The 55,205-nt window shown below is 70.7% G+C and carries 56 protein-coding genes, 1 tRNA gene and 1 riboswitch (1 of these 58 running past the window's edge); of the genes, 33 read left to right on the forward strand and 24 right to left on the reverse strand.

Features of this window, described 5'->3' with window-relative positions; all coding sequences use genetic code 11:
- Positions 1-83: 83 nt before the first annotated feature.
- Complete coding sequence (locus tag ACFVDI_RS12665; protein ID WP_378905201.1) at positions 84-926, reverse strand: SDR family oxidoreductase; 843 nt, start codon at positions 924-926, stop codon at positions 84-86.
- Between the two features lie 80 nt (positions 927-1,006).
- Between ACFVDI_RS12665 and ACFVDI_RS12670 the strand changes: the two genes are divergently transcribed.
- Genes ACFVDI_RS12670 through ACFVDI_RS12690 form a run of 5 tightly spaced genes read left to right on the forward strand, consistent with a single transcriptional unit; the run spans position 1,007 to position 4,227 of the window.
- Positions 1,007-1,468: an Rrf2 family transcriptional regulator gene (locus tag ACFVDI_RS12670; protein ID WP_378905204.1), complete on the forward strand. Its 462-nt coding sequence runs from the start codon at positions 1,007-1,009 to the stop codon at positions 1,466-1,468.
- A gap of 22 nt (positions 1,469-1,490) precedes the next feature.
- Positions 1,491-2,735 (forward strand): deoxyguanosinetriphosphate triphosphohydrolase, encoded by a 1,245-nt coding sequence (locus ACFVDI_RS12675; protein WP_378905207.1) that lies wholly within the window; start codon positions 1,491-1,493, stop codon positions 2,733-2,735.
- A 42-nt stretch (positions 2,736-2,777) separates the two neighbouring features.
- A complete protein-coding gene (locus ACFVDI_RS12680) occupies positions 2,778-3,122 on the forward strand; it encodes an ArsR/SmtB family transcription factor (protein WP_378905210.1) in 345 nt (114 codons plus the stop codon).
- Positions 3,119-3,598, forward strand: a complete 480-nt coding sequence (locus ACFVDI_RS12685; protein ID WP_378905213.1) for an SRPBCC family protein — start codon at positions 3,119-3,121, stop codon at positions 3,596-3,598. Before ACFVDI_RS12680 ends, ACFVDI_RS12685 begins: the two co-directional genes overlap by 4 nt.
- Positions 3,598-4,227, forward strand: a complete 630-nt coding sequence (locus ACFVDI_RS12690) for a maleylpyruvate isomerase family mycothiol-dependent enzyme (RefSeq protein ID WP_378905216.1) — start codon at positions 3,598-3,600, stop codon at positions 4,225-4,227. The genes ACFVDI_RS12685 and ACFVDI_RS12690 overlap by 1 nt, the downstream gene beginning before the upstream one ends.
- Here ACFVDI_RS12690 and ACFVDI_RS12695 read toward each other — a convergent pair.
- A complete protein-coding gene (locus ACFVDI_RS12695; RefSeq protein ID WP_378905219.1) occupies positions 4,224-5,609 on the reverse strand; it encodes a GntP family permease in 1,386 nt (461 codons plus the stop codon). The two genes, ACFVDI_RS12690 and ACFVDI_RS12695, sit on opposite strands and share 4 nt — an antisense overlap.
- Before the next feature lie 65 nt (positions 5,610-5,674).
- Here ACFVDI_RS12695 and ACFVDI_RS12700 point away from each other — a divergent pair, with 65 nt between their 5' ends.
- The 4 genes from ACFVDI_RS12700 (at position 5,675) to ACFVDI_RS12715 (ending at position 9,534) form a co-directional block, all read left to right on the forward strand.
- Entirely contained in the window at positions 5,675-6,607 is a 933-nt protein-coding gene (locus tag ACFVDI_RS12700) for a 2-hydroxyacid dehydrogenase (RefSeq protein WP_378905222.1), read from the forward strand.
- Between the two features lie 84 nt (positions 6,608-6,691).
- Positions 6,692-7,498: a carbon-nitrogen hydrolase family protein gene (locus ACFVDI_RS12705; protein WP_378905225.1), complete on the forward strand. Its 807-nt coding sequence runs from the start codon at positions 6,692-6,694 to the stop codon at positions 7,496-7,498.
- 10 nt (positions 7,499-7,508) lie between these two features.
- Positions 7,509-9,395: a DNA primase gene (gene dnaG / locus ACFVDI_RS12710; protein WP_378905228.1), complete on the forward strand. Its 1,887-nt coding sequence runs from the start codon at positions 7,509-7,511 to the stop codon at positions 9,393-9,395.
- Between the two features lie 66 nt (positions 9,396-9,461).
- A tRNA-Asn gene (locus ACFVDI_RS12715) sits at positions 9,462-9,534 on the forward strand.
- A gap of 54 nt (positions 9,535-9,588) precedes the next feature.
- Here ACFVDI_RS12715 and ACFVDI_RS12720 read toward each other — a convergent pair.
- Entirely contained in the window at positions 9,589-10,407 is an 819-nt protein-coding gene (locus ACFVDI_RS12720; protein WP_378905231.1) for a DeoR/GlpR family DNA-binding transcription regulator, read from the reverse strand.
- A gap of 83 nt (positions 10,408-10,490) precedes the next feature.
- Between ACFVDI_RS12720 and galT the strand changes: the two genes are divergently transcribed.
- Complete coding sequence (gene galT, locus ACFVDI_RS12725; protein WP_378905234.1) at positions 10,491-11,597, forward strand: galactose-1-phosphate uridylyltransferase; 1,107 nt, start codon at positions 10,491-10,493, stop codon at positions 11,595-11,597.
- 53 nt (positions 11,598-11,650) lie between these two features.
- The gene (locus ACFVDI_RS12730) at positions 11,651-11,887 is read left to right on the forward strand and encodes a hypothetical protein (protein ID WP_378905237.1); all 237 of its coding nucleotides are present in this window, start codon (positions 11,651-11,653) and stop codon (positions 11,885-11,887) included.
- 17 nt (positions 11,888-11,904) lie between these two features.
- Here the strand turns inward: ACFVDI_RS12730 and ACFVDI_RS12735 are convergent, their stop codons facing one another.
- Entirely contained in the window at positions 11,905-13,185 is a 1,281-nt protein-coding gene (locus ACFVDI_RS12735) for a cation:proton antiporter (RefSeq protein WP_378905240.1), read from the reverse strand.
- A gap of 124 nt (positions 13,186-13,309) precedes the next feature.
- Here ACFVDI_RS12735 and ACFVDI_RS12740 point away from each other — a divergent pair, with 124 nt between their 5' ends.
- Both ACFVDI_RS12740 and ACFVDI_RS12745 read left to right on the forward strand, forming a co-directional pair.
- The gene (locus ACFVDI_RS12740; protein WP_328529574.1) at positions 13,310-13,708 is read left to right on the forward strand and encodes a DUF5709 domain-containing protein; all 399 of its coding nucleotides are present in this window, start codon (positions 13,310-13,312) and stop codon (positions 13,706-13,708) included.
- 68 nt (positions 13,709-13,776) lie between these two features.
- Positions 13,777-14,331, forward strand: a complete 555-nt coding sequence (locus ACFVDI_RS12745; protein ID WP_378905244.1) for a hemerythrin domain-containing protein — start codon at positions 13,777-13,779, stop codon at positions 14,329-14,331.
- A gap of 39 nt (positions 14,332-14,370) precedes the next feature.
- On the opposite strand, the gene ACFVDI_RS12750 is transcribed toward ACFVDI_RS12745, so the two are convergent.
- A complete protein-coding gene (locus ACFVDI_RS12750; RefSeq protein WP_378905247.1) occupies positions 14,371-15,165 on the reverse strand; it encodes a thioesterase family protein in 795 nt (264 codons plus the stop codon).
- 100 nt (positions 15,166-15,265) lie between these two features.
- Between ACFVDI_RS12750 and ACFVDI_RS12755 the strand changes: the two genes are divergently transcribed.
- Positions 15,266-15,700, forward strand: coding sequence for a winged helix-turn-helix transcriptional regulator (locus ACFVDI_RS12755; RefSeq protein ID WP_378905250.1), 435 nt, complete (start codon positions 15,266-15,268; stop codon positions 15,698-15,700).
- Positions 15,701-15,747: 47 nt separating this feature from the next.
- On the opposite strand, the gene ACFVDI_RS12760 is transcribed toward ACFVDI_RS12755, so the two are convergent.
- Positions 15,748-16,209: a DUF3817 domain-containing protein gene (locus ACFVDI_RS12760; RefSeq protein ID WP_378905253.1), complete on the reverse strand. Its 462-nt coding sequence runs from the start codon at positions 16,207-16,209 to the stop codon at positions 15,748-15,750.
- Between the two features lie 65 nt (positions 16,210-16,274).
- On the opposite strand from ACFVDI_RS12760, the gene ACFVDI_RS12765 reads away from it, so the two are divergent.
- From ACFVDI_RS12765 to ACFVDI_RS12775, 3 genes are all read left to right on the forward strand, one after another.
- Positions 16,275-16,829 carry a Dps family protein gene (locus tag ACFVDI_RS12765; protein ID WP_378905256.1) on the forward strand — a complete coding sequence of 185 codons (555 nt, stop codon included), beginning with the start codon at positions 16,275-16,277 and terminating at the stop codon, positions 16,827-16,829.
- 10 nt (positions 16,830-16,839) lie between these two features.
- Positions 16,840-17,235, forward strand: a complete 396-nt coding sequence (locus ACFVDI_RS12770; protein WP_378905259.1) for a hypothetical protein — start codon at positions 16,840-16,842, stop codon at positions 17,233-17,235.
- Between the two features lie 94 nt (positions 17,236-17,329).
- Positions 17,330-18,004: a DUF6766 family protein gene (locus tag ACFVDI_RS12775; RefSeq protein WP_378905262.1), complete on the forward strand. Its 675-nt coding sequence runs from the start codon at positions 17,330-17,332 to the stop codon at positions 18,002-18,004.
- 8 nt (positions 18,005-18,012) lie between these two features.
- On the opposite strand, the gene ACFVDI_RS12780 is transcribed toward ACFVDI_RS12775, so the two are convergent.
- Genes ACFVDI_RS12780 through ACFVDI_RS12800 form a run of 5 tightly spaced genes read right to left on the reverse strand, consistent with a single transcriptional unit; the run spans position 18,013 to position 22,028 of the window.
- A complete protein-coding gene (locus ACFVDI_RS12780; RefSeq protein WP_378905264.1) occupies positions 18,013-19,032 on the reverse strand; it encodes a DNA topoisomerase IB in 1,020 nt (339 codons plus the stop codon).
- 11 nt (positions 19,033-19,043) lie between these two features.
- Positions 19,044-19,265, reverse strand: coding sequence for a CDGSH iron-sulfur domain-containing protein (locus ACFVDI_RS12785; RefSeq protein ID WP_378905267.1), 222 nt, complete (start codon positions 19,263-19,265; stop codon positions 19,044-19,046).
- Positions 19,262-20,191, reverse strand: a complete 930-nt coding sequence (locus tag ACFVDI_RS12790; protein ID WP_378905270.1) for an iron-containing redox enzyme family protein — start codon at positions 20,189-20,191, stop codon at positions 19,262-19,264. Before ACFVDI_RS12790 ends, ACFVDI_RS12785 begins: the two co-directional genes overlap by 4 nt.
- A 1-nt stretch (position 20,192) precedes the next feature.
- Positions 20,193-20,858, reverse strand: coding sequence for a methyltransferase (locus ACFVDI_RS12795; protein WP_378905273.1), 666 nt, complete (start codon positions 20,856-20,858; stop codon positions 20,193-20,195).
- A gap of 30 nt (positions 20,859-20,888) precedes the next feature.
- Positions 20,889-22,028 (reverse strand): glutamate--cysteine ligase, encoded by a 1,140-nt coding sequence (locus tag ACFVDI_RS12800; protein WP_378905276.1) that lies wholly within the window; start codon positions 22,026-22,028, stop codon positions 20,889-20,891.
- A 35-nt stretch (positions 22,029-22,063) separates the two neighbouring features.
- Here ACFVDI_RS12800 and ACFVDI_RS12805 point away from each other — a divergent pair, with 35 nt between their 5' ends.
- On the forward strand, positions 22,064-22,888 hold the full coding sequence (locus ACFVDI_RS12805; RefSeq protein ID WP_378905279.1) for a class II glutamine amidotransferase: 825 nt from the start codon (positions 22,064-22,066) through the stop codon (positions 22,886-22,888).
- 123 nt (positions 22,889-23,011) lie between these two features.
- Here the strand turns inward: ACFVDI_RS12805 and ACFVDI_RS12810 are convergent, their stop codons facing one another.
- The 3 genes from ACFVDI_RS12810 to ACFVDI_RS12820 are packed head-to-tail and all read right to left on the reverse strand — an operon-like array spanning position 23,012 to position 25,470.
- Entirely contained in the window at positions 23,012-23,686 is a 675-nt protein-coding gene (locus tag ACFVDI_RS12810) for a class E sortase (RefSeq protein WP_378905282.1), read from the reverse strand.
- 45 nt (positions 23,687-23,731) lie between these two features.
- Positions 23,732-25,249 (reverse strand): amino acid permease, encoded by a 1,518-nt coding sequence (locus ACFVDI_RS12815; protein ID WP_378905285.1) that lies wholly within the window; start codon positions 25,247-25,249, stop codon positions 23,732-23,734.
- Positions 25,246-25,470 carry a hypothetical protein gene (locus ACFVDI_RS12820; RefSeq protein WP_378905288.1) on the reverse strand — a complete coding sequence of 75 codons (225 nt, stop codon included), beginning with the start codon at positions 25,468-25,470 and terminating at the stop codon, positions 25,246-25,248. The genes ACFVDI_RS12815 and ACFVDI_RS12820 overlap by 4 nt, the downstream gene beginning before the upstream one ends.
- A 157-nt stretch (positions 25,471-25,627) precedes the next feature.
- Here ACFVDI_RS12820 and ACFVDI_RS12825 point away from each other — a divergent pair, with 157 nt between their 5' ends.
- Positions 25,628-26,491 (forward strand): family 16 glycosylhydrolase, encoded by an 864-nt coding sequence (locus ACFVDI_RS12825; RefSeq protein WP_378905291.1) that lies wholly within the window; start codon positions 25,628-25,630, stop codon positions 26,489-26,491.
- Here ACFVDI_RS12825 and ACFVDI_RS12830 read toward each other — a convergent pair.
- The 4 genes from ACFVDI_RS12830 to ACFVDI_RS12845 all read right to left on the reverse strand — a co-directional run bounded on the left by ACFVDI_RS12830 (position 26,488) and on the right by ACFVDI_RS12845 (position 30,282).
- Positions 26,488-27,255 carry an ABC transporter ATP-binding protein gene (locus tag ACFVDI_RS12830; RefSeq protein ID WP_378905294.1) on the reverse strand — a complete coding sequence of 256 codons (768 nt, stop codon included), beginning with the start codon at positions 27,253-27,255 and terminating at the stop codon, positions 26,488-26,490. The genes ACFVDI_RS12825 and ACFVDI_RS12830 overlap by 4 nt on opposite strands.
- Positions 27,252-28,271: a FecCD family ABC transporter permease gene (locus ACFVDI_RS12835; RefSeq protein WP_378905297.1), complete on the reverse strand. Its 1,020-nt coding sequence runs from the start codon at positions 28,269-28,271 to the stop codon at positions 27,252-27,254. Before ACFVDI_RS12835 ends, ACFVDI_RS12830 begins: the two co-directional genes overlap by 4 nt.
- Entirely contained in the window at positions 28,271-29,314 is a 1,044-nt protein-coding gene (locus ACFVDI_RS12840; protein ID WP_378905300.1) for an ABC transporter substrate-binding protein, read from the reverse strand. The genes ACFVDI_RS12835 and ACFVDI_RS12840 overlap by 1 nt, the downstream gene beginning before the upstream one ends.
- Positions 29,315-29,367: 53 nt before the next feature.
- A riboswitch (cobalamin riboswitch) is annotated at positions 29,368-29,555 on the reverse strand.
- 28 nt (positions 29,556-29,583) lie between these two features.
- Positions 29,584-30,282, reverse strand: a complete 699-nt coding sequence (locus ACFVDI_RS12845; RefSeq protein WP_378905303.1) for an NAD(P)H-dependent oxidoreductase — start codon at positions 30,280-30,282, stop codon at positions 29,584-29,586.
- Between the two features lie 178 nt (positions 30,283-30,460).
- Here ACFVDI_RS12845 and ACFVDI_RS12850 point away from each other — a divergent pair, with 178 nt between their 5' ends.
- From ACFVDI_RS12850 to rhaS, 4 genes are read left to right on the forward strand one after another with little or no spacing between them, the layout of a single operon-like run.
- Positions 30,461-31,987: a sugar ABC transporter ATP-binding protein gene (locus ACFVDI_RS12850; RefSeq protein WP_378905306.1), complete on the forward strand. Its 1,527-nt coding sequence runs from the start codon at positions 30,461-30,463 to the stop codon at positions 31,985-31,987.
- Positions 31,984-33,027 carry an ABC transporter permease gene (locus tag ACFVDI_RS12855; protein ID WP_378905309.1) on the forward strand — a complete coding sequence of 348 codons (1,044 nt, stop codon included), beginning with the start codon at positions 31,984-31,986 and terminating at the stop codon, positions 33,025-33,027. Before ACFVDI_RS12850 ends, ACFVDI_RS12855 begins: the two co-directional genes overlap by 4 nt.
- Positions 33,024-34,109, forward strand: a complete 1,086-nt coding sequence (locus tag ACFVDI_RS12860) for an ABC transporter permease (protein ID WP_378905312.1) — start codon at positions 33,024-33,026, stop codon at positions 34,107-34,109. Before ACFVDI_RS12855 ends, ACFVDI_RS12860 begins: the two co-directional genes overlap by 4 nt.
- 5 nt (positions 34,110-34,114) lie before the next feature.
- Positions 34,115-35,146, forward strand: a complete 1,032-nt coding sequence (gene rhaS, locus ACFVDI_RS12865; protein ID WP_378905315.1) for a rhamnose ABC transporter substrate-binding protein — start codon at positions 34,115-34,117, stop codon at positions 35,144-35,146.
- Positions 35,147-35,294: 148 nt separating this feature from the next.
- Here the strand turns inward: rhaS and ACFVDI_RS12870 are convergent, their stop codons facing one another.
- From ACFVDI_RS12870 to ACFVDI_RS12895, 6 genes are all read right to left on the reverse strand, one after another.
- Positions 35,295-36,425 (reverse strand): glycerate kinase, encoded by a 1,131-nt coding sequence (locus ACFVDI_RS12870; RefSeq protein ID WP_378905318.1) that lies wholly within the window; start codon positions 36,423-36,425, stop codon positions 35,295-35,297.
- Positions 36,425-37,276 (reverse strand): sugar phosphate isomerase/epimerase family protein, encoded by an 852-nt coding sequence (locus ACFVDI_RS12875; RefSeq protein ID WP_378905322.1) that lies wholly within the window; start codon positions 37,274-37,276, stop codon positions 36,425-36,427. The genes ACFVDI_RS12870 and ACFVDI_RS12875 overlap by 1 nt, the downstream gene beginning before the upstream one ends.
- A complete protein-coding gene (locus ACFVDI_RS12880) occupies positions 37,273-38,448 on the reverse strand; it encodes a dihydrodipicolinate synthase family protein (RefSeq protein ID WP_378905325.1) in 1,176 nt (391 codons plus the stop codon). Before ACFVDI_RS12880 ends, ACFVDI_RS12875 begins: the two co-directional genes overlap by 4 nt.
- Complete coding sequence (locus ACFVDI_RS12885; protein ID WP_378905328.1) at positions 38,445-39,596, reverse strand: Gfo/Idh/MocA family protein; 1,152 nt, start codon at positions 39,594-39,596, stop codon at positions 38,445-38,447. Before ACFVDI_RS12885 ends, ACFVDI_RS12880 begins: the two co-directional genes overlap by 4 nt.
- 315 nt (positions 39,597-39,911) lie before the next feature.
- Complete coding sequence (locus tag ACFVDI_RS12890) at positions 39,912-40,934, reverse strand: LacI family DNA-binding transcriptional regulator (RefSeq protein ID WP_378905331.1); 1,023 nt, start codon at positions 40,932-40,934, stop codon at positions 39,912-39,914.
- Between the two features lie 275 nt (positions 40,935-41,209).
- Positions 41,210-42,253 (reverse strand): LacI family DNA-binding transcriptional regulator, encoded by a 1,044-nt coding sequence (locus ACFVDI_RS12895; protein ID WP_378905334.1) that lies wholly within the window; start codon positions 42,251-42,253, stop codon positions 41,210-41,212.
- A 137-nt stretch (positions 42,254-42,390) separates the two neighbouring features.
- Between ACFVDI_RS12895 and ACFVDI_RS12900 the strand changes: the two genes are divergently transcribed.
- The 10 genes from ACFVDI_RS12900 to ACFVDI_RS12945 all read left to right on the forward strand — a co-directional run.
- Positions 42,391-42,729, forward strand: coding sequence for an L-rhamnose mutarotase (locus tag ACFVDI_RS12900; protein WP_378905337.1), 339 nt, complete (start codon positions 42,391-42,393; stop codon positions 42,727-42,729).
- 194 nt (positions 42,730-42,923) lie between these two features.
- On the forward strand, positions 42,924-44,093 hold the full coding sequence (gene rhaI / locus ACFVDI_RS12905; protein WP_378905340.1) for an L-rhamnose isomerase: 1,170 nt from the start codon (positions 42,924-42,926) through the stop codon (positions 44,091-44,093).
- 134 nt (positions 44,094-44,227) lie between these two features.
- Positions 44,228-46,258: a bifunctional aldolase/short-chain dehydrogenase gene (locus ACFVDI_RS12910; RefSeq protein WP_378905343.1), complete on the forward strand. Its 2,031-nt coding sequence runs from the start codon at positions 44,228-44,230 to the stop codon at positions 46,256-46,258.
- A 127-nt stretch (positions 46,259-46,385) separates the two neighbouring features.
- Positions 46,386-47,855: a rhamnulokinase family protein gene (locus tag ACFVDI_RS12915; RefSeq protein ID WP_378905346.1), complete on the forward strand. Its 1,470-nt coding sequence runs from the start codon at positions 46,386-46,388 to the stop codon at positions 47,853-47,855.
- Positions 47,856-47,880: 25 nt separating this feature from the next.
- Positions 47,881-50,973 carry a glycosyl hydrolase gene (locus tag ACFVDI_RS12920; RefSeq protein ID WP_378905349.1) on the forward strand — a complete coding sequence of 1,031 codons (3,093 nt, stop codon included), beginning with the start codon at positions 47,881-47,883 and terminating at the stop codon, positions 50,971-50,973.
- A 50-nt stretch (positions 50,974-51,023) separates the two neighbouring features.
- Positions 51,024-51,245: a helix-turn-helix domain-containing protein gene (locus ACFVDI_RS12925; protein WP_378905352.1), complete on the forward strand. Its 222-nt coding sequence runs from the start codon at positions 51,024-51,026 to the stop codon at positions 51,243-51,245.
- Between the two features lie 34 nt (positions 51,246-51,279).
- Positions 51,280-52,020 (forward strand): (Fe-S)-binding protein, encoded by a 741-nt coding sequence (locus ACFVDI_RS12930; protein ID WP_378905355.1) that lies wholly within the window; start codon positions 51,280-51,282, stop codon positions 52,018-52,020.
- Entirely contained in the window at positions 52,017-53,453 is a 1,437-nt protein-coding gene (locus ACFVDI_RS12935) for a lactate utilization protein B (RefSeq protein ID WP_378905358.1), read from the forward strand. The genes ACFVDI_RS12930 and ACFVDI_RS12935 overlap by 4 nt, the downstream gene beginning before the upstream one ends.
- Positions 53,450-54,052 carry a lactate utilization protein C gene (locus ACFVDI_RS12940; RefSeq protein WP_378905361.1) on the forward strand — a complete coding sequence of 201 codons (603 nt, stop codon included), beginning with the start codon at positions 53,450-53,452 and terminating at the stop codon, positions 54,050-54,052. Before ACFVDI_RS12935 ends, ACFVDI_RS12940 begins: the two co-directional genes overlap by 4 nt.
- A gap of 92 nt (positions 54,053-54,144) precedes the next feature.
- A protein-coding gene (locus ACFVDI_RS12945) for a family 78 glycoside hydrolase catalytic domain (RefSeq protein ID WP_378905364.1) crosses the window boundary here: on the forward strand, positions 54,145-55,205 show its start. It continues 2,104 nt past the right edge of the window; only the first 1,061 of its 3,165 coding nucleotides appear in the window; it begins with the start codon at positions 54,145-54,147; its stop codon lies off the right edge, out of view.

Consider the following 55,205-nt stretch of genomic DNA (forward strand, 5'->3'; position numbering starts at 1 on the left):
GGTCCCAAGGTGCTGGGACAGTTGCGCCGACTCGGCGTCGTGCGGTGGGACAGATGCGCCGACTCGGTGGAGGGTCTGGCGGCTCAGATCAGGGCGCTCAGTGGGGTCGGCGTACGACCACCGATCTTCTCGACGACGTCGGTGACGGTGGCGAGCTTGCCGAGGCGGGTGGCGGTGCCGAACGAGGTGAACAGCGGGGCGATGAAGTCCGGGACCCCGGCGGAGACGAGACCGGCGGTGTAGGCCTCGTCGTCGACCTGGACGACCTCGACCGGGTTGCCGGACTGCTTGGTGGCGAGCTCGGCCAGGTCGGCCGCGGTGTAGGCCTGCGGGCCGGTCACGTCGTACGCCTTGCCCTCGTGCCCCTCGCTCGTCAGCACGCCGACGGCGACCGCGGCGCAGTCCGCGCGGGCGACGTAGGCCGCGCCGCCGTCGCCGGCGTTGGTGACGAGCTGTCCGCTCGCGGCGGCCTGGGCGACGGAGTCGACCTGCATGTCGGCGTAGAGGTTGTTGCGCAGCATGGTCCAGGCCAGGCCGCTCTCGCGCAGCGCCTCCTCGGTGGCGGCGTGGTCGGCGACGACGCCGGCGGGATTGTCCGGGGTCGGCTCGGGCACCGAGGTGTAGGCGATGTGGCGTACGCCCGCCTTGGCGGCGGCGTCGATGGCGTTGCGGTGGCCCTCGACGCGGGCGCCGACGACGTCGGTCGAGATCAGCAGGACGCGCTCGACGCCGGCGAAGGCGTCGACCAGCTCCTCGGGCTTGTCGAAGTCGGCGGCACGTACGTCGGCACCGCGTGCCGCGTAGTCGGCGAGCTTGGCGGGGTCACGGGTGAGGAGCACGACCTCGGCGGGGTCGACGGTGTCGAGGAGCTGGTCGGCGACGAGACGGCCGAGCTGGCCGGAGGCGCCGGTGATGGCGATGGTCATGGAGGAGTCCTATCTGTAGTCACGGTGATGACGGTTCTTCAAATGTAGTCATAACGATGGCAATAAGGCAAGATGGGGGTATGGCCAGCCCGACGAACACCCGTTTCGCGGTGGCGGTCCATGTCCTGACCTACCTCGCCTCGTGCGCGGCCGCCGGGCGCACGACTCCGGTCAGCTCCGACGAGCTGGCCGGGAGCACTGCCGTCAACCCGGTCCATGTGCGCAAGGTGCTCGGGCCGCTCCGTGCGGCCGGCCTGGTCCGCTCCCGCCCCGGCGCCCACGGGGGATGGGAGCTCGCCGCCGATCCCGGTGTCGCCAACCTCGCCCAGGTGTGGCAGGTGCTGCAGGGCGATGATCCCGTCCTCGGCATCCATGGCCCGAACCCCGCGTGTCCGGTCGGCGCGAGCATCCAAGGGGTGCTGACCGACCTCGATCGCCGGGTGGCCAAGGCCGTCCTGGTCGAGCTCGAGGGCATCACGCTCAACGACATCCTCGACGACTCCGGCTTCGACCCGGCGGACTTCGCCGCGCTCCTGCCGTGAGTCAGCGATAGCCTCTCGGACTGTGGAGCTATACGGGGCCGCTGACCGCGAGCGGATCGTCGCCGAGCCGCCCAAGCGGGTGGCTGCGCCGGAGCGTACGCAGTTCGAGCGCGACCGCGCCCGCGTGGTGCACGCCGCCTCGACCCGGCGGCTGGCGGCGAAGACGCAGGTCGTGGGGCCGCAGGCCGACGACTTCGTACGCAACCGGCTGACCCACTCGCTCGAGGTCGCCCAGGTCGCGCGGGACCTGTCGCGTGCCCTCAACGGGCCGGGCTCGCCGCAGCCCGACATCGCCGAGACGGCGGCCCTGGCGCACGACCTCGGCCACCCGCCGTTCGGCCACAACGGCGAGAACGTGCTCGCTGAGAAGGCCAAGGACATCGGTGGGTTCGAGGGCAATGCGCAGACGCTGCGGATCCTGACCCGCCTGGAAGCGAAGACCTTTGCCGCGGACGGGCGCTCGGTGGGGCTCAACCTCACCCGGGCGACGCTGGATGCGTGCACCAAGTACCCGTGGGGATTCGGTGAGCGGAAGGGCGCGAAGTTCGGCGTCTACGAGGACGACCTGCCGGTCTTCACCTGGCTGCGCGCAGCAGATGCCGGGCAGCGGCAGTGCGTCGAGGCGCAGATCATGGACCTCTCCGACGATGTCGCCTACTCCGTCCACGACGTCGAGGACGGCATCGTCGCCGGGAAGATCGACCTTGCTCGGCTCGACCTCGACGGCGTCGCCGAGACGGTCGCCGACTGGTACGTCCCCGGCTTCGACCGTGCCCTCGCGGTCTCGACGATCGCCGACCTCCGCGCGGCCGGGTGCTGGATCGCGGAGGGTGCCGCGTACGACGGCTCGCGACGGTCTCAGGCGATGCTGAAGAACCTGACCTCCGACGTCATCGGCCGGTTCTGCGGGGCCGTGAAGGAGGCGACGTACGCCGCCGGTGGCGGCCCCTACGCCCGTTACGGCGCCGACCTGGTGGTGCCGCAGCGGACCCGCCTGGAGATCGCGCTGCTGAAGGGGATCGCGGCGCACTACGTGATGCGCACCGACGAACGAGCCGCGAAGATGGACCGTCAGCGGGGTGTTCTCGATGAGCTGGTCGAGCACCTCGTCGCCACTGCGCCCACTGGCCTCGACCGGCAGTTCGCCGACGACTGGCGCGAAGCGGCGGACGACGCCGCCCGGCTCCGCGTCGTGATCGACCAGGTCGCCTCGCTCACCGACATCACCGCGCTCGCCTGGCACGAAAGGCTCTGCCGGCGAGCGTGAGCGCCATTGCGGTCACGTCATTTAAGCGGTACCTTAAATGACGTGAACGATGTCTGGTACGCCGTCTCCGACTCCACCCGCCGCCAGGTCCTGGCGCGGGTGGCCGCCGGACCGTGCTCGGTGGGGGAGATCGCCGACGCGCTGCCGGTGAGCATGGCCGCGGTGTCCCAGCACCTCAAGATCCTGCGCGAGGCCGGCCTGGTGTCGATGACGCCGGCCGGCCGGCGCCGGATCTATCACGCCCGGCTCGAGGGCCTGGCCGAGCTGCGCGCCGAGCTGGACACGTACTGGACCCAGGCGTTGCAGTCGTTCAAGCAGGTGGCTGAGGCCGGCTACCGGGCAGAGCGAGGAGTAAGCGAGCACAGCGAGCAGAAGGAGCAGCAATGAGCATCACCCGAGAACCCACGTCCGTGGACCTGGAGATCACTGTCGACGTACCCGTCGAGCACGCCTTCAAGGTCTTCACCGAGGACTTCGACCGGATCAAGCCGCGTGATCACAACATGCTGCCTGTCGAGATCGCCGAGACGGTGCTCGAGCCGCAGGTCGGCGGCCGCGTCTACGACCGCGGCGTCGACGGCAGCACCTGTCAGTGGGCCCGCGTCCTCGTCGTCGACCCGCCGCACCGGCTGGTCATCTCCTGGGACATCACCCCCGACTTCCACCTCGAGCCCGACCCGGCCCGGTGCAGCGAGGTCGAGTTCAGCTTCACCTCCGTGGGGCCTGAGCAGACCCGCGTACGTCTCGAGCACCGGCACCTCGACCGGCACGGTGCCGGGTGGCAGGGCTGGCGGGACCGGGCCGCGGGCGACAGCGCCTGGGGGATCTACCTGGAGCGCTTCCGGGCCCTCGCGGAGGCCTGATGAAGGTCGACCGGACCGCGCTCGCGACCGCCGAGCGGCGCGACCTCGCCGACTTCCTCGAGACCCTGACGCCGGAGCAGTGGGACCGCCCCTCGCTGTGCAGCGGATGGACGGTGCGCGACGTCGTCGCGCACCTGATCAGCTACGAGGAGGTCGGGCTGGTCGGCTTCCTCGGCCGGTTCGCGCGCCAGGGGTTCAGCTTCGGCACCATGAACCAGCGCCGGCTGGAGGAGTTCGGGGCCCGGACCTCCGGCGAGCTGATCGCCTATGTGCGTGAGCACGCGAAGCCGTCGGGGCCGACGGCGGTGGCGGATGCCCGGATCGGGCTCACCGACGGCCTCATCCACCACCAGGACATCCGTCGTGCGCTCGGGAAGCCGCGCCGGGTGCCGGCCGAGCGTCTCGTTCCTGTCCTCGGCTTCGCGATGATCGCCCCGCCCTTGCCGGCGAAGCGGAACGGTCAGGGGCTTCGGCTCGTGGCCAGCGATCTCGACTGGTCCCACGGAAGCGGTGCGGAGGTCACCGGTCCGGGCGAGGCGCTGCTGATGGCGGTCTGCGGACGCGCCGATGCGCTCCCGGAGCTCGCCGGTCCGGGGCTCGCGACCCTGGCGAGCCGGGTGCAGGGCTAGACGACCACCCAGAGCGCCGAGGCGATCACGAAGACCGAGAGGCCGAGGGTGGTCTCCAGGAGCGTCCAGGTCTTGAGGGTGGTGATCACGTCCATCCCGAAGAATCGGCTCACCAGCCAGAATCCGGAGTCGTTGACGTGTGACAGGACGGTCGCGCCGGCGGCGATGGCGAAGACGAGCAGGGCGATGTCGAAGCTGCCGAGTCCGGCCGCGGCGACCTGGGCGGAAATGAGACCGGCGGTGGTGGTCAGCGCGACCGTCGCGGAGCCCTGGGCGACCCGCAGCAGGGTCGCGATCAGGAACGCCTGCACGATGAGCGACATGCCGAGGTCCGAGAGCGAGGTCGACAGCGCCTCCCCGATGCCGCTGGTGCGCAGCACGCCGCCGAACATTCCGCCGGCGCCCGTGATCAGGATGATCGCGCAGATCGGCCCGAGCGCCTGGTCGAGGATCTCGCTCGCCCGGCCGATGGGGAACCGGCCGGGGGCGAGCACGAAGATGGCGACGAGCACGGTGATCAGCAGCGCGACCGGAGTCTGGCCGATGAGGACCAGTGCGCTGGCCCAGGTGGCGTCGTCGCTGACCGTCCCGGCGGCGCGGAGCGTGCTGACGACCGTGTTGAGGCCGATCAGGACGAGGGGCAGCGCCAGGAGGAGCACGACGGTGGCGAACGGTGGGGGAGCGGTCTCACTCTCCGACGCGTCGTCGGTGCCGCCGTTCGTGAAGACGTTGGTCGGCTCCGGGTTGAACCGGGCGCCGAGCCGGGTGCCGACGAGGTAGGCGCCGGGGAACCAGGCCAGGACGGCGACCGGGACGCCGATCAGCAGGATGAGGCCGATGTCGCCGCCGAGCTCTGTGGCGGCGGCGACCGGGCCGGGGTGGGGTGGCACGACCGCGTGCATCGCCGCGAAGCTGCCGGCGGTGGGCAGGGCGTAGACGAGGATCGAGCCGCCGAAGCGCCGAGCGACCGCGAAGATGATCGGCAGGAAGACGACCAGCCCGGCATCGAAGAAGATCGGGAAGCCGAAGATCAGGGCGGCGACGCCGAGCGCGAGGGGCGCCCGCTTCGCGCCGAAGACCCCGATGAGCGTGTCGGCGAGGACCTGAGCCCCGCCGGTCACCTCCAGCAGTCGTCCCAGCATCACGCCGAACGCCACCAGCAGCGCCACCGAGCCGAGCGTCGCGCTGAAGCCGGTCAGCATCGCGGTCGGCACGTCGGCGACCGGGATGCCGGCAACCACCGCGGTCACCGCGCTGACCAGCACGAGGGCGATGAAGGCGTGCAGCTTGACCTTGGCGATCAGGACGAGGAGTACGGCCACCGCGACTGCGGCGATCAGGAGCATCACCCACGTGGGGTGTGCCGGTGCCAGCGGATCCATGGCGGTCACCCTAGCGACGCGGTGTGATCGAGGTCACCCCTACGGGGGTATGAGAGTCTCCCGGTGTGAGCGATCCTCTGGTCTGGCTGCCCTTCGACCCCACCGAGCTGGGCGAGGTGCCCCGCGGCCTCCGCTTCGAGCTCTTCGACCACACCCGATTCGCGGGCTCCCGCGTCGAGGTGCCGGACTCGGTCGGTGAGGTGGCCTTCTATCTGCCGCCCTACATGCTCGGGTCGCGGATCTTCGACGTGGTCAGCCAGATGAGATCGCTCCAGGTGGTGCAGCTGCTCACCGCCGGGGTCGACGCTGCCCGCGGCCACATCCCCGAGGGCGTGACCCTGTGCAACGGACGGGGCATCCACGACACCTCGACCGCGGAGCTCGCAGTCACGCTGATCCTCTCGTCGCTACGGGGCATTCCTGGTCACGTACGTCATCAGGACGAGCACGCCTGGCGGCCGGGCTGGTTCCCGTCGCTGGCAGACAAGAGGGTCCTGATCGTGGGCTACGGGGCGATCGGCCGGGCCGTCGAGGCGCGGCTGCTCCCGTTCGAGACCGAGGTGGTCAGGGTCGCGCGCACCGCCCGGGACGGTGTCCACGGCTTCGACGAGCTCGACGCGCTCGTGCCCGAGGCCGACGTGATCGTGCTGGTCACGCCGCTGACGGATGAGACCCGCGGCCTGGTCGACCGCGAGTTCCTGGGCCGGATGAAGGACGGCGCGCTGCTGGTGAACGTCGCCCGCGGTGGCGTGGTCGCGACCGACGACCTGGTCGCCGAGCTCGCCACCGAGCGGATCCACGCAGCCATCGACGTCGCCGAGACCGAGCCGCTCCCGGCCGAGAGCCCGCTGTGGAGCTCGCCCAACCTGCTCATCACCCCGCACGTCGGTGGCGCCTCGAGCGCGATGTGGCCGCGCGCCTACCGGGTCGTCCGCGAGCAGCTCGAGCGGTTCGCTGCCGGGGAGCCGTTGGCGAACGTGATGTCGGGGGACTACTGAGATAGTCCAGGGAGTTTCCGTCGGTTACTCACCGGTAGAGCGACGGAAACTCCCTGGACTATCCCGCCGGATAGGGTCGACAGCATGCTTCGCATGGCAGTCGTCCAGGAGACAGCGGTTCCAGGTGACGTGACCGCCAACGTCGCGACAGCCGCGGACCGGGTCCGCGAGGCGGCCGCGAAGGGCGCTCGCCTGATCGCGCTGCCGGAGACGTTCACCACCTCGTGGGACCTCGATGTCTTCGACGGTCCGCTGCCCACGCTCGACGACGCCGGCTGGCTCGCTCCGGCGCAGGCCGCGGTGGAGGAGACCGGCGCGGTGCTGGTGCTCAACTCGCCTCTCGCTCGATCCGGAGACGGCCGCAGGGCGATCACCACCCTGGTCATCGCGCCGGGGGAGGAGCCGGTCGCGGCGTACGACAAGCAGCACCTCTACCCACCCGAGCGTGAGCGCTTCGAGCCCGGCGATCACGGTACGACGATCGAGATCGACGGCGTCCGGGTCGCGCTGTCGGTCTGCTACGACGCCAACTTCCCCGAGCACGCCGCCGCGGCCGCCGCCGACGGCGCGATCCTCTATCTCAACACCGGCGCCTACTTCCCCGGTGGCGGTCACCGACGCGACCTGCACTATGCCGCCCGGGCGTTGGACAACTCGATGTACGTCGCCTTCGCCGGCCTCGTCGGGGGACCGCTCGGCCTCATCGGCGGCTCGGCCGTCTACGACCCGCTCGGCCGGCCGATCGAGCGCCTCGACGACAGCACTCCGGGCATGGTCGTCGCCACGATCGACCCGGCGGAGGTGGCGCGGGTCCGCGACGAGCAGCGGATGTGGGCCGACCACCGGGCCGACCTCGGCCGGCGGCGCACCCTCTCCATCGCCGCCCCGTAGGATTCACCTCGTGGCGGGCCGCATCAAGGAGACGAGCATCCAGGAGGTGCGCGAGAAGGCGCGCTTGGACGACATCGTCTCCCAGTACGTCACGCTGCGCCGCGCGGGACCGGGGACCTACAAGGGCCTGTGCCCGTTTCACGACGAGAAGTCGCCGTCGTTCAACGTCAACCCGAGCCGCGGGTTCTACAAGTGCTTCGGCTGCGGCGAGGGCGGCGACGTCATCGACTTCGTGATGAAGCTCGACGGGTTGAGCTTCTTCGAGGCTGTCGAGCGGCTCGGCGACAAGGTCGGCGTGCAGGTCCAGCGCGAGGAGGGCGACGAGGCGCCGGTGCGTCGGGGTCCCGGCCGCGGCAAGCTGGTCGAGGCCCACAAGGTGGCCGCCGAGTTCTACGTCGAGCAGCTGCTGACCCCGGATGCGGTGGTCGCGCGGCAGTTCCTCGCCGAGAAGGGGTTCGACCGCGATGCCGCGTCGCACTTCGGTGTCGGCTTCTCGCCCCGCGGGGGAGAGGACCTCTACCGCCACCTACGTGCGCGCGGGTTCTCGGACGAGGAGGTCGTGACCGCCGGGCTGGTGGCGCAGGGGCGGTCCCACTACGACCGGTTCCGTGGCCGGCTGATGTGGCCGATCCGGGAGTCGGGCGGCGACGTCATCGGCTTCGGTGCGCGCAGGCTCTTCGACGACGACCGGATCGAGGCGAAATACCTCAACACCTCCGAGACGCCGATCTACAAGAAGTCCCACGTCCTCTACGGCATCGACCTGGCCCGCAAGGAGATGGCCCGCACCCGCGAGGCGGTGATCGTGGAGGGCTACACCGACGTGATGGCCTGCCACCTCGCCGGGATCACGACCGCGGTCGCCACCTGCGGCACCGCGTTCGGCGACGACCACGCCAAGGTGCTGCGCCGTTTCATCTCCGACGACCAGCAGCTGCGCGGCGCGGTCGTGTTCACCTTCGACGGAGACGCCGCCGGCCAGGCCGCGGCGCTGAAGGCGTTCAAGGGTGACGGCAACTTCACCTCGCAGACCTACGTAGCCGTCGAGCCCGACGGCCTCGACCCCAACGACCTGCGGATCAAGAAGGGCGACGAGGCGGTCCGCGAGCTCCTCGCCAACAGGGTCCCGCTCTACGAGTTCGTCCTCCGCAACGTCGCGGCCAAGTACGACCTCGACCGCGCCGACGGCCGCGTCGACGCCCTTCGCGAGGCGGCCCCGCTGGTCGCCTCCGTGCGCGACGAGTCCAAGAAGATGGGCTTCACCCGCGACCTGGCCCGCTTCCTCGGTGTGGACCCGGACGAGGCCGCCAGAGAGGTACGCCGCGCCGCCGGTCGCCCGGCGCCCCAGGCCGCTCCACCCCGGCGCGAGGTCGCCGCCGCCCCCATCGAGGCACCTGCGGCGCCGCGCCGCCCGCCCATGCCGCACCCGCGCGAGCCCCGCTTCACGGTCGAGCGGGAGACCCTCAAGCTCTTCGTGCAGCACCCGGTCGCCCTGGGCCGCACCACCAGCGAGATCACCCCCGAGGCCTTCACCCACCCGCTCTACCGGGCCCTGTGGGAGATCATCGCCGGCCTCGGGGGACCGGGCGCCGGCACCGGCGACGCCGGCTGGGCCCAGAAGCTCAGCGCCGCCGCCTCGGACCCGCTCGTCAGCAGGATCCTCGCCGAGCTCGCCGTGGAGCCGATCCCGTCCGCGAAGGAGCCCGACTCGGCGTACGTCCTGCAATATGTCGTACGCCTCCTCGAGCTCCTCGACCAGCGCCGCATCGCCGACGTGAAGAGCCGTCTGCAGCGCTCCGACGCGGCCGCCGACCCCGAGTCCTACAACCGTCTTTTCGCCCAGCTCGCCGCCCTCGAGCAGCACCGTCGAGGCCTGCGCAACCTGGTCGCCGAATGAGGGCCTCCCGATTTCCGATCGCCGCTTCCGGGTTGCTAAGGTTTCACCCGCGCCGCAAGGTGCGATTCCCCTGTAGCTCAATTGGCAGAGCATTCGGCTGTTAACCGGAGGGTTGTTGGTTCGAGTCCAACCGGGGGAGCAAGGAAACTCCGTCTGACCTGGTCTAACAGGGCAGGCGGAGTTCTTCGTTCCATCAGGTGGGCCGAGTCTCGGCGCTGGTCGCGACGAGCACCTCGAGGTCGGTGTCGGCCTGGAGCGCGTCGAGGGCAGGGCGGTTGTGATCGCTGTCGGTGACGAGAGTGTCGATCCGGCCGATCTCGGCGACGCGGCCGAGATGGACGCGACCGATCTTGCTGCTGTCCGCGGTGACGACGACGCGGGAGGCGGCCGCGATCATCGCTCGCTTCAGCTCCGCCTCGGGCAGGTTGATGTTGGTGATGCCGGCCTCGACGTCGACGCCGTTGCAGCCGATGAAGGCGAGGTCGGCGCGGATGCGGCTCAGGACGGTGTCGGCGAGCGGCGGGACCAGGGAGTGCTGGAGCGGGCGGAGTGTGCCGCCGGTGACGATGACCTGCAGGCGGGGCAGGGCCGGCTCCAGGGAGAGGGCGATCGAGAGCCCGTTCGTGATCACGGTGATGTCGACCAGGTCGGTCCGGCGGACCAGCTCGGCGGCGATGGCGGCGGTGGTGGTGCCGACGTCGAGGAGGACGCTCATGCCGGAGGTGAGCTGGTCGACGGCGAGGCGGGCGATGGCCCTCTTCTGCGGGGCCGCGTCGACCTGGACCTCCTCGAAGGGGCGCTCGCGCAGGCCTTCGGCCGGCATCGCGCCGCCGCGGATGCGCCGGACGACGCCGCCGTGCTCGAGGGCCTCCAGGTCCGTACGCACCGTGACGGTGGAGACGCCGAACGTCTCGCTGAGGTCGACGACCCGCATGAAGCTGCGCTCCTCGACGAGCTCGCGGATCCGGGCGCGGCGCTCCTCGGTCGGCAGATGCTCCACGGGCTCGGGCATGCGGACATGCTGCTCACCCACCCCCAGATTTGTCAATGCGAAAGAGTTGATTTCGATAACGAAAGAGATCTAGCCTTCGAGCTGTGACGGGGATTCCCAAACAGGTCCACACGCTGGCCGACGGGCGCGAGCTCATCTACTTCGACGATCCCGGCTCGACCCTGCCGGCCGAACGTGCATCCGACGGGCGCGAGCTGCCCCCGCGGCCCTCGACCGCGCAGATGCGCCAGGACGTGCTGACCGGCGAATGGGTCACCGTGGCGGCCGCGCGGCAGACCAGGGTGATGCTGCCGCCGGCCCATCTGGACCCGTTGTCGCCGCAGACGCCGGACAACCCCTCCGAGATCCCGTCGGCGTACGACGTCGCGGTCTTCGAGAACCGGTCGCCCTCGTTCGGCCCGGAGCCGGGGGAGGGGCCAGCGGATCTTTCCGGCCTCGCGCTCGGTCGCAGCGCCCCGGCTGTCGGGCGCTGCGAGGTGGTCTGCTTCAGCCCCGAGCACGAGGGGTCGTTCGGCTCGCTGTCGCGCGAGCGCGCGCGGACGGTGATCGAGGCCTGGGCGGACCGCACCGCCGAGCTCTCGGCCATCCCGGGAGTCGCGCAGGTCTTCCCGTTCGAGAACCGCGGCGAGGCCATCGGGGTCACCCTTCGGCACCCGCACGGCCAGATCTACGCCTACCCCTACATCACCCCGAGGACGCAGCGCCTGCTCGCCGCGATCGAGGAGTACGGACCGAGCCTGCAGGCCGACCTCCTCGCCTTCGAGCAGGCCGGCGAGCGGGTCGTCCTGGCCGGCGAGCACTGGACCGCCTTCGTCCCGTACGCCGCCCGCTGGCCGGTCGAGGTCCACCTGATGCCGCACGCCCCGGTGCCGGACTTCGCGGCGACCACCGACGCCCAGCGCGAGGAGCTGAGCACGCTCTACCTGCGGCTCCTGCGGGGCGTCGATGCGCTCTACGAGGATCCGACCCCCTACATCGCCGCCTGGCACCAGGCCCCGGTGCGCTCCCACCGCGACAGCGTCCGGCTCACCCTCCAGCTCACCAGCCCGCGTCGCGGGGCCGACAAGCTGAAGTACCTGGCCGGGAGCGAGGCGGCGATGGGGGCCTGGGTGGCCGACATCCCGCCGGAGCAGCAGGCAGTGCGACTGCGCGAGGCGATCGCCCGCGCGGACGCGGACAACCCGGTCTGAGCGACCGTCCGCATGTCCTCGACCGGGCCGGGTACCGCGAGCAGATGACTGAGATGAATCAGGATGATGCCCGCGTACAGGCGCTTCAGGGTGTGGTCGAACGAGTCACCGCGTGGCAGGAGACCGCGCCGGAGGGGACCATTCGCGACGAGCTCGGCAAGGCGCTGCACGAGGCCGGGGTGACCCTCACCGAGGAGCAGCAGGAGCTCGTCACGGAGCGGATCTCCCGTCAGGAAGAGGTCGACGTCGACCTCCTCGCCGCCGACAGCGGCGAGGGTGGGCCCGCCTGAGGCAGGCAACCTGACCGTCATCGCCGGACCGGATCGATGCGCGCCATCACCGGGGTGGCGAGGACTCCGTGGATCAGCACGGAGGCGACGATGGTGAAGGCGACCGTCGACCACAGCCAGTCCTGGGCCAGTGCCTCGTGCTCCCCGGCGGCGTAGGCGAGGTAGTAGACGGAGCCGACGCCGCGTACCCCGAAGAATGCCGTCGCCCACCGCTGACCCCGGGTGAGCGCCGCCGTGCCCTTGGTGCGCCCCGCCCACGGCGTGAGAGCCAGCATCCCCGCGGCCGGACGCAGCACCAGGATCAGCGCCAGCCCGATGGCGATCCCGCGCCAGTCGAGGGCTTCGAGCAGACCCCGGGTGAGCGCGATGCCGAGGACGAGCAGCACGAAGAGCGTCAGCAGGCGCTCGAGTCGTTCGGCGACCTCGTGCATGGCCGCGTGGTAGTCGTGCGAGCGCTCGGCGGAGCGGAAGGACATGGCGCAGACGAAGACCGAGAGGAAGCCGTAGCCGCCGAGCACCTCGCCGACGCCGTACGACGCGACCAGCGCTGCGAGCGCGAGGAGCGACTCGCCCCGCTCCGCCACGCGCAGGGCCCGGTTGCTGGACCGGAACGCGACGTAGGCGAGCGTCCTCCCCACGAGCATCCCGGCGACGACGCCGATCACGACCTTGGCGACCAGGTAGAAGCCGACCCATTCCAGAGCCCAGTGCGACACCGCGCCTTCGGTGGCGAGCAGGATCGCCATGTACACGAACGGGAACGCCAGGCCGTCGTTCAGGCCGGCCTCCGAGGTGAGCGTGAAGCGGAGCTCGTCGCTCTCGTCGACCTCGTGGTCGCCGGTCTGCGGGCCGGCGACCTGGACGTCGGAGGCGAGGACCGGGTCGGTGGGCGCCAGCGCCGCGCCCAGGAGCAGAGCGACCGCAGGCGCCAGGCCGGCGGCCCAGCCGAGGAGCGCGACCGCGGCGATCGTGACCGGCATCCCGATCACCAGCAGCCGCCAGGTCGCCGACCACCGGCGCCAGCTCCTGGGGTTGCGGAGCTCGAGGGGCCGGTCGAGCGCCAGGCCGACGCCCATCAGCGCCACGATGATCACCAGCTCGGTGGCGTGCTCGATCGCGACCCGGTTGGCCCGTGGGTCCAGGGGCAGGCCGTCGGGGAGCGGGGTGAGCCCGATCAGCATGCCGATGCCGACCAGCACCATCGGCGCCGAGATCGCCCAGCGCCTGAGGAGGTCGGGAAGCACGATGGCGAGCAACAGGCTCGCACCGATCACCACGTAGGCGAGGTCGGCGGTCATAGCTGCATCGCCCCTGTTCGTCGCGTCGTCGGTCGAGTCCGGCCTCTGCCTGCTCCACCAGGTTATGCAGGAGATGACCGACCCGCGAGCATCGTCGGGCCGGTCGGTGGATACCGGTCGAGCCATGAGTGGAGAACAGCTTCAGCCAGAGGACACCCTCGACGACCGCGGCGTGGACGACGTCCTGGACGAGGGCTACTCCCCGCCCGAGCGCCCCCGGGGTGTCAACGCCAAGGGGGTCACCCCCCGGGAGGAGAGCGAGGGCGAGACCATCGACGAACGCCGCGCTCAGGAGGAGCCCGAGGTCTGGGAGGAAGCCGAGGCCGAGGCCGACGCCGACATCCTGGACGGACCGGTGACCGGGGAGGTGGGCGAGGCCCGTTCCGGCCGGCTCACCAGCCCGGACCAGGGCGTACGCGAGGACGACGAGGGCAAGCTCATCGGACATGACGAAGGTATCGACGGTGCTGGTGCGTCGGCCGAGGAGGCGGCCGTGCACATCGTCGACGAGCCCCCTGACTGAGGCTGATCCCGGGCCTTCAGGGGTACCGGTGAGGGGCCCGATCCCGATCAGCACAGAGGAGATCTGCCGTGTCCGAGGATGTGACCGACCTGATCATGCAGGACCACCGCGAGGTGGAGACCCTGTTCGAGAAGCTCGAACGAGAACCAGAGGTACGTGCCGGACTGACGCCGGTTCTGGTGACACTCCTGGCCGCACACAGCCGGGCCGAGGAGGCCGAGGTCTACCCCGTCGCCCGGGACGAGGCCGGTGAGGCGGACGACGTCGCGCACAGCCAGGAGGAGCACCTCCTGGCCGACCGCCTCCTCGCCGAGCTCAGTGAGTGCGACCCCTTCTCCACGGCGTACGAGAACAAGCTGGCCGAGGTGGTCGACGCCATCTCCCACCATGTCGAGGAAGAGGAGTCGACCGTGCTGCCGGGCATGCGCAGCCGTCTCGACGACGCCCGCCGTGCCGAGCTGGGCAAGGCCTTCCTGAAGAGCCGGCAGGAGCATCTCGGCGACATGCCCCAGGACATCACCCGGGACGAGCTGCGTCGCCAGGCCGCCAACGCGGACATCCCGGTCGGCGACAAGGACAAGCAGGCCCTCCAGCGCGAGCTGGATCAGCACGCCGACAGCTGACCGGCATGGTGGTGCCCCGTGCGAGCGGTTGGTGGACGATCAGCGGGGCGCCACCATCAGCGGCTGCGTGACCACGGCGAACCTGCCGTGCTCGTCGGACATGTCGCCCTGCGCCAGCCCGATTCCGTCCGGGCCGATGGTGCTGCGGGCGTCGAGCAGCATCCACTCGCTCACCGGGGGACGCTCGACGGTGACGGTCACGGTCGGCGGGATGAAGTACCACGAGCTCATCGGCAGAGAGCCGGACAAGCCGTTGGTGGAGTCGGCCAGGATGAGGAGACGTTGCACCGGCGAGGTGGGCTCGCCGGCGACCAGCGGGACCCGCAGGCGCGCCCAGACCGTCGCCGGGCCGGGCTCGTAACCCCCGCTGACGAACCGCCAGTCGAGGGCGCGGCCGTAGCCCCAGTCCGGGCTGACCCCCTCGAAGAAGCGCTCGGACGAGGCCGGCGGGATGTCGGGAACCTTCTCCTCCTGGTCCCAGTGTTCCCGGGTCGAACCCGGCGTGGCCCGGATCAGCCAGGCGCTGGCCTTGACCGCGAGCCGGTCGCCGGCCCAGAGCGAGGCCTCGACGAGCTCGACGCGGCGACCCGGGCGGACCACCTGCGCCTCGACGCGCATGATCCCCTGAGGGATGCCGCCGAGCATGTCGGCCGTGAACCGGGCGATGGCGAGAGCCGGGTCGGAGCGTACCGCCTCGACCGCCCGGGCCAACAGGGCGGCGGGAGGGCCGCCATGCTGCAGCGAGTGGTCCCAGGGGCTGGCCGTCGCCGGGGTCGACTCGAACGTTCCGTCTTCGCCGGTCGGCACGTAGAAGGCGTCGAGCTCGAGGGTCATCAGCGTCTCCTGTCCGAGGGCGCGGGCGCCGCTCCGTACGAGTAGGTTTTCTCAACCTAGTCAGGTTGGTTTGGTTTTCCAACTCGATTAGGATCCAAGCATGAAGACGGACGTACGTGAGTGCTCGGTGGCGCGGACGCTCGAGCTCGTCGGTTCCAAGTGGACCCTGCTCGTCGTCCGCGAGCTGTTTCTCGGGAGTCGCCGGTTCGAGGAGATCGTCCGGTTCACGGGAGGTCCGCGCGACATCCTCACCGACCGCCTACGCAGGCTCGAGGCGCACGGGCTGGTGACCCGGGTGCAGTACGAGCAGCGGCCGCCGAGGTTCGAGTACCACCTGACCGACCTCGGGCGCTCGCTCGCGCCGATCATCGCCGCGATGCGCGAGTTCGGTGACCGTCACCTCGCCGGCGAGGACGGCCCGCCGCTCAGGTTCGTGCACTCCTGCGGCTCGGAGTTCCACCCGGTGCTGGCCTGCAAGGCCTGCGGGGAGGTCGTACGCAGCGGCGAGGTCGAGATCGCGGACGCCGCGAGCTGATCGGGCCGCCCGGTGCGGCCTGGGGTCGGCCTGGGGTGAGCCTGGGGTCAGCCGACCGGCGGCCCGGCGATGAGCGCGACCACGGTCAGCGCGGCGACGCTCGCGACGCCGGTGGCCAGACCGCGCACGGGGTTGTGGAGGAGCCACGCCAGCGGCCGCTCGAGCGGCCGGACGGGGGCCTCATCGAGCAGTCGCCAGGTCGGGGCGAGCAGGCCACGGCGCTCCGCGTAGCGCTCGAACCAGAGGGTGAGGAACGGCGGGATCGAGGACGCCAGGCCGGCGACGAGCCGGCCGATCGACCAGCGCTGGTCGATCGCGACCACGGTCGTGGTCACGCAGTAGCTGATGAAGACGATCCCGTGCAGCATCCCGAAGATGCTGACTCCCAGGTCGGTCGTCTCGGTGACGTACTTCAGGAACATGCCGCTGAGCAGCCCCGCCCAGGTCACCGCCTCGGCAGTGGCGACGATCCGGTAGATGCGGGACGGCGAGCGAAGAAGAGCGGACACGCGCCAAAGTTTATTCGCACCGGTGTACTGGTATGAATCGAGCGGCCACGGGTACCGATCACGCCATGACGACCGACACGTTGCACTACACGATCCCGGGCATGGACGAGAGCGCTGCTCGGACGACCATCGACCTGCTCCAGTCCCGCCTGCACGCCGCGAACGACCTCCAGCTCACCCTCAAACATGTGCACTGGAACGTCGTGGGGCCGCACTTCATCGCGGTCCACGAGATGATCGACCCCCAGGTCGACGCGGTACGGGCGATGGCCGATGCGCTCGCCGAGCGCATCGCGACCCTGGGCGGTGCCCCGCGAGGCACCCCGGGCGCGCTGGTCGAGGAGCGTCAGTGGAACGACTACAGCATCGGCCGGGCCACGACCCAGGAGCACCTCGCCGCGCTCGACGTCACCTATCGGGGCGTGATCGAGTCCTACCGCGATGCGATCAAGGCCCTCGAGGAGCTCGACCTGGTGACCCAGGACATCCTGATCGGTCAGACCGAGCAGCTCGAGCTCTTCCACTGGTTCGTACGTGCCCACCTGGAGGACCAGGGCGGCCAGCTGCAGACCAGCGGTGAGTCCACGGAGGCAGGCGCGGCCCGCGCCGCGCACGGCTGAGGGGGACCGGATGCGGTGGTGGTCGACGACGCTGGCACTGCTTCTCCCGATGATCCTCACCGGGTGCGCCTCCGGGCAGGAGGACGCCGTACGTGACAGCGCGGCCGCCTTCCACGACTCGGTCACCGCGAAGGACTGGGCGGGAGCGTGCGCGCTTCTCGCCCCGCAGACGCGGACCGAGCTGGAGGCGGCCGCCAAGAGGCCCTGCGCCGAGGCGCTGCCCGAGGAGCAGCTGCCCGGGCCGGGCGCCCTCGACCGGGTGGACGTCTACGGCGCGATGGCCGAGGTCCGCTACCAGGGCGACACGCTCTTCCTGACCCGCTTCGCCGACCGCTGGCTGCTGCACGCGGCCGGCTGCACGCCGCAGCAGCCGAAGCCCTACGACTGCGCCCTGCACGGAGGCTGAGATGCGCATCATGTACGTCGCCTACCTGGCGGTCATCGGCATCGGACTGCTCTACACGTTCGTGCTCGCGCTGAGGCACGGGTGAGGAGGAGCGATGCGCCGGTTCCTCAAGGAGAACTCGCTCAGCCTCGCCTTCGGTGCCCTCTTCCTGGGCAGCCTCGCCGGGCAGGCCATCGCCGGCTGGCACCAGCTCAACGACGAGCTGTTCGCCGACGGTCTCGACCGGATCACGCTGGGTGGCTACCTCACCTCGGCGAGTTTCGCGGTGGACGTGACCGAGAACTGGCAGAGCGAGTATCTCCAGTTCCTGCTCTACGTCATGCTGACCGTCTGGCTCGTGCAACGAGGCTCCCCGGAGTCCAAGCCGCTCGAGGACGCCGGCCAGGAGTCCGACGAGAGGCAGAAGGTCGGTGCGTACGCCCGTGAGGACTCGCCCAGGCTCGCCCGGGTCGGAGGCCTGCGGACCGCGTTCTACTCCAGGTCGCTCGGCATCACCATGGGCGTGATCTTTCTGCTGTCCTGGCTGGTCCAGTCGGTGGCCGGGTGGGCCTCGTACAACGAGGTCAGGCTGCAGCAGCTGCGCGACCCGATCGCCTGGGGCTCCTATCTGCTGCACTCCGACTTCTGGGCCCGCACCCTCCAGAACTGGCAGTCGGAGTTCCTCGCGGTCGGCTCGATGGCCGTGCTCTCGATCTACCTCAGGCAGCGGGGTTCACCCGAGAGCAAGCCGGTGGGGTCCTCCCACGAGACCACCGGCGTCGAGGGCTGAGCAGTCGGTCAGGCCTCGTCCGGCGCCAGCAGCCGGAGCACCGCCCGCTCCGCCGCGGCCTGTCGTGTCCTCGGGTCCGTGCTCGCGCCGCTGCGTAGGTGGATCGTGCGCCCCTGCTCGTGGAGCTCGAGCACCCGCGGGTCGACGTAGGAGCCGCGGGCGATCGCCGGGGTGTTGCCGAGATACTCCGCGACCTCCTTGACCGCGGCGACCTGCTGCTTGCGCCGGGACCTGGCGGTCGGGGTCACCCGCTTCGCCGCCTCCGGGTCGTCGGCCAGGGCGAGCGCCGCGAGGACGGTGGCGTGCCAGGTCCGGAAGTCCTTCGCCGACACCTCCAGCCCGCTCACCTCGCGCATGTAGTCGTTGACCACGGCCGGCGTCAGCCGCTGCCACCTCCGGCCCTGCTTGTAGGCGAGGATCTCCTCGAAGCCGGCCCGCCGTCGACGCAGCTGTGCGATCGCCTCGACGGACGGCGGGTCGTCGATGCTGATCGTGTGCTGGACGCCGGATTTCCCGGTGAAGTCGAACACGTAGGCCTCGCCCCGCTTTCGGACGTGGCGCCGCTCCAGCGTCGTCAGGCCGAAGCCGCCGTTGTCGTCGGCGTAGGCGTCGCTGCCGATCCGGAAGCACCCGAGGTCCAGGAGGCGCAGCGCGAGCGCCGACGCCCGGTCGACGCTCATGCCGGTCGTGGCGAGGTCGCGCTCCGTCCGCTCGCGTACGCGGGGAAGGACCCTGCCGAGCTCCAGCACCCGGTCGAACTTCTCCTGGTCGCGCTTCGCCCGCCAGTCCGGGTGGTAGAGGTACTGGCGACGGCCGGCCGCGTCCGTGCCCACCGCCTGGAGATGCCCGTTGTCGCGAGGACAGATCCACACGTCCTCCCAGGCCGGCGGGATCGCGAGCCCGCGGACGCGCGCCACGGCGTCGTCAGGCAGGCGGTCACCGGCGTCGTCGAGGTAGACGAAGCCGCGGCCCGCGCGGCGGCGGGTCCAGCCCGGCTCCTCCGCCGAGACCCGGCGAAGTCGAACCACCAGGGCCCCTCTCACTCGTTGGGCTCGTCGTTGTCACGTGCTCGCGCGGCCAGCAGCCGGTGCGTACCGTCGCACCACGGCTTGATCGCGGAGCCACCGCACATGCACACCGCGCTGACCGGGCGCACCGTGTGGTGGACCTTCCCGTCGGTGTCCAGGACCTCGTGCTTCCCACGCAGGAGCATCGGCCCGGCCGGGCACAGCACGATCGAGGGGTGCTCGAAATCGGTCATGAGACACCCCAACGGTTGAGCATCGCTTCGGCGTAGCGCGCCTCCAGGTCGAGACAGGTGAACGCACCCAGGAGCAGCTGGTCGCGCTCGCTCGGGTTCTCCTCCAGGAACGCGCCGCACACGTCGCGCAGGGCGACCTGCTCGTGGACGGAGTCGGCCTCGACGTGCTCGTCGTAGTAGCCGGCCATCTCGTCGGGGAAGCCCAGCCGGCGCAGGCCCTGGGCGAGCTGTCGCGAAGGCGTCGAGCTGGTCGCCTCGAACGCGGCGAAGTGACCGAGCGCCGCTCCGCGAAGCCGGCGGTGCAAGCCGAACAGCGACAGCGCGTTGTTCATCGCGAGGATCTCGACCGGTGCCTCGTCGACGTAGCAGGCGTGGTCGGTCCGCAGCCCGGACGCGTCCAGCCCACGACGGAACAGGTGGTGATGGAGCCGGTTCGGGTCACCGTCGCCGTACTCGTCGAACAGGATCTCCATCAGCGCGGCCTTGGGTCGGGTGTCGAGCCGGGGGATGATCCAGCTGGTCGGGTCGGCCTCCTTGAGGTGGTAGAGCGAGCGGTGCCGCAGGATCTCCAGGACCTGGTCGCGGTCGGCCTTGCGCTGCACGAAACGCGCCAGCGACGGACCGTCGTGCCCGTCGATCACGCCGGTCAGCTCGCCGGTCTCGCGGAGCGGGCTGGCCTCCCAGCGCCTGCGCAGCGCCGCCTCGAACGACCTCTCCAGGCCTCGGCGCAGACGCAGCAGATCAGCGTCCCACTCGAGCTCGGGATCGACCTCGTCGAAGCCGCGGTAGTGCAGCTCGTAGAGCGCCCACAGGGTGACCTGGGCATCCTCGTCCGACTCCGGCGTCGGATCCAGGCCCGTGGTGGCGCCGCTCTGCAGCGCGTTGAACACAGCAGCACTCAGGGTGCCACGCGACTTCGGCAGCATCTCAGCCCACCTTTCCCTCGAGCTCTCGGTACCCAACGTCGGTGCTGGGCATGCTCGGCACCGACGCCCGGGCGATGAGCACGAGCACGCCTTCACCCGGCGAGTCGCGGACCTCCTCGACCGCCAGATCGCTGCCCTCGAGCAGCTGCAGTACGCGGTCGGCCTGGTCGGGCGTGCCGAGCTGGAGCACGGCCGCGCCACCGGGGGAGAGGTGGCGGGCGGTCGTGGCCAGGCACATCCTGGCGACCCGCATCCCGTCGGCGCCGCCGTCGATCGCCGACAGCGGGTCCTCGGGATAGCGACCGACATCGGCCGACGGGACCCAGGGCGGGTCGGCGATCACGAGGCCGAAGCGCTCGTCCGGGTCGAGGGCGTGGTCCATGCTGCTGTGGCGTACCTCCACCAGGTGGGCGAGCCCGGCACGCTCGGCGTTGGCACGGGTGTACGCGCAGGCGACCGGGTCCGCATCGACACAGACCAGCCGGCGGCCGACCATCGCGGCCGCGAGCAGGCCGATCTGTCCTGCGCCCGAGCACAGCTCGAGCATCGGCCCGTCCGGCAGGTCCGCCGACAGCTCGGCCGCCCACTCGGACTGCCTGGCGGTCCACCCGCGCGGCGTGAGCACGCGTTCGTCGAAGTCGATGTCGAGATGACCGAATCGGATCATGACAGCACTACCTCCTCCAGATTTCGACACTCAGGTGAGCTCTGCCAGGCGGACCACGGCCCGGTCGAGCCGGCCCTCCTCGGAGTGGATCCGGCGCTGGGTCGAGGAGCCGGTGCCGCGGGCGAAGACCCGGTCGATGCCCTGCTCGACGCGGGCCAGGTCTCCGGCGTCCCGCAGCGCCGGTCCGAGGTGCTCGAGCAGCCGGTCCACCACCTCGCGAGCCGGCCGTGGACGGTGCGTCCTCGGGTCGAGCAGGTCGCCGCTGATCCCGTGCCGGCCCGCCTGCCACATGGCCAGCCGCAGGACGGCCACCGACGCGGGGTCGGCCGGCAGGCCCTGCGCCCACTCCCTCGCCCCGGTCTCGACCAGCGCCCGCGCCAGCCCGGCGACCAGCACGGCGTCGCGAGGGTCGAGGCAGACGTCGGCGACCCGGACCTCGAGCGTCGGATAGCGGCGGGACGGCCGGGCGTCGAAGTACGCCATGCCCTCGTCCAGGGGCACCCCGGTGTCGACGAGGAGACGCAGGTGGTCGGCGTACGCCTGACCGCTGCCGAAGGTCTCGGTCGGACCGTTGGTCGGCCACCGGGTCATCGCCTGGGAACGGAAGCTCTCGTAGCCTGAGTCGCCGCCCTGCCAGAACGGCGAGTTGGCGCTCACCGCCAGCAGCACCGGCAGCCAGGTGCGGATCCGGTCGAGCGCCCCGACGGCCTCGTCGTCGGAGTCGACCGAGACGTGTACGTGGCAGCCGCAGGTGAGCTGCTCGCTGGCGGTCAGCCCGAACTTCTCGGTGATCGCCGCGTAGCGCTCGTCGTCTACGGTCCGGGGAACCACCGGCAACGGGGTCGTCCCGCTGGCCAGGATCATCGCGCCCGCCTCCTTCGCGGCCGCGCGCGCCTTGTCGCGCCACCGCCGCAGGTCGAGCTCGAGGAGACCGAGGTGCTCCTCCGGCGGGGTGTCGGTCTCGACCTGCTGCTCCTGCATCTCGGGTCCCACCGAACCGCCGACCTCGCCGACGCCGGCCTCGGTGTCGCCGTGCCGGTGCGCGACCCGCAGCACCTCGCTGGCCACCGACCGCGGGGCACCCGTCACAGCGTCGACGAGGAGGAGCTCCTCCTCGACGCCGACTGTTCGGACCCGGTGATGGGTACTGCTCGAAAAGTGTCCGCTCACCACTTGCACCTGCCTCTGGAAGGAGCCACTCGAGGATGTGTCGTCTGTTCGGATATGTGACCGAGTCCCCCCGCGCCGTAGCCGACCTGCTGGGGGAGGAGGGCCTGAACGCCTTCACCTCGCTCACCAGCGTGCACTCCGACGGCTGGGGGATGGCCTGGCACGCACCCGAAGGCACCTGCACGACGAGCTCGCCACGTTCGGCGGACATCGACGAGACCTACCGCAGGCTCGTCGAGGCCCCGCTCTCGAATGCCGGCTTCGTGCATCTGCGCTGGGCGACGGGCGGGCTCGACGTACGTCCGGAGAACACGCACCCCTTCCTGACGGACGGCGCCGCGTTCGCGCACAACGGGCACATCTCCCCGATCGCGGATCTCGAGGCGCTGCTGACCCCGGAGTCGCGTACACGGCTGCGCGGCGACACCGACAGCGAGCGCTACTTCCACTTCGTGCACCAGAACGTCGAGGAGTGCGGCGACGAGGCCGAGGGGGTCACCCAGGCGCTGGCCACGCTCGTCCAGAAGTTTCCGAGGTGCAGCCTGAATGCGCTGATGCTCACCCGGACGCACATGTTCGCGATTCACATCAACTCGCGTGCCGACTCGCCTCTGCGCGCGCTGCGCGAGCTCTTCGACGACGAGGGTGACATCCCGCCGCGTCACACCACGGAGTACTTCGCGATGGACTACCGCCGGACCGACCACGGGCTCGAGATCGTCTCCAGCGGTCTCGACCGGCCGGGGTGGACCCCGGTGCCCGCCGACACGGCGGTGATGGTCGATCTCGAGACCCGGGAGCTCACCCGGCTGGATCCGGTCGTGCGGCTCGGCGTCGACTCGATGCGGGCCCGCGACTGACGGCGGGGCTTCGCCCATCTGGATGCGGGGGTCGGTGGGTTCGGCCATGCCCAGAGGTACCCCATCCGCAGAGTTTTCATTCCGAGCCGTATGCCGCGCCGCGTCTGGTCCCGGCCGCCGGCGCTACCTGGTCGGCTCCTCGGAGACCAGCTTCCCGAAGGCGACCATCCGGTTGTCGGTGTGGAAGAGCTCGGAGCAGGTGGTGAGGGTGATCAGGCGCTGCCCTTCCACCTGCTCGGGTTCCACGCCGCCTCGCTCCGGGTTGTCGGGAAGCGGGTCGGTGACCCAGATCGACGTGAACGGGACGATCAGGTCCTCGCCGCCGCTGATGAGGGCATAGACGTACGTCTTCTCCCTGGTCAGCACGCGGATCTCATCCCCTGGCCGGAGCGCTGGAAGGTCGCGCAGGGGTTCGCCGTGGGTGACCCGGTGGCCGGCGAGCGCGAAGTTGCCGACCTCTCCGGGATCGGCGGTGCCGGAGAAGTGGCCGAAGCCGGCGCCGAGGGCCCGGTCCGAGGTGCCTTCGAGGACCGGGATCCGGTAGCCGTCGCCGAAACGGGGGATCTCTATCAGGGCCTCGGCCGACCCGAACTCGGTGCTCACCTCGGTTCGGCCCGAGTCCCATGCCTGCTCGATCGTCGAGGATGCCTCCCGCTGGCGCTCCTTGCTGACGATCGTGGTGCCGTGGAGCTCCCAGGCGACGTAGCCGAGGACGAGCAGTCCGGCGACGACCATGACGATGCCGGCCACGAAGACGGACCGGCGACCCCGGTGCTGGGCCCGGGACTCAGCGGACATCGGCGCACCGCCACCGTGACCCTCGGCGAGGGCCCGGTCGCCTGATCAGTTGCTCGGTCCCTCGTCGTCGTGCGGCCCGCCGGTCACCTCGTCGACGATCGGGCGCTCGGCCCGGATCGGGATCGCGCCGGTGTAGCCCTCGCGCTCGAGAGCGATCTGCCGGACACGGTCACGGACGAGGCGCCAGCCGATGATCAGCGCCGGGATGATGATGGCGAGCGTCGCGACCGTCCAGGTGCCGATCGGGTAGTCGAAGCCCATCAGGACCAGCACGACCGCGAGGAACACCAGCGTCGCGTAGCCGGTCCACGGCGACCCCCACAGCCGGAAGTCGGGCCGGAACATCAGGCCCTTCTTCCACCGCCGGTAGAGCTGGATCTGGCAGATCACGATCGTCGCCCAGGACGCGATGATGCCGAGCGCCGACATGTTCAGCACGATCTCGAACGCCTGCCCGGGGACGACCGCGTTGAGGCCGACGCCGAAGAGCGTGATGCTGCCGGTGAGCAGGATCCCGCCGAACGGCACCCCGTTCCTCGACATCCGGGCGGTGAAGGCCGGCGCGCTCCCGCTCATCGCCATCGAGCGCAGGATCCGGCCGGTCGAGTAGAGGCCGGCGTTGAGCGAGGACAGCGCCGCGGTCAGCACCACGAGGTTCATGATCGTGCCGGAGTTCGCGATCCCGAGCTGGTCGAAGAACGTCACGAACGGGCTCTCGTCGGCCCGGTAGGTCGTGTAGGGCAGCAGCAGCGCCAGCAGCACGAGCGAGCCGACGTAGAAGACCGCGATCCGGGCGATCACCGAGTTGATCGCGCGGGGCATGACCTTCGCGGGCTCCGCGGTCTCGCCGGCGGCGGTGCCGACGAGCTCGACCGCGGCGTACGCGAAGACGACGCCGGACACGACGATGACCAGCGGGAGCGCGCCGACCGGGAACAGGCCGCCGTTGTCGAGGACCATGCCGATGCCGGTCTCCTGGCCGTTCAGCTCCTCGCGGCCGGCGAGCACGATCATCCCGAGCACCAGGAAGCCCAGCAGCGCGACCACCTTGATCAGCGCCGCCCAGAACTCCAGCTCGCCGAAGAGCTTGACGGAGATCAGGTTCATCGAGAGCACGACGGCGAGTGCGACGAGCGCGATCACCCATTGCGGGACGACCTCGAAGGTGCCCCAGAAGTGCATGTACGTCGCGATCGCCGTGACGTCGACGATCGAGGTCATCGCCCAGTTGAGGAAGTACATCCAGCCGGCGGCGAATGCGGCCGGCTCACCCAGGAACTCACGCGCGTAGGAGACGAACGACCCCGACGACGGCCGGTGCAGCACGAGCTCTCCGAGCGCGCGCAGGATGAGGAAGACGAAGACGCCGCACAAGGCGTAGACGAGGAACAGGCCCGGTCCGGCCTCCCGAAGGCGGCCGCCCGCGCCCAGGAACAGGCCGGTGCCGATCGCGCCGCCGATCGCGATCATCTGGAGCTGCCGTGGGCTGAGGCTCTTGTGGTAGCCCTCGTCCTCGTCCGTCAGGCCGGTCCGGTCGACGGTCTGGTCGTCGGTGTCGGTCATCGGCTCTCTCCGGGTCCGGAGCGGGGCGGCTCGGGCACGTCCTTGAACAGCAGCCACCCACCGACCACGGCGATGACCGCTGCGGCCGCGTAGCCGATCAGCGACCACCAGCCCAGATGCAGGTACGCCGTCACCCCGACGATCGCCAACGCGAGGAACACCATCACCATGCCGATGATCGGCGTCCGTGGCCTGTACGGATCCCGAGCCAATGCGATCACCTCACCCGCAGGGCCCCCGATGGCCCCGCTCCGGTGACCCATTAGAGCGCATCGAGCGCCTACTGGCGGTGACCGGACGTGGCCCGGCGTTTCCGTTCCCGAGGAGGGCCAATAACTGTAAGGTCGCTTTACAGTTAACCCCATGAAGGAGCGTTCGATGCGTAGCTCGAGGATCCGCACCATCCGCACCACATTGACCATGACCGCAGCTCTGGCACTCGTCCTGGTCGCCCCGCTGGCCGCGCCGGCCGCAGTGCCCAGCCCGGAGGCCGGGCCATCCCGAGCCGGAGAGGTGGAGGCCGCCGCCCTGACCTGGTCCGACGAGTTCGACGGGCCCGCCGGCAGCGCGCCCAACCCCGCCAACTGGAACCACGAGACCGGCGGCGGTGGCTGGGGCAACAACGAGCTGCAGACCTACACCGACTCCCGCGACAACTCCGCGCTCGACGGCAACGGCAACCTGGTCATCACCGCCCGGCAGAGCGGGGGCGGCTACACCTCGGCCCGCCTCACCACCAAGGGCAAGGTCCAGCCTAAGTTCGGACGGCTCGAGGCGCGCATCCAGATCCCGCGCGGGCAGGGCATCTGGCCGGCGTTCTGGATGCTGGGCGGCCAGTTCCCGAGCACGCCGTGGCCCAACGCCGGCGAGATCGACATCATGGAGAACGTCGGCTACGAACCCCACCTCGTGCACGGCACGCTGCACGGCCCGGGCTACTCCGGCGGCAACGGCATCACCGGGCAGTACATGCACCCGCAGGGCTGGTCCTTCGCCGACACGTTCCACACCTTCGCGATCGACTGGCGGCCCGGCTCGATCACCTGGTCCGTCGACGGCGTCGCCTACCAGACCTTCACCACCGCCAACACCGGCGCCAATCCCTGGGTCTTCGACCAGCCGTTCTTCTTCATCCTCAACGTCGCGGTCGGCGGCAACTGGCCCGGCAACCCCGACGGCACGACCCAGTTCCCGCAGCGCATGGTCGTGGACTACGTACGCGTCTACGACTCGCAGCTCTAGGCGGTGACCGGGCCGAGGAAGCGGATGACGACGCCCTCGTCGTGGTGCACCCGGGCGCGAACTCCGTAGACCTCGGCGATGAGGGACTCGGTCAGCACCTCGGCGGGCGGGCCGCCGGCCACGACGCGACCCTCGGCGAGCACGAAGACCTGGTCGCAGTAGGCGGCGGCGAGGTTGAGGTCGTGCAGGGCGACGAGGCAGGTCGTGGGCATCCGGCGGACCAGCGCGAGCAGCGCCAGCTGATGACGTACGTCGAGGTGGTTCGTCGGCTCGTCCAGGAGCAGGATCTCCGGTTCCTGGGCGAGCGCCCGCGCGATCTGCGTACGCTGCCGCTCACCGCCCGACAGGGTCGAGAAGCGCTGCTCGAGGCGGTCGGCGATCCCGGCGTGGGCGGCCGCCTCCTCGATGACGGCGCGGTCCCGGGCACTGTCGGGCGCCCAGGCCGGGCGGTGCGGGATCCGGCCGAGGGCGACGACGTCGCGTACGCGGAGGTCCTGACTGGTCGTCGGTTCCTGCTCGACGACCGCGAGCCGGCGCGCCAGGCGGCGCCGGGACATCCCGGCGAGCGGGCTGCCGTCGAGGAGGACGCCGCCCGAGTCCGGCGGCCGGAGGCCGGCCAGGATCCGGATCAGGGAGGACTTCCCGGACCCGTTGGGTCCGAGCAGCCCGATGGTGGAGCCGTCCTCGACCTGGAGGGACACGTCGTCGACGACGAGTCGGCCGCGAGGGGCCCAGTGGACGCGTTCGGCCTCCAGCGCGATCATCGCCGGGCCCTCATCAGCACCAGGGCGAAGGCCGGCACCCCGACCAGCGCGGTCGCCACTCCGACGGGGAGCTCCTCGGGATCGATCACGGTCCGGGCGGCGGTGTCGACCCAGATCAGGAAGATCGCGCCGAGCAGCGCGGTGGCCGGGAGCAGCAGCCGGTGCCCGACCCCGACCAGCGCGCGGGCCAGGTGGGGGAGGACCAGCCCGACGAAGCCGATCGCCCCGGACGTGGCGACGATGACGGCGGTCATCAGCGCCGTCAGCACGAGGAGCACCGCCCGGATCCGCGCGACATCGACCCCGAGCGAGGCCGCCGCGTCGTTGCCGAACGCGAACGCGTCCAGCCATCCGGCGCCGAGGATGCAGCAGAGCAGCCCGCCGAGCACGATCACGCCGCACACGAGTACGTCGGTCCAGCTCGCCGAGGAGAGCGACCCGAGCAGCCAGAACAGCACCCCGCGCGTCTGCTCGGCGTCGGCCGCGGTGAACACGATGAATGAGGTGAGCGCCGAGCAGAGCTGGGTCGCGGCGATCCCGGCGAGGATGAGCCGGTCGGTGGTGCCGCCGGCGAGCGAGGCGAGCAGCAGCACGAGGGCGAACGACGCGAGCGCACCGGCGAACGCCCCGGTGGAGAGCCCGATCGCACCCGACCCGACGCCGAGGACGACGATCGAGACCGCGCCGGTCGAGGCGCCCGAGGAGATGCCGAGCACGAACGGGTCGGCGAGCGGGTTGCGCAGCAGCGACTGCAGGATGACCCCGCAGATGGCCAGGCCCGCACCGCAGATCCCCGCGAGCAACGTACGCGGCAGCCGCAGGTCCCACACGATGCTCTGCTGGAGCAGGGTCAGGCCGGAGGACCCGAGCCCGGCCCGGTCGGCGACGACGCCGTAGACGTCGGTGATGCTGAGGTCGGAGGGGCCGACGGTGATGGCGCCCGCCACCGAGGCGACCACCACCAGGGGAGCCAGCGCCAGCAGAATGCCGGCGCGGGGGACGCGGCGCGCCGACATCAGCGGAGGCCGAGGGCGGCCAGCTGGTCGGCGACGTTCTCGACCGCGTAGACGGTGCGGATCGAGGGATTGAGCTCGGCGCCGGAGACCGTCACGAAGCGGTCGTTGCGGACCGCGTCCATCCGGGCGGTGACCGGGTTGCTCTTCAGGTAGTCGATCTTGGCGCGAGCGGTCTCGGCGGTCTGGCTCTTGCGGGTCAGGTCGCCGAGGACGATGACGTCGGGGTTGCGCTCGGCGACGGTCTCCCAGTTGATCTGCGGCCACTCGTCGGTGGTGTCGTCGAAGACGTTCTCCACGCCGAGGGTGCGGCCGATGATGCCGGGACCGCCGCAGCAGCCGGCCAGGTAGGGCGACTCGGAGTTGGCGAACCAGTACATCGCGCTCACCTCACCGGAGGGCGCCTTCGTCCGGGCGGCCTCCAGTCGCTGCGACAGGTCGGCGACCAGGCTCTCGCCGCGTTCGGGGACGCCGAAGATCCGTGCCAGGTCGGTGATCTCCTGGAAGATCGTCTCGATCTCGAGGGGGTCGACACGGGTGCCGTCGTCGTCGCCCTCGTTGTCCTTGACGCACTCGGCGGGCGAGAGGTAGGAGCCGACACCCAGCTTCTCCAGGTCCTCCGGCGTGGTCACCCCGCCCTCGCCCAGGGTGCTGATGAAGGAGGCGGTGACGAAGTCGGGCTCGGCCTCCAGGACGCGCTCGTAGGAGGGCCAGTTGTCGGCGAGCCGCGGCACGCGTTCGTTGTCCTCGGCGAGCGAGTCGAGCACCGGGTCGGTCCACACCGCGGTGCCGGCCATCCGGTCGGCGAGGCCGAGCGAGAGCAGGATCTCGGTCGAGCTCTGGTTGAGCGAGACCGCCCGCTCGGGCGGCGCCTCGAGGGTGATCTCGCGACCGCAGTTGGTCAGCGTGAGCGGGAAGCCGGCGGTGCTGGCGGTGGCAGCCTTCTTCGCGTCGGCGGGCCGGTCGGCACCGCAGCCGGTCAGGGTGGCGCCGAGCGCCAGCACGGCGCTCGCGGTGATCGTTCGGATGGTGCGAGACAGGTGCACGTCGGTCCTCGAGCGGGTCGCGGGCTGGTGCGCGTCGCCCGTGCTGACCGGCAGCGGTCTGCTGCAGGGCCAGCAGGTCTTCGGACTCGGGATCGACCGGCGCGAGACGCCTTCCCAGACCCGAGGGCCCAGTGGCACAGTGTCCCGTCCGTCACCCACACCGCTGCGCGTCAGTCCCGGGCTCTCACCGGGTTCCCGTGCCGGGACTGCGTCCCGAGCGGCTGGCCCGAAGACCGTAGCAGGAGTGCCCGCCCGCCGCCGTGACGCCCTCAGCCCTCGCGATGGGCGCTGAGCCCGTCCTGCCCAGGTGCGACCGAGTCGTGGAGCTTGATCGTGTGGTCGTACTGCTCCTCGACCATCGGCCGGTAGGCGATCCGCGGCTCCGTCATCACACCCTCGAGACGTACGCTCAGGTCGGCCTCGATCCGTGCCATGACCTCGGCGTCGACGACGTCGGCGTCGGTGATCAGGTGCGGGCGCAGCGGGTCCATCCCGGTGTACCAGAACGTGCCGTGCAGCAGCGGCCACAGGACGTCCTCGATGTGGCCGCTGATCCCACGCGGGCCCAGGGTCGCGGCCCGGTCGCCGGCCGTGACGATGGTCAGGGCGCGCTTGCCGGCCAGGCCGCCCTTGCCGTACTTGAGCGGCTTGCCGGTCTCCGGGTCCGGTACGTCGAAGGCGAATCCCGACTCGAAGACCCGATCGATCCAGCCCTTGAGGATGGCCGGCACCGAATACCACCACAGCGGGAACTGCATGACCAGCAGATCTGCCTCCCGCAGGCGGTCCTGGTGGCGGCGTACGTCGGCCTCGCCCCGTTCCACCAGAAGTGGATTGAAACCTTCTCGATAGAGGTCGATCTCGTCGACGGTCCAGCCGGCCGCGACGAGAGCGTTGCGGCCCGCCTCCTGCAGCCGTCCGTTGAGTGACGAGGCGTGCGGATGTGCCCATACCCAGAGTGCGTGCATGGGTCTCTGAACGCGGTCTGACGCGGCAGGATTCCCGCGCGGATGTGGGTTGGCGTGGTGCCGGTCTGACGGCAAAGTCCGAACCTCGCTCAAATTAGCGGCCGAAGAGTGTTGACGTATGTGATTGCCATCACTAGCGTAAACCAGGCTTGAAACCTTTCAATTCGAGGAGCTGCCCATGCCGGACACACCCGCCGCACTGGAGCTGCGGGACGTGGCCAAGTCGTTCGGCCCCGTACGCGCCCTCCGGTCTGGAAGCCTCCGGGTCGAGGCCGGATCCATCCACGCGCTCGTGGGGGAGAACGGGGCCGGGAAGTCGACCCTGGTCAAGATCGTCGCCGGGCTCTACCGCCGCGACGCCGGCGACTACCTGCTCTCCGGGGAGCAGGTCGACTTCCGCAACACCGCCGAGGCCAAGCAGGCCGGCGTCGCGGTCATCTACCAGGAGCCGACCCTCTTTCCCGACCTCTCGGTCACCGAGAACATCTTCATGGGGCGCCAGCCGACCAACCGCTGGGGCAGGATCGACCGCGCCGCGATGCGCACCGAGGTCGTCGAGCTCTTCGCCCGGCTCGGTGTGCCGATCGAGCCCGAGCGCCCGACCGAGGGCCTCTCGATCGCCGACCAGCAGCTGATCGAGATCGCCAAGGCGCTCTCGCTCGATGCCAAGGTCCTGATCATGGACGAGCCGACCGCGGCGCTGTCGGGCAACGAGGTCGAGCGGCTGATGACCGTGGCGCGCACGCTGCGCGACCAGGGCTGCGCCGTCGTGTTCATCTCGCACCGCTTCGACGAGGTGTTCGCGCTGTGCGACACGATCACGGTGATGCGCGACGGCGCCTACATCTCCACCGACCCGATCTCCGCGGTCACCGAGGACGAGATCGTCCAGCGACTGGTCGGGCGGGAGGTCTCCGACCTCTACCCGAAGCTCGAGGCCACCGTCGGCAAGCCCCTGCTCGAGGTCAGGGGCCTCACCCGCACCGGCCTGTTCCAGGACATCAGCCTCACCGTCCGCGAAGGTGAGATCGTCGGCCTGGCCGGCCTCGTCGGCGCCGGGCGCAGCGAGGTCGCCCAGGCGATCTTCGGCGTCGACCCCTACGAGAGCGGCGAGGTCACCCTCGACGGGCAGCCGGTCCCGCCGGGTGACCCGCGGCGGGCGATAGAGATGGGGCTGGCCTTCGTGCCCGAGGACCGCCGCCAGCACGGCCTCGTCCTGGACGCGCCGATCTCGCGCAACATCACCCTCCCGACGAGCGGCCGGCTCGCCCGCACCGGGCTGATCAGCACCGGCATCGAGAACCGCTCGGCCGCCGACTGGGCCGCCCGGCTCGAGGTCAAGGCCGCGACCCTCGACACCCTGGCCGGCACCCTCTCGGGCGGCAACCAGCAGAAGGTGGTCCTGGCCAAGTGGCTCTCCACCCAGCCGAAGGTGCTGATCATCGACGAGCCGACCCGAGGCATCGACGTCGGCACCAAGTCCGAGGTGCACCGGCTGCTCTCCACGCTCGCGCAGGAGGGTCTCGGGATCCTGATGATCTCCTCCGAGCTCCCCGAGGTGCTCGGGATGGCCGACCGCGTGATCGTCCTCAGCGAGGGTCACCAGACGGCCGAGCTGAGCCGCGAGGAGGCGACCCCCGAGGCCGTCATGCGCGCGGCCACGGCCCACCACTCCACCACCCTGAACGTCAGCGAGGCATCATGACCACCACGCTCGACGCGCCTGCCCCGGCCGCGCCGCAGCCACGCCACCGAGCAGCCCACCGGCTGACCTGGCTCCTGAAGCAGCGCGAGACCGGCATCGCCGTCGCGTTCGTCCTGCTGCTCGTGGTGACCACGGCGGTGAACCCCAACTTCCTGTTCAGCACCGACGGCTGGCGCGACCTCACCCTGACCCCGGCGATCCTCGTCTGCCTGGCGATCGGCCAGGCGATGGTGATCGTCACCCGCAACGTCGACCTCAGCGTCGGCTCGACCCTCGGGCTGACGGCCTACCTCGCCGGCCGTCTCTTCCTCGACACCGGCCTCCCGGTGATCCTCGTCGTGCTGATCGCGGTCGCCGCGGGTGCCGTGCTCGGTCTGGTCAACGGGGTGCTGGTCGCCTTCGCCAAGGTGCCGGCCCTGGTCATCACCCTCGGCACCCTCTACGTCTACCGCGGGATCATGCTCGAGTGGGCCGGCAGCGACCGGATCAACGCCTCCGACATCCCGCCCGGGCTGCTCGACTTCGGCACCGGATCGTTCCTGTTCATCCCCAACCTGGCGTGGATCTCGTTCGCCCTGCTGGCCGTGGCCATCTACCTGATGCGCTCGACCCGCGTCGGCCGCGAGTTCTACGCGATCGGCTCCGACCCCGACGCCGCGACGCTCTACGGGCTGCGCGACAAGCGCCGGATCCTGCAGGCGTTCGCCACCTCGGGTGCGCTCGCGGGTCTCGCCGGGATCCTGTACGTCTCCCGCTACGGCACCATCAGCTCGGGTGTCGGCCAGGGCATCGAGCTCGAGGCCGTCGGCGCCGCCGTCGTCGGTGGCGTCGCCATCTTCGGCGGCAGCGGCACCGTGCTCGGGGCGGCTCTGGGGGCGTACCTCCTCACCACCATCAACCGGGCGCTCCCGGTCCTGGGCATCCCCGACTTCTGGCAGCAGGCCGTCGTCGGAGCGCTGATCATCGGCGCGATCGTCCTGGACCGCTACTTCGCCCGCCGTCAGCACGACAAGCTCCTCGCGGAGAGGGAAGAGTCATGAGTCTGCTCGCCGAGAAGGCACCCGCTCGGACGTACGCCGCGCACGCCAAGCCGTGGTGGCAGCGCACCCTGATGACCAGGGACACCGCGATCATCGCCCTGCTCGTGGTCGTGTGGACGTACGCCTCGATCGCGATCCTCAACTTCTCCGACCCGATCACGGTCTACTTCCTGGTGCTCGACATCGCGCCGATCCTGCTCATCGCGCTGCCGATGACGCTGATCATCATCACCGGCGAGATCGACCTGTCGGTGGCGAGCGTCGTCGGGCTCTCCAGCGTCCTGTTCGGGGTGCTCCATCGCGAGGGCGTCCCCCTGGCCCTCGCGATGGTGCTCGCCCTGCTCGCCTGCGCGGTCGCGGGAGCGCTCAACGGCGTGCTCGTCACCCGCTACGGGCTGCCGTCGCTGGCCGTCACGATCGGCACCATGGCGCTCTTCCGCGGGATCGCGGTCGGCGCGCTCGGCACCACCGCGATCACCGACTGGCCCGACGCCTGGGGCGACGTCGTACAGGCCCGGATCGGCGGCTCGCAGATCCCGCTGATGACGATCCCGCTGGTCGTGCTGATCCTGATCTTCGCGGTCGTCCTGCACTTCACGCCCTTCGGCCGCGGCATCTTCGCGGCCGGTCTCAGCAAGGACGCGGCCCGCTTCTCGGGCGTCAACGTCGACCGTACGAAGCTGATCCTGTTCACGCTCAGCGGGCTGGTCTCGGGCCTGGCGGGCATCTACTTCACGCTGCGCTACGGCAGCGCGCGGGGCGACAACGCCACCGGGATGGAGCTCCAGGTCATCGCGGCCGTGCTGCTCGGCGGCGTGTCCATCTTCGGCGGCCGCGGCGCCATCCCCGGCGTCATCGCCGGCGTCGTCCTGATCGGGACCATCGGCAGCGCGCTGCGCCTCGACGGACTCAGCGCCAACCTCATCCAGATCATCACCGGCGTCCTTCTCATCGCAGCGGTCATCGCGGCCAGCGTCCTCGGCTGGACCGGTCGCATCGTCGGCACCTATCGGCTGCCCAAAGAACGGGTAGAGCAGAGCTCGGACGAACCATCCTCGAAGAACTCAAAGAAATCGGAGTGAGAGACATGACCAGCAAGTTCCGACGCGCCGGCAGTGCCGTCGCCATCGTTGCGGCCCTCGGCCTCGCCCTGTCCGCCTGCGGTGGCGGGAGCGGCAGCGGCAGCGATGGAGAGGGTGGCGGCGACACCAGCAGCATCACCTTCATCCCGAAGAACCTCGGCAACCCCTACTTCGACGCCTCCGACGCGGGCGGCCAGAAGGCAGCCGACGAGATCGGCACGAAGTGGTCGCAGGTCGGCCCGACCGAGGCGACCCCCGACTCCCAGGTCAGCTTCATCAACACCGCGACCCAGCAGCGTGCCGGCGCGCTCGTCGTCTCGGCCAACGACCCGACCGCCATCGGCGACGCCCTCGACGAGGCCCGCAACGCCGGCACCAAGGTCGTCACGATGGACTCCGACACCGAGCCGCAGTTCCGCGACGTCTTCGTCAGCCAGGCCGACGCTGCCGGCATCGCCAAGAGCCAGGTCGACCTGATCGCCGAGCAGATCGGCGGCAAGGGCGAGATCGCGATCCTCTCCGCGGCGGCCAACGCCACCAACCAGAACGAGTGGATCAAGCTGATGGAGGAGGAGCTGGCCGCGAACCACCCCGACATCAAGCTCGTCGACACCGTCTACGGCAACGACGACGACCAGACCTCCTTCGACAAGACCGCCGGTCTGCTGCAGTCCCACCCGAACCTCAAGGGCATCATCAGCCCGACCACGGTCGGCATCGCCGCGGCCGCGCGCTACCTGTCCGACTCGCAGTACAAGGGCAAGGTCGCGCTGACCGGTCTCGGCACCCCGAACCAGATGCGGGAGTACGTCAAGGACGGCACCGTGAAGTCCTTCGCGCTGTGGGACCCCGAGCAGCTCGGCTACCTGGCCGCGTACACCGCCGAAGCTCTCGCCTCCGGTGACATCGAGGGCAAGGAGGGCGACACCTTCGAGGCCGGTGACCTGGGTGACTACACCGTCGGTGCCGACGGCGTCGTCGTCCTCGGTGAGCCGACGGTCTTCGAGGAGTCGAACATCGACGACTTCGACTTCTGAGCCTGCGAGCCCCGTTCCGGCGAGCTTGCTCGCCGGAACGACGGGCGGGGCGAGATCTACGCCCCCTCGGCGCCCATCCCCGTGTAACACGCTGTTCGTAGGACTACTCGCCCTATCAGAACGACCGGATAGACCTACGAACGACGTGTTACACGAGTCCGCCGCCGAGCTGTGTGAGCAGCTCGGCGGCGTTCGTCATGCAGCGCTCGGGGTCCGGCTCGAGGTCGGTCAGCGCGCGGACCGTGGTGGCTCCGGCCTGCTCGGCCTCAGCGGAGGAGAGGGTGGTGCGGCCGCACAGGACGGCGGCGGGGATGCCGCGCCTCGCCGCCGCCTCGAGTACGCCGAGGGGGGCCTTGCCGGACAGGGTCTGGTGGTCGAACGAACCCTCGCCGGTGACCACCAGGTCGGCGCCGACCAAAGCCTCGTGGAAGCCGACCAGGTCGAGGAGGAGGTGGACGCCCCGCTCGACCCGGCCGCCCAGCACCGCGAGCGCGGCGAACCCGACGCCCCCGGCCGCGCCTGCACCAGGGGTGTCGGCCGGTGCGGCGCGGTCGAGAGCGTCGGAGACGAGGGAGGCGTACGTCGTCAACGACGCCTCGAGGATGGCCTGTTCTTCAGGGCCGGCGCCCTTCTGCGCGGAGAAGGTGGCGACCGCGCCGCGGGGGCCGAGGAGCGGGTTGTCGACGTCGCAGGCGACCACGAACTCCGTCTCCCGCAGGCGTGGGTCGAGGCCGTCGAGGTCGATGCGCGCCAGGTCCTGGAGAGCCGCGCCACCTTCCGCGAGCTCGGCCCCGGAGGCGTCCAGGAGGCGTACGCCGAGGGCGCGGAGCATCCCCGCGCCGCCGTCGTTGCTGGCACTGCCGCCCAGACCGATGACGACCGTGCGGGCGCCGCCGTCGACGGCGGCGAGCACGGCCTCGCCCAGCCCGCGGGAGGAGGCGGTGAGCGGGGCCAGCCGGCCCTCGGGCAACCGCAGCAGCCCGCAGGTGTCGGCCAGCTCGACGACCGCCAGGTCGCCGCGGACGGCGTAGTGCGCCGCCACCGGCTCGAGCGTCGGACCGGCGACCGTCACCGGGACCAGGCGGAAGCCGGCGCCGGCCAGCGCCGCCACGGTGCCGTCGCCGCCGTCGGCGATCGGCACGATGCGTACCTCTGTCTCGGGGTTCGCCGCGAGGATCCCGGCGGCCACCGCCTCGTCGACCTCGCGCGCGGTCAGGGAGCCCTTGAACTTGTCGCAGGCGACCACGACGACCCGACCGTCAGGCTGGTGGGCGGCCATCACAGGTGGGGGAGGACGAGGTCGCGGTAGCGCTGCGCCATGGTGGCGAGCACCTCGTCGGGGTCGGCGGCCCAGACGGCCTCGTTGAAGATCTCGACCTCGACGTCGCCGGTGTATCCGGTCTCGGCGACCATCCGCGTGATCGAGGCGAAGTCGATGACCCCGTCGCCCATCATCCCGCGGGCGAGCAGCGCGTCGGCGGGGATCGGCAGGTTGAAGTCGCAGACCTGGTACGCCGCGATCCGCCCCTCCTCGCCCGCGCGGGCCACCTGGGCGGCGAGGTCGGGGTCCCAGAAGACGTGGAAGGTGTCGACGACGACCGCGACCGCGTCGACCGAGTGCGGTACGGCCAGGTCGAGCGCCTGGCCGAGGGTGGAGATGACCGCCCGGTCGGCGACGTACATCGGATGGAGCGCCTCCAGGAGGAGCCTCACGCCGGCGGCCTGGGCGTAGGGGGCGAGCTCGGCGAGCCGCTCGGCAACCCGCTCCCTGGCCCCGGCCAGGTCGACGTCGCCCTCGGGGAGGCCGCCGACGACCATCACCAGCGCGTCGGTGCCCAGCGTCGCGGCCTCGTCGACCGCCCGGTTGTTGTCGGCGAGCGCTTCCGCGATCCCCGCAGGCTCGGACGCGGTCAGGAACCCGCCGCGGCAGAGCGAGGAGACGCGCAGCCCGGCGTCGCGTACGAGCTTGGCCGCCTTCTCCACGCCTGCCTCCTGGACGCGGTCGCGCCACAGGCCCATCGCCGGGATGCCGGCGCGAGCGGCTCCGTCGACGGCCTCGGCGAGGGTCCAGGAGTTGGTGGTCTTGGTGTTGAGGGAGAGCCGCTCGAGGCCGGTGCCGTGGTCGCTCACTGGTCGACTCCTTGCACGGTGAGGAAGGCGCGCATCCGTGCGGCCGCGAGGTCGGGGTTGGTCAGCAGGCCGGCCGCGTCGGCCAGCCGGAAGACCTCGGCCAGATGGGGCACCGAGCGTCCGGCGTGCAGACCGCCGGCCATCGAGAAGGCCGGCTGGTGGCCGTTCAACCAGGAGAGGAACGCGATCCCGGTCTTGTAGTGGTAGGTCGGCGCCTCGAAGATCTTCCGGCCGAGCGCCTGGGTGCTCTCCAGCAGCTGCCGCGCGGTGCCGGGGTCGTTGTCATCGAGCGCCTGCAGCGCGGCCGAGGCGGCCGGGTAGATCGCCGCGAAGATGCCGAGCAGCGCGTGCGAGAAGTCATCCCCGTCACCGACGATCAGCTCGGGGTAGTTGAAGTCGTCCCCCGTGTAGAGACGTACGCCTTCGGGCAGCGCCCGGCGCAACCCGACCTCGTGCTCGGCGTCGAGGAGCGAGACCTTGACCCCGTCGACCTTGCCGGGACGGGCCCGGATGACGTCGAGGAACGTCTGGGTCGCCTCGTCGACGTCCGCCGAGCCCCAGTAGCCGCCCAGAGCCGGGTCGAACATGTCGCCCAGCCAGTGCAGGATGACCGGGCCGTCGGCCTCGTCGAGCAGGGTCGCGTAGACCTCGACGTAGTCCTCGGCGTCACGGGCGACCTTGGCCAAGGCACGTGAGGCCATCACGATCGTGGTCGCTCCGGTGTCGGCGACGACCTTCATCTGCTCGCGGTAGGCGTCGATGACGGTGTCCAGACCTTGACGACCCTCGGGGACGGCGGACAGGACCAGCTGGTCGGTGCCGGCGCCGCAGGCGATCGAGCCGCCCACGGTCGCCGCCTCGGCGGCCGAGCGGCGGATCAGCTCGGCCGCGGCGGTCCAGTCCACGCCCATGCCGCGCTGGGCGGTGTCCATCGCCTCCGCGACGCCGAGGCCGTAGGACCACAGCTCGTGGCGATAGGCGAGCGTCGAGTCCCAGTCGATGTCCGCGGGTGCGCCGGGGACGTTCTCGGCCAGCGTGCGGGGGACGACGTGGGCGGCGGCGTAGGCGGTGCGGGAGGTGAACGGCGCGGTCGGTCTCGTCCACTCCTTGGGGGCTGCGAGCGGGTAGAGGTCGGTGCCGCCGTCGGGCAGGGGGAAGCGTACGGAGGTCACAGCTCGATCTCTCCGAGCTCGACCCGGCGGCCCTCGGCCGAGGAGGTGAGCCCGGCCTCGGCGAGCCGTAGGCCGCGGACGCCGGCCATGAAGTCGTAGGGGTGGTCGCCGTCGCCCTCGACGTAGCGGATGAACTGCTCCCACTGCGCCTTGAAGCCGTTGTCGAAGGGCTGGTTGTCGGGGACCTCGTTCCAGAGCTCACGGAACCGGATCGACTCGACGAGATCCGGATTCCAGACCGGCTTCGGGGTCAGGTTGCGGTCCTGGGTGACGCAGTGGTGCAGGCCGGCGACGGCGGAGCCGTGGGTGCCGTCGACGTGGAACTCGACCAGCTCGCCGCGGTTGACCCTGGTCGCCCACGAGGAGTTGATCTGGGCCATGATCTCGCCCTCCAGCTCGAAGATGCCGTAGGCGGAGTCGTCGGCGGTCGCCTCGTAACGCGCGCCCTTCTCGTCCCAGCGCTCCGGGATGTGGGTGACGACCTTGGCGGTGACGGCCTCGACCTTGCCGAAGAGGTTCTCCAGGACGTAGTTCCAGTGGGGGAACATGTCGACGGTGATCCCGCCGCCGTCCTCCTTGCGATAGTTCCAGCTCGGCCGCTGGGAAGGCTGCAGATCGCCCTCGAAGACCCAGTATCCGAACTCGCCGCGCACGCTGAGGATGCGGCCGAAGAAGTCGGAGTCGACGAGCCGCTTGAGCTTGAGCAGGCCGGGCAGGTAGAGCTTGTCGTGGACGACGCCGCTCTTCACGCCGGCGTCCTCGGCCAGACGGGCGAGGCGCAGCGAGCCCTCGACGTCGTCGGCGATCGGCTTTTCGGTGTAGACGTGCTTGCCGGCCGCGATCGCCTTGGTGATGGCGGCCTCGCGGACGTTGGTCAGCTGCGCGTCGAAGTAGACCGTGTCCTCGGCGTTGCCCAACGCCTCGTCGAGATCGGTCGTCCAACGGTCCAGACCATGCTCCTTGGCGATGTCCTGGAGCTTCTCGGCGTTGCGGCCGACGAGGATCGGGTCGGGCTGGATCCGGGTGCCGTCGGAGAGCTCCACGCCGCCCTGCTCCTGGATCGCCAGGATGCTGCGCACCAGGTGCTGGCGGTAGCCCATACGTCCCGTGACGCCGTTCATGATGATGCCGAGCCGTCGTGTGGCCATGTGAGGTCCTCGTCTGCTGGAGTGCGGTGAAACGGTGGGGGAAAGCGCTTTCCGTCACGGTATGGCAAGTGTGACGCCCATCGCAAGTGGGCCGTTCCGCCCAGCCGTCGCCGACTCGGCGCGTCTGTCCCGCACGGAAGTGCCGAGTCGGCGCGTCTGTCCCGCAGGGAAGGGCCGAGTCGGCGCGTCTGTCCCGCAGGGAAGGGCCGAGTCGGTGCGTCTGTCCCGCTCTGAGGGGTCGAGCCGGCGCATCTGCTCCGTCTCAGAGTGCCGAGTCGGCGCGGGAGTGGGACAGTTGCGCCGACTCGAGCGGGCTCAGCCGCGTGGCGGAGTGCTCTCCCGCAGGACGACCTCGCCGTGGACGGGTTTGTTACGAAGCTCCGCCGACGGCTCACCGAGCACGAGCTCGAGAGCCAGCCGGCCGATGGCGGCCAAGGGGAGACGTACGGTGGTGAGTCCCGGCGTCACGTCGCGGAGGGTCTCGATGTCGTCGAAGCCGGCGACGGCGAGGTCGCGTCCGACCTCGACGCCGGCCTCCCGGCAGGCGGCCAGGGCGCCGACGGCCATCAGGTCGTTGACCGCGAAGATGCAGTCGACCTCCGGGCCGTCCTCGAGCAGCCGGGACATCGCCCGATGGCCGCCGTCGCGGCTGAACTCGCCCCCGACGGTCACCGGCTCGGAGCCGGTCGCCTCGAGCCACCCCTCCGCGAACCCCGCCTGACGCTCGGCGGAGACCAGCAGGTCCTCGGGTCCGGTGAGCACCGCCGCGCGGTGGTAGCCGAGGCTGATCAGCCGTTCGGCCAGGGCCTTGGCGCCCCCGTGGTTGTCGATCACGACAGTGTCCACCGGTAGGCGGGGTTGGCTGATCGCGGCCGCCCGGCCGCCGCCGTCCAGGTAGGAGGTCAGCAGGTCGGCGACCTCGCCGGTGTGGCGCACATCGGCCGTGTCGCTACCTGCCAGCACGATCGCCCGGCTCCGCTGGCGCCGCAGGGCGGCCAGGAACTTCTTCTCACGCTCAGGCTGACCGCCGGTGTTGCACAGCATCACCAGCAGACCGTGCTTCTCGGCCTCATCGGCCAGGCCGCCGGCGATCGTGGAGAAGTAGGGGTCGGAGATGTCCTTGACCAGCAGCCCGACCGTCTCGGTCGAGCCGCGCGCCATCGCCTGGGCGTTGGCGTTGGGGGTGTAGCCGAGCTTGTTAGCCGCCGCCAGGACGCGCTCCTGCAGCTCGGGGCGGACGACTCGGTCGCTCCCGTTCAGCGCGCGCGACGCGGTGGCCAGCGAGACACCTGCCTCGCGGGCGACATCGCTCAGCGTCGCTGCGCGTTCTCCGGCCAACTGACTCTCCTTCGGCTTCCGTTTCTGGAGCCTAGGGCATCCGACGATGACGTACGCCGCGCTCCGTGTCTCCTCAGCCGCCCCACCCCATCGCCGAGTCGGCGCATCAGTCCCGCGCCTGCCCGTCGAGTCGGCTCAGATGTCCCGCCTGAACCTGTCGAGTCGGCGCGTCTGTCACAGAGCCTGGGACAGACTCGCCGACTCGACGCGGAATGCCGGGACATTTGCGCCGACTCGGCGGTTGAAGCTGGGGCAGACGCGCCGGGTCGGCGAGGTCAGGGGCGGCCGAGGGTGGAGGCGCGGGCGACGAGCTCGGGGGTGAAGACGACCTGCTCGTGCTGGTGGGCGGGGTTGCCGACCTCGTCGAGGAGCAGTTCGGCGGCGCGGCGGCCGAGGTCCTGACGGGGCTGGCGTACGGAGGTGAGGGGCACGGCCGCGGCAGCAGCGAACTCGATGTCGTCGTAGCCGACGATCGCCAGGTCGCCGGGTACGGTCCGGCCGCCGGAGATCGTCTGCTGGAGCAGCCCGAGTGCGAGCAGGTCGTTGGCGCAGAACGCGGCGGTGGGGCGGCGGCGGGCCGGCAGTCCGACGAGCCGCTCGCCCGCCGCGCGGCCGCAGGCGACGGTCGGTGCCTCGCAGGAAAGCGTGATCAGGTCCTCGGGCGGGAGACCGGCCTCGGCCCAGGCCTGCCGGGCACCCTCGCCGCGGTCGCGGACCTGTCCGATCGACTCCGGCCCACCGACGTACGCCACCCGCTTGTGGCCCGCGTCGATGAGGTGCTCCACGGCCAGCCGCCCGCCGAGGACGTCGTCGACGGCGACGGAGCAGAACGACGAGCCCGCTCGGGTGCGGTCGACGATGACGACCGGGGTGCCGCGCTCGCTCAGCTGGTCGATCTGCGGATCATCCGGGTCGACAGGGGTGATCAGGATGCCCTGGACCCGCTGCTGCTGCAGGTGAGCCAGGTGGGCGCCCTCGCGGGCCGAGCGCCCGTCGCTGTTGCACAGGAACAGGGAGAGGCCGGCCGCCTCGGCGGCCAGCTCGATGCCGCGGGCGACGTCGGTGAAGAACGGGTTGCCGGCGTCGAGCATGACGTAGGCCAGCGACTGGGTGCTGCCGGTGCGCAGCGAGCGCGCGGACTCGTTGCGCACGAAGCCCAGCTCGGCCATCGCCCGCTCGACACGCTCCCGTGTCGTACGGCTGACCCGATCGGGACGGTTGAGGACGTTCGACACCGTGCCGAGAGAGACGCCTGCGGTGGCCGCGACGTCCTTGACCGAGGCGCTACGCGGTGTGCCCGCACCTGGGGTGATCGCCACCTGGGCTCCTTCCTGAAACGTTCAATCGCAGCATAGGCCGTGGGCGGCGCTGTGACGAGGAAGGACGCTACCTGGATTGACCGATGTCGGACATGCTCATTAGCGTCCGTGCCTAAATCGTTTCATCGGAGGTCGTCATGGAGCGCGTCTGCTTCCAGCTGCAGGTCAAGCCCGAGCGCATCGAGGAGTACAAGCGGCGCCACGCCGCCGTCTGGCCCGACATGCTCCAGGCGCTCGCGGAGACCGGGTGGCACAACTACTCCCTGTTCCTCCGCCCCGACGGCCTGCTCATCGGCTACGTCGAGACCCCCTCCATCGAGGCTGCTCAGGCCGGGATGGCGGCCACCGAGGTCAACGCCCGCTGGCAGGCGGAGATGGCGGAGTTCTTCGAGGACCTCGACGGCGTCGCCCCCGACGAGGGCTTCCTCCGTCTTGAGGAGGTCTTCCATCTCGAGGACCAGCTCGGTCGCGACTGAATCCCTCGCCGAGTCGGCTCGTCCTGACGCGCCGACTCGGCGACGGTCGTGGTCAGGACGGGCCGACTCGGCGGCGGTCGGCGTGAAACTGAAACGCGACTAAAGCCAGCCTCCTCTTGACGCGAGTGACGTGCGCCACTAACGTCGGATGCGCGCTTTGAAACCTTTCAACTCGCAGATAGAGAGGCTCTCCGATGACGACGTTCGACCAGATCTCGGGCGACCTGGCCGCCCTCGAGATCGAGGTCCCCTCGTGGGCCTACGGAAACTCGGGGACCCGGTTCAAGGTCTTCGGCACCCCGGGCACGCCGCGCACCCCCGAGGAGAAGGTCGCCGACGCCGCGGCCGTCCACCGCTTCACCGGCCTGGCGCCGAGCGTCGCGCTGCACATCCCGTGGGACAAGGTCGACGACTACGCCGCCCTGCGCAGCTACGCCGAGGACCAGGGGATCGCGCTCGGCACGATCAACTCCAACACCTTCCAGGACGACGACTACAAGCTCGGTGCGCTCACCCACACCGACGCCAAGATCCGTCAGAAGGCGATCGACCACCATTTCGAGTGCATCGAGGTGATGAACGCGACCGGCTCGCGCGACCTGAAGATCTGGCTCGCCGAGGGCTCCAACTACCCCGGCCAGGCCGACATGCGTGGACGCCAGGACCGGCTCGCCGAGTCTCTCGCCACCATCTACGAGCGCCTCGGTCAAGACCAGCGCCTCGTGCTCGAGTACAAGTTCTTCGAGCCGGCGTTCTACCACACCGACGTCCCGGACTGGGGCACCTCGTTCGCCCAGGTCAACACCCTCGGCGAGCGGGCCGTGGTCTGCCTCGACACCGGCCACCACGCGCCCGGCACCAACATCGAGTTCATCGTGATGCAGCTGCTGCGGCTGGGGAAGCTCGGCTCCTTCGACTTCAACAGCCGCTTCTACGCCGACGACGACCTGATCGTCGGTGCGGCCGACCCGTTCCAGCTCTTCCGGATCCTCGTCGAGGTGGTCCGCGGCGGCGGCTTCAAGCCGGTGGCCGAGGGCGGGGTCGCCTTCATGCTCGACCAGTGTCACAACATCGAGAAGAAGATCCCGGGCCAGATCCGCTCCGTGCTCAACGTTCAGGAGATGTCCGCACGGGCGCTCCTCCTCGACACCGATGCTCTCTCCCGGGCGCAGGAGGACGGCGACGTACTCCTGGCCAACGAGATCTTCATGGACGCCTTCTACACCGACGTACGCCCCGACCTCGGCGGGTGGCGTGAGGACCGTGGCCTGCCCGCGGACCCGATGCGCGCCTACCTCGCCAGCGGTCACCAGGAACAGATCGAGACCGCCCGAGTCGGCGGCACCCAGGCGGGCTGGAGCTGAATGTTCGTCAAGGTACGCAGCCCAGCCATCACTCCCCATGCGGAACTCCGCGTGGGAAGTGACTGCTCGGCTGCATACCTAGACGAACAGCGCCCGGGCCCCACGCGACCCCACACCAAGAAACAAGGGAAGCAATGACGACTGCAGAAGACCTGATCGCGCGCTCGAATCGTCTCGGCGCGGATCCGAAGAACACCAACTACGCCGGCGGCAACACCTCCGCCAAGGGCACCGCGACCGACCCGGTGACCGGCCAGGACGTCGAGCTGCTCTGGGTGAAGGGGTCCGGCGGTGACCTCGGCACGCTGAAGGAGAGCGGTCTCGCCGTGCTCCGGCTCGACCGGATGCGCGCGCTGGTCGACGTCTACCCGGGCGTCGAGCGCGAGGACGAGATGGTCGCCGCGTTCGACTACTGCCTCCACGGCAAGGGCGGCGCGGCACCTTCGATCGACACCGCCATGCACGGCCTCGTCGACGCCGAGCATGTCGACCACCTCCACCCCGACTCCGGCATCGCGATCGCGACGGCCGCCGACGGCGAGACGCTGACCACCACGATCTTCGGCGACCAGGTCGTCTGGGTGCCGTGGCGCCGACCCGGCTTCCAGCTCGGCCTCGACATCGCCGAGATCAAGGCGAAGAACCCGCAGGCGGTCGGCTGCATCCTCGGTGGCCACGGCATCACCGCCTGGGGCGATACGTCCGAGGAGGCCGAGAAGAACTCGCTCTGGATCATCGACACGGCAGCGGCCTACATCGAAGAGCACAGCAAGGCCGAGCCGTTCGGTCCCACGCTCGAGGGTTACGCGGCCCTTCCGGAGCAGGAGCGGCGTACGAAGGCAGCGGCTCTCGCTCCCACGATCCGCGGCCTCGCCTCGGCGGACCAGCCGATGGTCGGACATTTCAACGACTCGCAGGTGGTCCTCGACTTCCTGGCCAGCGAGGCCCACCCGCGCCTGGCCGAGCTCGGCACCTCCTGCCCCGACCACTTCCTGCGCACCAAGGTGAAGCCGCTGGTCCTCGACCTCCCGGCCACCGCGACCGTCGAGGAGTCGATCGCTCGCCTCAAGGAGCTCGCGGTGAGCTACCGCGAGGACTACCAGGCCTACTACGACCGGCACAAGGACGCGAACAGCCCAGCCATCCGCGGCAAGGACCCGCTCATCGTCCTGGTCCCCGGGGTCGGCATGTTCTCCTTCGGCAGGAACAAGCAGACCGCCCGGGTGGCGGGGGAGTTCTACGTCAACGCGATCAACGTGATGCGTGGGGCCGAGGGGCTCTCGACGTACGCCCCGATCGACGAGTCGGAGAAGTTCCGGATCGAGTACTGGGCGCTCGAGGAGGCCAAGCTCCAGCGGATGCCGGCCCCCAAGCCGCTCGCCACCAGGGTCGCCCTGGTCACCGGCGCCGCTTCCGGCATCGGCAAGGCGACCGCGAAGCGGCTCGCTGCCGAGGGCGCCTGCGTCGTGATCGCCGACCTCGACCTCGCCAAGGCCGAGGCTGCGGCCGCCGAGATCGGCGGGCCCGATGTCGCCGTGGGTCTCGCCGCCGACGTCTCCGACGAGGCCGCCGTGCAGGCGATGTTCGACGCCGCGGTGCTCGCCTTCGGCGGGGTCGACCTGGTCGTCAACAACGCCGGACTCTCGCTGTCCAAGTCGCTGCTGGAGACCACCGAGCGCGACTGGGACCTCCAGCACGACGTGATGGCCAAGGGCTCGTTCCTGGTCTCGAAGGCGGCCGCCAAGGTGCTCATCGAGCAGGAGATGGGCGGCGACATCGTCTACATCTCCTCGAAGAACTCCCTCTTCGCCGGTCCCAACAACGTCGCCTACGGAGCCGCGAAGGCCGACCAGGCCCACCAGGTACGCCTCCTGGCCGCCGAGCTCGGCGAGCACGGCATCAAGGTCAACGGCATCAACCCCGACGGCGTCGTCCAGGGCTCCGGCATCTTCGCCGGCGGCTGGGGCGCCAAGCGCGCCGAGGTCTACGGGGTCAAGGAGGAGGAGCTCGGCAAGTTCTACGCCCAGCGCACCCTGCTCAAGCGCGAGGTGCTCCCGGAGAACATCGCCAACGCCGTCTTCGTGCTCTGCGGTCCGGACCTGACCCACACCACCGGCCTGCACGTGCCCGTCGACGCCGGCGTCGCGGCTGCGTTCTTGCGATGAGCGGGTCACGCATGTTCATCGAGGTATGCAGCCGACCCGATGCTTCCCAAGCGGAGCTCCCCGTGGGAAGCGCAGGTTGGTCTGCATACCTTGACGAACCGACGCCGCCGACCCCGAGGAGCCACCCGTGACCGTACGCGTCGCCGCGGTCGACCTGGGCGCCACCTCCGGCCGGGTGATGTCCGGCCGGATCGGTGGCGGCCGGGTCGAGATCGACGAGATGCACCGCTTTCCCAACGGGGCGGTACGCGTCCGCGGCTCGCTCTTCTGGGACGTGCTCGGCATCCACCGCGAGATGCTCACCGGCATCCGCGAGGTCGCCCGGACCGGCCCGCTGCACGGCATCGGGATCGACTCCTGGGCCATCGACCACGGGCTGCTGGACCACGACGGCCAGCTCCTCGGCCAGGTCTTCAGCCACCGCGACGCCCGGGTCGAGGGGATCGCCGAGAAGGTGGTCGCCCAGCTCGGCGCGACCAGGCTCTACGCCACCACCGGCATCCAGCAGCTCGCGTTCAACACGATCTACCAGCTCGCCGCGGCCCGAGGGACCGCCGTCCTCGACGCCGCCGAGACGATGCTGCTGTTGCCGGACCTGCTCGGCTACTGGCTGACCGGTGCCATCGGCGCGGAACGCACCAACGCCTCGACCACCCAGCTCTACGACGTCCGCCAGGGCGTCTGGGCGGTCGACCTGTGCCAGGAGCTCGGGCTTCCCGAAGGGATCCTCCCTCCCCTTCGGGACCCGGGCTCCTTCCTCGGCCCGCTGCTGCCCGACGTCGCCGAGGATCTGGGGGCATCGGCCGACGTACCCGTGGTCGCGGTGGGCTCTCACGACACCGCCTCGGCTGTCGTCGCGGTCCCCGCGGAGAGCCGCGACTTCGCCTACATCTCCTCGGGCACCTGGTCGCTGGTCGGCCTCGAGCTCGACGGTCCGGTGCTCACCGAGGAGGCCCGGATCGCCGACTTCACCAACGAGGTCGGTGTCGACGGCACCATCCGGTTCCTCAAGAACGTGATGGGCCTGTGGGTCCTGTCCGAGTCGCTGCGCTCCTGGAGCGGGCGGAACTACCGAAACGCCGAGCTCGGCGCGCTGCTCGCCGCGGCGGCGGGGCTCGAGCCGCTGCGTACGGTGGTCGACATCGACGACCCGCGACTGCTCTCCCCGAGCAGCTCGGCCGACCCGATGCCGGAGCGGATCGCCGCGCTGGCGACCGAGTCCGACGAGGCGATCCCGCACTCGCCGGCCGCCATCACCCGCTGCATCCTCGACAGCCTCGCCGTCGCCTACCGCCGCCACGTCCGCACCGCGGCTGCGCTCGCGGGCACCTCGCCCGAGGTCGTCCATGTCGTCGGCGGCGGCTCGCAGAACGAGCTGCTCTGTCAGCTCACCGCCGACGCCTGCGGCCTGCCGGTCCTCGCCGGGCCGGTCGAGGCGGCGGCCCTCGGCAACGTCCTGGTCCAAGGCAGGTCCCTCGGGGTCGACCTGCCCGACCTGCCCGCGATGCGGGACCTCGTCCGCCGCTCCTACGACGTACGCCGCTTCGAGCCGCGCGACGGCCTCGACTGGGCCGCCGCCGAGGCCCGTATCCCCTGACCCAGCCCACCCCGAAGGCCCCCCCATGACCGACTCCCTCACCACCCCCCGGCTCAGCCGCCGCACGCTCTTCGGCGCCGCAGCCGCCACGCTCGGCACCGCTGCCGTCACCGGCGCGGCCGGCACCATCCCTGCGCAGGCCGCCGAAGCCGCGGTCTCCACCGGCCTTCCGGACGCCTTCACGAAGGCCTTCCGCAAGCCCGGCACCGCCACTGCCGCCGGTTTCCGCTGGTGGTGGCCGCACGGCCTCGTCGATCCCGTCGAGATCGCCCGCGAGGTCGACCAGGTCGCCGATGCCGGCTTCGGGGTGCTGGAGGTCGCCGACGTCACCCACAGCCTGCGCGCCCGTAACATCGACATCGACGTCGCGACGTACGGCTGGGGGAGCGCCCCGTGGGTGGCCGGTGTGAAGGCGGCGCTCGCCCAGGCCGCGAAGCGCGGCGTCCGGATCGACGTCACCGTCGGCCCCTCCTGGCCCGCCGCGGTCCCGACGATCACCCCGGACGACGACGCGGCCTGCACCGAGCTGGTGCACGGGCAGGCGATGGTCATCGCAGGCTCGATCTACGACGCCGCCCTGCCCGATCCTGTGGTCGAGCCCGCATCGGCGGTCACCCGCGCCGAGCTGGTCACGGTGCAGGCCCACCGCGTCACCGGCTACGTACGCGACCGCAACAACAACATCACGAGCACGATCCTCGATCCGGCCTCCTACCTCGACCTCAGCGAAGAGGTCGACGGTGAGCACCTCACCTGGACCGCCCCGGCCGAGCCGGAAGGCGCCACCTGGGTCCTTCTCGCCACCTGGCGTCGCGGCTCGGGTCAGGAGCCCGAGGCCGGTCCGCACACCTCGCCGCGCGCCTACGTCGTCGACCACTTCAGCCGCCGGGGAGCGCAGAAGGTCATCGACCTGTGGCAGGACCGCGTCCTCGACGGCGAGCTGCGGACCCTGCTCCGGAAGGCCGGCGGCTACCTCTTCGAGGACTCCCTGGAGATCGAGACCGAGGCGACGATCTGGACGCGCGACTTCCTCGACGACTTCGAGGCCAGGCACGGCTACGACCTGCGACCGTGGCTCCCGTTCGTGCTGGAGAAGGACGAGAAGTACCAGTTCTCGCTGGCCGCGGCCGATCCCATGACCGCGGACAGCCTGCGCACCAACGAGATCCGCGACGACTACAACATCGTCCTCTCCGACCTCTACCGCGACCAGCACCTGCGCCCGATGCAGGAGTTCGCGAAGTCGCTGGGCATGGGCATCCGGATCCAGCCGTACGGCCTGGAGACCGACACCATGCAGCACGCCGCGGTGGTCGACGTGCCGGAGACCGAGTCGCTCGGCTTCAAGAACCTCGACGACTACCGCGTCATGGCGGCCGGTCGCGACCTCGCCGGCCACACGGTCCTCTCCTGCGAGGCGATCTGCTACAACGGCGCGGCCTACAACACCACCTGGGGGGCGAACAGCACCAGCCCGACCGCGCAGAACCAGGCGCTGTTCACCATCAACAGCATCTTCGTCGCCGGCGTCAACCAGCTGATGGTCCACGGCTTCCCCTACGCCAAGGCCCCCGACGTCACCTGGCCGGGCTTCGCCGCCTTCTCGCCCTACTACAACAACGCCATCGGCTTCGGCGAGGCCTGGGGCCCGCGCACGCCGCAGTGGCAGCACATCCCCGGCATCGCCGCCTACCTCGCCCGCACGCAGCTCGTGCTGCAGACCGGCACCCCGAAGTACGACATCGCGTTCTGGCGTCACAAGGGCTGGGCCTCGACCGGCATCGGCCCGCAGTGGATCACCAACAACGGCACCAAGCTCGGCTGGTCGCACTCGTTCGTGAGCGCCTCGCTGCTCGCGCTCGACGGCGTCGACGTCGCCGACGGCCGCCTGGCACCCGAGGGGCCGGCCTACAAGGCCGTCGTCGTCGGCCCCGACAACCTGCGCGGCAACGCGTTCACGATGGAGATCGACGGCGCGAAGCGCCTGCTCGCACTCGGCCGCAACGGCCTGCCGATCGTGCTCATCGGCGACTGGTCGCAGGTGACGGCCGCAGGTCGCGACGACGCCGCGGCCACCGCCGAGGTCCGCTCGCTGATGGCCCAGATCGGCGCCCTGCCGACCACCCGCACCGTCCCGGAGGCCGAGGTCGGCAACGCGCTGGCCGCCCTGGGTGTCGTACGCGACGTCGAGCACGCCGACTCCACGGTCATGCACGTCCGCCGGGTCACCGGCGCCGTCGACCTCTACTACCTCGCCAACGCGAGGCACGCCGAGAACCGGCGACTCAACCCGGTGCAGCAGGACATCTGGCTGACCGCCACCGACCGCGCCGCCGTGCCGTGGCTGCTGGACGCGTGGACCGGTCGGGTCACCCGGATCGCCGGCTACGAGCGTGCCGGTGACCGGGTCCGGGTCCGGGTCGATCTCGTCCCGGGCCAGTCCACCGTGGTCGCTCTCGCGGCCCCGGGCGCGGGCGTGGCCCGCTCCGTACTCCCCGTCGCCACCGCTGGTCAGGCCGTGGTGGCGCGGGGCGCCAACGTCGCGCTGCGCACGACGACCGCCGGCAGCTTCGAGCTCACCGAGGCCGACGGGCGGACGGTGAAGGTCGTCGTCGACCGGGTCCGTGAACCCGTCCCCCCGGCCTCCTGGAGCCTCGAGCTCGAGGACTGGAAGCCGGCGAACGATGCCGACCCGAAGGACCTCACCACCTCGAAGGAGGTCCTCACCAGTGACTTCGGCACACCCCAGTCCTGGTCGAAGGTCGCCGGTCTCGAGGACGTCTCCGGCATCGGTCGCTACCGCACGAGCATCGACCTCGGCACCGACTGGACCCCGGACGACGGCGCGTTCCTGGAGCTCGGCGAGGTCAACGACACCTTCCGCGTCCGCGTCAACGGCGAGCTGCTGCCGCCGTGCGACCCGATGGACCCGGTCGTCGACCTGGGCCACGCGCTCGTCGCCGGCTCCAACACGATCGAGGTCGAGGTCGCCTCGACGCTGCTCAACCGGCTGCGCACCGTCACCCCGTCGGTCTACGGCGTCGCGGCCCGGCAGAGCTACGGGCTCGCCGGACCGGTCCGGCTGGTGCCCTACGTCGAGAAGGTGGTCGCCGGATGAGCGCCGTGTCCCCCCGATCGGTCAGCGTCATGCTGAGACAGGAGTGAACCGTGGCAGCCTCGGGCGGCGTACGTCCTTCCACCGACCTTCCCACGGACGAGGTGGAGGTGCTGGCGCTGTTCGCCCGGGGCTACACGATCGAGCGGATCGCGCGGGAGCTGGGGGTCTCCGAGCGCACCGTGCGGCGCCGTCTGCGGGCGGCCGCGGACGCGTTGGGAGCGGGGACGAGCGTGGAGGCGGTCGTCCGGGCCGTACGCACCGGGCTCATCTGATTTGATGGCAACACCGACGAAGGAGGCATGCCGGATGCGAGTCGCGCTGATGGTCACCTGCATCAACGACGCGCTCTACCCGAGCACCGGGCAGGCGGTCGTACGCCTCCTGCGCCGGCTGGGCGTCGAGGTCGACTTCCCGCTGGCACAGACCTGCTGCGGGCAGCCGATGGTCAACACCGGCTATCTGGACGAGGCGGTCCCGGTGGTGCGTACGTTCGTGGACGCCTTCGCCGGCTACGACGCCGTGGTGACCCCGTCCGGCTCGTGCGCGGGCTCGGCGCGTCATCAGCACTCGATCGTGGCCCGCCGCTCCGGCGATCCGGCACTTCAGAAGGCCGTCGCGGAGGTCGGACCGAAGGTCTACGAGCTCTCCGAGTTCCTCATCGACGTCCTGAAAGTGACCGACGTCGGCGCCTACTACCCGCACCGGGTGACCTACCACCCGACCTGCCACTCGCTGCGGATGCTCGGGGTGGGGGACCGGCCACGCCGGCTGCTCGAGGCGGTCCGCGGGATCCGGTTGGTGGACCTGCCCGGAGCCGACCAGTGCTGCGGCTTCGGCGGCACCTTCGCGGTCAAGAACGCCGACACCTCGGTCGCGATGGGCGCCGACAAGGCCCGCCACATCCGGGAGACCGGCGCCGAGATCGTGGTCGCCGGCGACAACTCCTGCCTGACCCACATCGGCGGCGTGCTCTCCCGGCAGCGCTCGGGCGTACGCGCGGTCCACCTCGCCGAGATCCTCGCCTCGACCGAGGGGGCGGCCCGATGAGCGGGACCTTCGTCGGCATGCCGGCCTTCCCGACCGCCGCGCGCGAGGCCCTCGCCGACTCCCAGCTGCGCCACAACCTCGCCCACGCGACCGGCACGATCCGCGCCAAGCGGGCCAGGGTCGTCGCCGAGGTCCCGGACTGGGAGGAGCTGCGCCTGGAGGGTGCGGCGGTCAAGGAGTCGGCCCTTCGCGATCTCGACACCCAGCTCGTACGCCTCGAGGAGACCCTCACCGCCAACGGCGCGACCGTCCACTGGGCCCGTGACGCCGCCGAGGCCAATGCGATCGTCGCCTCGATCACGAAGGCCCACGCCGCCGAGGAGGTCGTGAAGGTCAAGTCGATGGTGACCCAGGAGATCGGACTGAACGAGGCGCTCGCCGAGGAGGGCATCGCGGCCTGGGAGACCGACCTGGCCGAGCTGATCGTGCAGCTCGGCGACGACCTGCCCTCGCACATCCTCGTGCCGGCCATCCACCGCAACCGGGCCGAGATCCGCGAGATCTTCCGGTCGAGGATGGCGGCCGCCGGCCGTCCGGCGCCGGAGGATCTGACGGACGAGCCGGCGGTGCTGGCCGCCGCGGCCCGGGAGCACCTGCGCGAGAAGTTCCTGCGCTCCAAGGTCGGGGTCTCCGGCGCCAACTTCGCGGTGGCCGAGACCGGCACGCTCGTGGTGGTCGAGTCGGAGGGCAACGGCCGGATGTGCCTGACCCTGCCCGAGGTGCTCGTCTCGGTGGTCGGCATCGAGAAGGTCGTCTCCCGCTGGGAGGACCTCGGCCCGATGCTCCGGCTGCTGCCGCGGTCCTCGACCGGCGAGCGGATGAACCCCTACACCTCCACCTGGAGCGGCATCACCCCCGGCGACGGCCCTCAGGAGGTGCACGTGGTGCTCCTCGACAACGGTCGCACCCGGGCTCTGGCCGACGAGGTCGGCCGGCAGGCGCTGCGCTGCATCCGTTGCTCGGCCTGCCTCAACGTCTGCCCGGTCTACGAGCGCACCGGCGGCCATGCGTACGGCTCGGTCTACCCGGGCCCGATCGGCGCGATCCTCAACCCGCTGCTCAAGGGGGTGGGCCACGACGACCAGGTCGACTCGCTGCCCTACGCCTCCTCGCTGTGCGGCGCCTGCTTCGAGGTCTGCCCGGTACGCATCGACATCCCCTCCGTCCTGGTCGACCAGCGCGCCCAGGTGGTCGACGCCCACCGGCGCGGGATGCCGAAGCCGGAGGCCGCGGCGATGAAGGGCGCGGCGTACGTCCTGGGGCGCGCGCGCCGCCTCTCCGCGCTCGAGCGCCTCACCGGTCTCGGGATGCGCTTCGCCCGCCGCTTCGGACCCGCCGCCTGGACCGGTGCGCGCGACCTGCCGGAGGCGCCGGGGGAGAGCTTCCGGGCCTGGTGGCAACGTACGGACGGCGGACGGAAGGACGACGCATGACCGACGCACGCACCGAGATCCTCGCCCGGGTCCGCCAGGCACTGGCCGACGTGGCGCCGGCGGCGCGACCGGAGGACGCTCCCGCCCCACGGGAGATCACCCGAGACGTCATCGACCTCTTCGCCGAGCGCGTGGCCGACTACCGGGCCGTCGTGGAGCGCTGCCCGGCCGCCGACCTCGAGCAGCGGATCGCGGACGCCCTCCCGCCCGGCGAGGTGGTCGTCCCGGCGGGGCTGTCGATCCGCGTCCCCGGCGCCGTCGTCGACGACGGCACGCTGACCGCCGCGGAGCTGGACCGGATCGCGGCCGTCGTCACCGAGGCCCGCGTCGGCATCGCCGAGACCGGCACGATCGTGCTCGACCACGCCCCCGACCAGGGGCGCCGGGCGATCTCGCTGGTGCCCGACACCCACATCTGCGTGGTCCGCGAGGACCAGGTGGTCGCCGACGTCCCCGACGCGCTCGCCGTCCTGGACCCGGCCCGCCCGCAGACCTGGATCAGCGGCCCCTCGGCCACCAGCGACATCGAGCTGGACCGCGTCGAGGGCGTGCACGGCCCCCGCACCCTCCACGTCCTGGTGATCGCCACCGACCGGTGACCGGATCCGGCCACTACCCTTCCCGTGCATGTGACGGCCGTCATAGTCTTCGGGTGCAGTGAAACGTATCAATCACGCTCCGGAGGACCCCCATGAAACTCCGCCTGGCCGCGATGGTCATCAGTGCCGTCGTGGTCTCGGCGCCAGTCCCGGCCGTGGCCGTCGATGGCGCCGCGGCCACCCATCTCACCGTCTCGCAGCTGTCCTCGCCGCGCGACGTGGAGGACCTCAGCTCGCCGCTGCTGGCCTGGCACGTTCCCTTCGCCGAGCAGAGCGCCTACCGCGTGCAGGTCGCGCGGATCAGCGAGGGCATCGGCGCCGCCGGGGTGTGGGACTCCGGTCACGTCAGGTCATCGGCGAGCAGCAACGTGTCCTACGGCGGCCCGACGCTCGAGCCCGAGCAGACCTACCAGTGGCGCGTACGCACGTGGGACGGTCGGGGAAAGAGCTCCGACTGGTCGAAGGTCTCGACCTTCACGACCGGACCCGGGCAGGACTGGGGCCAGGCCCAGCCCATCTGGCTCGCCCCGGCCCGGGCGACCACCTGGGGTGACGTCACCATCGACACCACCTTCCGGATCGCGACCCAGAACGCCACGATCGCCTTCCGTGCCCAGGACACGAACAACTACTACATGTGGCAGTTCCGCGGGGACGGGGTCAACGCCTTCGCGCCCCACAAGCGGGTCGGCGGGACCTTCACGCAGCTGGACTCGGTGCCGTTGCCGGAGCCGCTCGTGCGCGGGACGTCCTACCGGCTGCGAATCCAGGCTCAGGGGAGCACCATCCGCACGTGGCTCGGCGACACCCTCGTCGACACCCGGACGCTCACCGACTTCGCCGCCGGCACGGTGGGGTTCCGTACGGGCCGATCCGAGCGCAACGCGTGGGACGACCTGACCGTCACCTCGGCCACCGGCGAGGTGCTGTACGCCTCCGACTTCTCCGCCGGCGGAGACTTCGCCTGCGGCACCGTGTCGGCCGGCTGGCTCGAGATCGGCACCAACGCCAACTGCGTCTACGGCGTCGAGTCCCAGGACTGGGCATTCCTCCGCCACGAGTTCACCGTGCCGGACAAGCCCATCGCCTCGGCCACTCTCTACGCGACGGCGTCCTCGACGGCCCCCGGTCGGCAGTACGTCTACAAGGCCTG

Origin of the sequence: Nocardioides sp. NPDC057767 (assembly GCF_042798275.1) — a bacterium.
In the GTDB taxonomy this organism is placed as follows: Bacteria; Actinomycetota; Actinomycetes; order Propionibacteriales; family Nocardioidaceae; genus Nocardioides.

Excerpts from the sequence above, each read along its gene's own strand:
- ACFVDI_RS12665 (WP_378905201.1), bottom strand. The coding sequence starts at position 926 with ATGACCATCGCCATCACCGGCGCCTCCGGCCAGCTCGGCCGTCTCGTC.
- ACFVDI_RS12670 (WP_378905204.1), top strand. The coding sequence starts at position 1,007 with ATGGCCAGCCCGACGAACACCCGTTTCGCGGTGGCGGTCCATGTCCTG.
- ACFVDI_RS12685 (WP_378905213.1), top strand. The coding sequence starts at position 3,119 with ATGAGCATCACCCGAGAACCCACGTCCGTGGACCTGGAGATCACTGTC.
- ACFVDI_RS12690 (WP_378905216.1), top strand. The coding sequence starts at position 3,598 with ATGAAGGTCGACCGGACCGCGCTCGCGACCGCCGAGCGGCGCGACCTC.
- ACFVDI_RS12695 (WP_378905219.1), bottom strand. The coding sequence starts at position 5,609 with ATGGATCCGCTGGCACCGGCACACCCCACGTGGGTGATGCTCCTGATC.
- ACFVDI_RS12705 (WP_378905225.1), top strand. The coding sequence starts at position 6,692 with ATGCTTCGCATGGCAGTCGTCCAGGAGACAGCGGTTCCAGGTGACGTG.
- ACFVDI_RS12720 (WP_378905231.1), bottom strand. The coding sequence starts at position 10,407 with ATGCCCGAGCCCGTGGAGCATCTGCCGACCGAGGAGCGCCGCGCCCGG.
- ACFVDI_RS12730 (WP_378905237.1), top strand. The coding sequence starts at position 11,651 with ATGAATCAGGATGATGCCCGCGTACAGGCGCTTCAGGGTGTGGTCGAA.
- ACFVDI_RS12735 (WP_378905240.1), bottom strand. The coding sequence starts at position 13,185 with ATGACCGCCGACCTCGCCTACGTGGTGATCGGTGCGAGCCTGTTGCTC.
- ACFVDI_RS12740 (WP_328529574.1), top strand. The coding sequence starts at position 13,310 with ATGAGTGGAGAACAGCTTCAGCCAGAGGACACCCTCGACGACCGCGGC.
- ACFVDI_RS12750 (WP_378905247.1), bottom strand. The coding sequence starts at position 15,165 with ATGACCCTCGAGCTCGACGCCTTCTACGTGCCGACCGGCGAAGACGGA.
- ACFVDI_RS12755 (WP_378905250.1), top strand. The coding sequence starts at position 15,266 with ATGAAGACGGACGTACGTGAGTGCTCGGTGGCGCGGACGCTCGAGCTC.
- ACFVDI_RS12765 (WP_378905256.1), top strand. The coding sequence starts at position 16,275 with ATGACGACCGACACGTTGCACTACACGATCCCGGGCATGGACGAGAGC.
- ACFVDI_RS12770 (WP_378905259.1), top strand. The coding sequence starts at position 16,840 with ATGCGGTGGTGGTCGACGACGCTGGCACTGCTTCTCCCGATGATCCTC.
- ACFVDI_RS12775 (WP_378905262.1), top strand. The coding sequence starts at position 17,330 with ATGCGCCGGTTCCTCAAGGAGAACTCGCTCAGCCTCGCCTTCGGTGCC.
- ACFVDI_RS12785 (WP_378905267.1), bottom strand. The coding sequence starts at position 19,265 with ATGACCGATTTCGAGCACCCCTCGATCGTGCTGTGCCCGGCCGGGCCG.
- ACFVDI_RS12790 (WP_378905270.1), bottom strand. The coding sequence starts at position 20,191 with ATGCTGCCGAAGTCGCGTGGCACCCTGAGTGCTGCTGTGTTCAACGCG.
- ACFVDI_RS12795 (WP_378905273.1), bottom strand. The coding sequence starts at position 20,858 with ATGATCCGATTCGGTCATCTCGACATCGACTTCGACGAACGCGTGCTC.
- ACFVDI_RS12805 (WP_378905279.1), top strand. The coding sequence starts at position 22,064 with ATGTGTCGTCTGTTCGGATATGTGACCGAGTCCCCCCGCGCCGTAGCC.
- ACFVDI_RS12810 (WP_378905282.1), bottom strand. The coding sequence starts at position 23,686 with ATGTCCGCTGAGTCCCGGGCCCAGCACCGGGGTCGCCGGTCCGTCTTC.
- ACFVDI_RS12815 (WP_378905285.1), bottom strand. The coding sequence starts at position 25,249 with ATGACCGACACCGACGACCAGACCGTCGACCGGACCGGCCTGACGGAC.
- ACFVDI_RS12825 (WP_378905291.1), top strand. The coding sequence starts at position 25,628 with ATGCGTAGCTCGAGGATCCGCACCATCCGCACCACATTGACCATGACC.
- ACFVDI_RS12830 (WP_378905294.1), bottom strand. The coding sequence starts at position 27,255 with ATGATCGCGCTGGAGGCCGAACGCGTCCACTGGGCCCCTCGCGGCCGA.
- ACFVDI_RS12835 (WP_378905297.1), bottom strand. The coding sequence starts at position 28,271 with ATGTCGGCGCGCCGCGTCCCCCGCGCCGGCATTCTGCTGGCGCTGGCT.
- ACFVDI_RS12845 (WP_378905303.1), bottom strand. The coding sequence starts at position 30,282 with ATGCACGCACTCTGGGTATGGGCACATCCGCACGCCTCGTCACTCAAC.
- ACFVDI_RS12850 (WP_378905306.1), top strand. The coding sequence starts at position 30,461 with ATGCCGGACACACCCGCCGCACTGGAGCTGCGGGACGTGGCCAAGTCG.
- ACFVDI_RS12855 (WP_378905309.1), top strand. The coding sequence starts at position 31,984 with ATGACCACCACGCTCGACGCGCCTGCCCCGGCCGCGCCGCAGCCACGC.
- ACFVDI_RS12860 (WP_378905312.1), top strand. The coding sequence starts at position 33,024 with ATGAGTCTGCTCGCCGAGAAGGCACCCGCTCGGACGTACGCCGCGCAC.
- rhaS (WP_378905315.1), top strand. The coding sequence starts at position 34,115 with ATGACCAGCAAGTTCCGACGCGCCGGCAGTGCCGTCGCCATCGTTGCG.
- ACFVDI_RS12870 (WP_378905318.1), bottom strand. The coding sequence starts at position 36,425 with ATGGCCGCCCACCAGCCTGACGGTCGGGTCGTCGTGGTCGCCTGCGAC.
- ACFVDI_RS12885 (WP_378905328.1), bottom strand. The coding sequence starts at position 39,596 with ATGGCCACACGACGGCTCGGCATCATCATGAACGGCGTCACGGGACGT.
- ACFVDI_RS12900 (WP_378905337.1), top strand. The coding sequence starts at position 42,391 with ATGGAGCGCGTCTGCTTCCAGCTGCAGGTCAAGCCCGAGCGCATCGAG.
- rhaI (WP_378905340.1), top strand. The coding sequence starts at position 42,924 with ATGACGACGTTCGACCAGATCTCGGGCGACCTGGCCGCCCTCGAGATC.
- ACFVDI_RS12910 (WP_378905343.1), top strand. The coding sequence starts at position 44,228 with ATGACGACTGCAGAAGACCTGATCGCGCGCTCGAATCGTCTCGGCGCG.
- ACFVDI_RS12920 (WP_378905349.1), top strand. The coding sequence starts at position 47,881 with ATGACCGACTCCCTCACCACCCCCCGGCTCAGCCGCCGCACGCTCTTC.
- ACFVDI_RS12930 (WP_378905355.1), top strand. The coding sequence starts at position 51,280 with ATGCGAGTCGCGCTGATGGTCACCTGCATCAACGACGCGCTCTACCCG.
- ACFVDI_RS12935 (WP_378905358.1), top strand. The coding sequence starts at position 52,017 with ATGAGCGGGACCTTCGTCGGCATGCCGGCCTTCCCGACCGCCGCGCGC.
- ACFVDI_RS12940 (WP_378905361.1), top strand. The coding sequence starts at position 53,450 with ATGACCGACGCACGCACCGAGATCCTCGCCCGGGTCCGCCAGGCACTG.